Below are 55,591 nucleotides of genomic sequence, written 5' to 3'. Positions count from 1 at the left end.
TCAGCACCTGCTTCTTGGTGCCGCGCTCCACGCATCGGCCGCCGTACATCACGAGGACGTCGTCCGCGATGTCGGCGATGACGCCCAGGTCGTGGGTGATGAAGATGATCGCGGTGCCGAACTCCTGCTGGAGGTCCTTCAGCAGGTCCATGATCTGGGCCTGGACCGTCACGTCGAGGGCCGTCGTCGGCTCGTCGGCGATCAGCAGCTCGGGGTCGCAGACCAGCGCCATGGCGATCATCGCGCGCTGGCGCATACCGCCGGAGAACTGGTGCGGGTAGTCGTCCACGCGGGTGTCGGGCTGGGGGATGCCGACGCGGCGCAGCATCTCGATGGCCCGGTCCCGGGCCTCCTTCTTGGAGGCGCCGGTGTGCTTGCGGTACGTCTCGGCGATCTGCGCGCCGATGGTGTGGTACGGCGAGAGCGAGGCAAGCGCGTCCTGGAAGATCATGGACATCTTGTTGCCGCGCAGCTTCTCCAGCTCGGACTCGGTGGCGCTGATCAGCTCCTTGCCGTCGAGCAGGATCTCGCCGTCCATCGTGGTGTTGCGCGGGTCGTGCAGGCCCAGGATCGCCATGTTGGTGACGGACTTGCCGGAGCCGGACTCACCGACGATGCCGAGGGTCTTGCCCTTCTCCAGGTCGAAGGAGAGACCGTCGACGGCCTTGACGACGCCGTCCTCGGTGGAGAAGTGGACCTTCAGGTCGCGCAAAGAGAGGAAGGGGGTGCTCATGGTTCGCTCTCCTTACGCGAGGCGCACGCGCGGGTCGATGAGGGCGTACACGGCGTCGACGATGATGTTGAAGACGACGATCGCGGCTGCGGCGACCAGGACGACGCCGAGCAGCATCGGCAGGTCGTTGGTGCTGACCGCCTTTACGGAGAGTGCACCGATGCCCTGGAGGCTGAAGGTGTACTCGGTGATGATCGCGCCGCCGAGCAGCACGCCGAGGTCGAGGCCGAAGATGGTGACGATCGGGCCCATCGCGCCGCGCCAGGCGAAGCGGAAGAACACCGTCCGGCGGGAGAGCCCCTTGGCGCGGGCCGTGCGGACATAGTCCTCGCTGAGCGACTCGACCATCTGGGACCGCGTCATACGGGTGTAGTTGGCGGTGAAGATCAGCGACAGCACCAGCCACGGCACCAGCAGGCCCGTGAACCACTGCCCCGGGTTGTCGGTGAACGGCGTGTAGTTGGCCCGGTCGAGCAGGTGCCACTGGTCCACGAGCAGGTAGGTGGCGAAGACGCCGACGACGTAGATCTGCATCGAGGAGGCGATCAGCGAGGCGGAGCTCGCGATCTTGTCGAGGGCCTTGCCCTGCTTCACCGCGGCCAGCATGCCGGTGCCGACGCCGAAGACCACGAAGACCGCGGCGCTGCCGAGGGCCAGCGAGAGCGTGGTCGGGAAGCGGTCCTCGATGGTGCCGAGGACCGGCTCGCGGTTCTGGAAGGAGTAGCCGAGGCACGGCGCGTCGCAGTGCCCGAAGGAGCTGTAGTCACGCCCCACGAACAGGCCCTTGAGCCAGTCCCAGTACTGCACGGGGAGCGAGTGGTCGATCCCCAGGTTCTTCTTCACCAGGGCCAGGGTCTCGGGGGTGCAGACCTTGCCGCACGCGATGCGGGCGGGGTCACGCGGAGCGGCGTAGAACATGACGAACACCAGGGCGCTGATGATCAGCAGGATCACAGCCGCGCCGAGGGTCCGGCGGATGAGGAAGCGGAGCATGGCAGTTGGGTTTTCCTGACGGATGCCGTAGGGGGTGAGACGGCGGGGCGGCACCGGGGCCGCCCCGCCAGGGGGTCGTACGTCAGGCCTTCACGAAGGTCTTGTACAGCAGGGTCGCGGAGAAGTTCGGGTCGTACTGAGCGCCGCCGACCTTCGAGCCGTACAGGTAGTAACGGCGCTGGAAGGTCTCGGGGATGATCGGCGCGACCTCCTGCATGATCCGCTTGTCCAGCGCGGCCCAGGCCTTGCCCGCCTCCTGCTGGTCGGCGATCACCGCGTTCTTCTTGATCCCGTCGTTGATCCAGCTGATGTTGGTCTGTGAGATGTTGTTCTGGCCGTTGCCGATGGCGGCACCGTCGAACAGCGGCTGGATCACGGTGAAGGCGGTCGGCCAGTCCGGGGACCAGCCGAACCACATCACGTCGTAGCTGTTGTTGATCTGCTGGATCTGGTCGTAGTAGGTGGTGTTGTCGACCGCCTTGATGACCGGGGTGAAGCCGGCTGCCGTCAGCGCGTTCTCGATGACGACCTTGGTCTTGTCGTAGGTCGGGTCCTTCGGGTACGCGTAGACGACCTTCATGCCCAGCTTGCCGGCCTCCTTCAGGAGCGCCTTGGCCTTCTCCGGGTCGCCCTGCGGCTTGGTGAGCTTGCCGTAGAGGTCGTACTTCTCGTACCCGATGAGGTCCGGGCTCATGATCGAGGACGCGAGGTCACCGGCGGACGGGCCGCCGTAGATCTGCCGGATCTGCTGCAGCGGCCACGCGTGGTTCAGGGCCTGGCGGACCTTCAGGTCGGTGATGCGCTTGGTGTTGATCGCGTAGTAGTAGAGGCCCGGGGTGAGGCCGTTGAAGCTGCGCGCCTTCAGGTTCGGGTCGGTGAGGACCTTCTGGATGCGCTCGGCCGGGACGCCCTTGTAGATCGACACGGCGTACTGGTCGTTGCCCTGGTCCGAGATGAAGCGGTCGGTGGAGTCGAGGCCCTCGATGCCGAAGGTGAACTCGAAGCCGTCCGGGTAAGCGTTGCGGATCGAGTCGGTCGCCGGGTCCCAGTTCTTGTTGCGGACCAGGACCATCGACTTGTCGGTCGTGTGGGCCTTGATCTTGTACGGACCGCTGGAGACCGGCAGCTTGTCGTACTTCTCCTTGGTGTCCAGCTTCACCGGCGTGGCGGCGTACGAGTGCATCGCCAGCGTGAAGTTGAAGTCCGGCTTGGGCTCGGCCAGCTTGAAGGTGATCGTGCGCTTCGCCTTGTCGGTCTCGATCGAGTCGAGCTGCTTGCCCTTGTACGGACCCTCGTAGGCGTCACGCCACTTGGCGCCCTTGCCGGTCAGCGCCATCTGGACGTAGGTGGCGGACTCGGTGATGAAGGGGGCCCACAGGCGCTCGATGCCGTGGCGCACGTCGTCGACGGTCAGCTCGCTGCCGTCCTCCCACTTCAGACCCTCCTTCAGCGTGAAGGTCCAGGTCTTGTTGTCCTTGGAGGCGGTGCCGGTGTCGGTGGCGAGGTCGCCGACGAGCTTCTGGTGGCCCGTGGAGTCGATCTTGTAGCCGGTCAGGCAGCGGTGCAGGAGCAGCGCGGCCGTGGAGTTGTACGCGAAGTAGATGCGCTGCGGGTCCAGGTGGGAGAAGTCCTGCGGCGACAGGCCGTAGATCGTGCCGCCCTTCTTCGCACCGGGGATCTCCGGGGCCGGGCCGGTCGAGTCGGCCTTGGTGCCGATCTCAACCTTGGCGCCGGTGTAGGAGGTGGCACCGTCGGTCGGGGCGTTGCCGGTGCCGCCCCCGCCGCCGCTGCTGCACGCGGACAGCAGCGTCGAGCCTGCGGCCGCGACAGAGGTGGCGATGACGAAATTTCTGCGGGAGAGAGACATGGCTGACCCGTTCGTAGTGGAGGACGAGAGGTGCTGTGGTCCGGCCGGGCCCCGTCGCTCGGCCGGGGCGGAACTCAGCGCTTGGTCTTCGGGTCCAGTGCGTCGCGGACCGAGTCACCGAGGAGGTTGAAGGCGACGACGAAGAGCACCATGGTCACGCCGGGGAAGAGCATGAAGGTGATGTCGTCCTGGTAGACCTTGGCGCCGTTCTGGATCATGACGCCCCAGTCGGGGGTCGGGTCCGAGAGGCCGACGCCGAGGAAGGCGAGACCCGCTTCCGCGGTCACGTAGGTCGGGAGGAGCAGCGTTGCCTGGATGAGGATCGGGGTCCACAGGTTGGGCAGCAGTTCCTTGAAGATGATGCGGGCCGGGGAAGCGCCGGTGACCTTGGCCGCCTCCACGAACTCGCGCTCGCGCAGGGCGAGCACCTCGCCACGCAGCAGTCGGGCGATGGAGGCCCAGCCGAAGGCCGTCATCACGACGATCAGGCTGGTGACGGTCAGCCAGACCGGGGTGTTCTCCTCGGGCGAGACGAAGATCGCCAGGACCACCGGCCAGAAGGCGATGAAGAACAGGGTCTGCGGGAAGGCCAGCAGGATGTCGATGATCCGGCCGACGAAGTAGTCCGTCTTGCCGCCCATGTAGCCGGCGGTGATGCCGATGACGACACCGAGCACGGTCGTCAGCAGGGCGGCGGCGGTCGCGATCAGCAGCGAGTTGCGGATGCCGTAGAGCAGGAAGGTGAAGACGTCCCGCCCGAGCTGCGGCTCGATGCCGAACCAGAAGTCGGAGCTGATGCCGCCGTTGGGCTTGATCGGGTAGTTGAACTGGTTGAACAGGCCCGGGATGTTCATGCCGTACGTGGTGTACGGGTCCTTGCCGTACACCTTGGCGATCAGCGGCGCGGCAATGCCCACGACGAAGAAGAAGATCACCACAAAGGCGGATATGACGCCCGTCCGGTCCCGCTTGAAGCGGGTCCAGGCCAGCCGTCCCGGAGAGCGGCTCTCGGTGCCCTTGGGGTTGCCGGGCTTCGCCGATGTGGCGCTGTCTTCGTCGGTCACCTCGAGTGCGGCGGCCGGGGAAGAGGATGCGGGGGTGGTCATGATGCTCCGTGCCTTGTGGGTCAAGGCTCCGCAGGGCGCTCCCCTACGGGCTACGCCGGACTTTTTCAACGCAATTCATTCAAGGTCAATAAATTCTCGGTCGCCTTGGTTGCGTCTTTACCTTCTTTACTCGCACTTGACCATTCCGTAGCTACGCGGGTAGCACGCTGTAATCGATCCGTGCTTCACATCGGACTAACTGGACCAAACGGGCAATCAGTTCGATATACGGACGGTGGTGTGCCGAAATGCGTACATCGACACGTCGCAATCCAACGTTTCGGCATCGTTGCGCGAAGATCTGTTGCGCTCTCTACCCAAGATCGTCCATGCGGCACGCCTCCGCTGCCTGCATTCGGATGACGTGTCCCTCTAAAGGCTGCTCAATCCGGCGACGGGCATGCGATATGCGGCGCATGAGTCGATATTGGCCGGTATCGGTTCTGTGATCGCGGAGGAGGCAGCCATGCGGGGAATCACGCACGCCCGTTGGGCCGCCGGAGTGATCGCCGCGGGGCTGCTCGCCACCGCCTGCGGCAGCGGACAGGGGTTCGGCGGCGCCGGGGTGCTGACCTCCTCCTGGGGCGACCCGCAGAACCCGCTGGAGCCGGCCAACACCAACGAGGTCCAGGGCGGCAAGGTCCTCGACATGGTCTTCCGGGGCCTGAAGAAGTACGACCCGAGGACCGGCAAGGCCCAGAACATGCTCGCCGAGCGCATCGACACCTCGGACTCGCGGAACTTCACCATCAGGCTGAAGGCCGGGTGGGCCTTCTCCAACGGCGAGAAGGTGACCGCCCACTCCTTCGTGGACGCCTGGAACTACGGGGCCAGCCTGAGGAACAACCAGAAGAACGCGTACTTCTTCGGCTACATCGCGGGCTACGACAAGGTCCACCCCGACAGCGGCACACAGACCGCCGACACCCTGTCCGGGCTGAAGGTGGTCGACGACCGCACCTTCACCGTCCGGCTCAACCAGAAGTTCTCCAGCTTCCCCGACACCCTCGGCTACGCCGCCTACGCCCCGCTCCCGCGCGCCTTCTTCACCGACCACGCGGCCTGGCTGAAGAAGCCGGTCGGCAACGGTCCCTATCTCATCGACTCCTACAGCAGGGGCTCGGCGATGAACCTGAAGAAGTGGGACGCCTACCCCGGACCTGACCCGGCACGCAACGTCGGGGTGACCCTGCTGGTGTACACCGACAACAACACCGCCTACACCGACGTACTGGCCGGCAACCTCGACCTGGTCGACGACGTGCCCGCCGCCCAGCTCAAGAACGTCGACACCGACCTGAACGGCCGCTACATCAACACCCCGGCCGGCATCCTGCAGACCCTGGCCTTCCCCTACTACGACCCGAAGTGGAACACCAGCGGGGCACGGAAGGTCCGCACCGGCCTGTCCATGGCGATCAACCGCAAGCAGATCACCGAGACCATCTTCCGCGGCACCCGCACCCCGGCCACCGACTGGACCTCCCCGGTCCTCGGTGTGGCCGGCGGCTACAAGGCCGGGCTGTGCGGCCATGTCTGCGACTACGACCCCGCGCGGGCCAGGCAGCTGATCCAGGAGGGCGGCGGGATCCCCGGCGGCCGGCTGAGGATCACCTACAACGCGGACACCGGCTCGCACCGGCAGTGGGTGGACGCCGTGTGCAACTCCATCAACAACGCCCTGGGCGACGACCGGGCCTGCGTCGGCAACCCGATCGGCACCTTCGCCGACTTCCGCAACCAGATCACCCAGCACAAGATGTCCGGTCCCTTCCGGGCCGGCTGGCAGATGGACTACCCGTTGATCCAGAACTTCCTGCAGCCGCTGTACTACACGGGCGCCTCCTCCAACGACGGCAAGTGGTCCGACCAGCAGTTCGACCGGCTCGTCGACCGGGCCAACGCCGAGACCGGGCAGGCCGCGGCCGTCCGGCTCTTCCAGCGCGCCGAGGAGGTCGTGCGCGACAACATGGCGGCCATCCCGCTCTGGTACCAGAACGGCAGCGCCGGCTACACCTCCCGGCTCTCCCATGTGGCGCTCAACCCGTTCAGCGTGCCCGTCTACAACGAGATCAAGGTCGGCTGAGCGGCATGGCGCGCTATGTCGCACGGCGGCTGCTGCAGATGATCCCGGTGTTCATCGGGTCGACGCTGCTGATCTTCCTGATGGTGAACGTGATGGGCGACCCCATCGCGGGCCTGTGCGGCGAGCGGGCCTGCGACCCGGCGACCGCCGCCCAGCTGAAGCGGGAGTTCGGCTTGGACAAGCCGCTCTGGCAGCAGTACGCGACCTACATGGGCAATGTCTTCACCGGCGACTTCGGCACCGCCTTCAACGGCCAGAAGGTCACCGAGCTGATGGGATCGGCGTTCCCCGTCACCATCCGGCTCACGATCGTCGCCATCCTCTTCGAGATCGTCGTCGGCGTGACGCTGGGCGTGCTGACGGGCCTCAGACGCGGGCGGCCCATCGACACCGGGGTCTTGCTGGGCACCCTGGTGGTGATCTCCGTGCCCACCTTCGTCACCGGTCTGCTGCTCCAGCTGCTGCTCGGCATCAAATGGCAGTGGATCAGCCCGTCCGTCCGCTACGGAAGTTACGACGAGCTGATCCTGCCCGGCCTGGTCCTCGCCTCCGTCTCCCTCGCCTACGTCACCCGGCTGACCCGCACCGCCATCGCGGAGAACAAACGGTCCGACTACGTCCGTACGGCGATCGCCAAGGGCCTGCCCCGGCACCGGGTGATCGTCCGGCATCTGCTGCGCAACTCGCTGATCCCCGTGGTCACGTTCATCGGCGCCGACATCGGCGCGCTGATGGGCGGTGCGATCGCCACCGAGCGGATCTTCAACATCCATGGCGTCGGCTTCCAGCTCTACCAGGGCATCCTGCGCCAGAACACCCAAACGGTCGTCGGCTTCGTGACCGTCCTCGTCCTTGTCTTCCTCGTCGCCAACCTCCTCGTCGACCTCCTGTACGCCGTACTCGACCCGAGGATCCGCTATGCCTGAACAGCCGCATGAGCCCGAAGGGGCGATCGCCGGGACCGGCATGGGCGGGACGATGGACCTGGGCGCGAGCGAGGCGGCCACACTGGAGCGCACACCGGGCGGCCCGCTGGGCACGGGACCCGCGGGCAGGCCCCGCAGCCTGTGGTCCGACGCCTGGCGGGACCTGCGCCGCAACCCCGTCTTCCTCCTGTCGGGGCTGGTCATCGTCTTCCTGGTCTTCGTCTCCCTGTGGCCCTCGGCGATCGCCTCCGGCAGCCCCCTGAAGTGCGACCTCGCCAGGGCCCAGGACGGCGCGGGCCCGGGCGCGCCCTTCGGCTACGACGGCCAGGGCTGCAACGTCTACACGCGCACGGTGTACGGCGCCCGTACGTCCGTCACGGTCGGTGTGCTGGCGACGCTCGGGGTGTCCGTCGTCGGCTCGGTGCTCGGAGCGCTGGCGGGCTATTTCGGCGGCGTCTGGGACTCGATCCTGTCCCGGATCACCGACATCTTCTTCGCGATCCCGGTGGTCCTCGGCGGTCTGGTCCTGCTGTCGGTGGTGACGAGCAACACGGTCTGGCCGGTCATCGGGTTCATGGTGCTGCTCGGCTGGCCGCAGATCTCCCGGATCGCACGCGGCTCGGTCATCACCGCCAAGCAGAACGACTACGTCCAGGCCGCCCGCGCCCTCGGCGCCTCCGACTCCCGCATCCTGCTGCGCCACATCGCCCCGAACGCGGTGGCACCGGTGATCGTGGTGGCGACCATCGCGCTGGGCACCTACATCGCGCTGGAGGCGACCCTGTCGTACCTCGGAGTGGGCCTGAAGCCGCCCAGCGTCTCCTGGGGCATCGACATCTCCGCCGCGTCCCCCTACATCCGCAACGCCCCGCACGCCCTGCTGTGGCCCTCGGGCGCCCTGGCCCTCACGGTCCTGGCGTTCATCATGCTCGGCGACGCGGTCCGCGACGCCCTCGATCCGAAGTTGAGGTGATGGTGCGGTGCTGCTGGGAGAGCGGGGTGTGCGTGGGGGGTTTCCGGTCCGCGGGAGGGGCGGTCGGGGCCGGCGAGGGTGTGGGGTCATGGGGCGGACAGAGGGGGCCGGTGCCGGTGCGTGCCCTGCTGCGGGGCCGTTCAGACGTACCGGCGCTCACCGTCCCGGATTCGTCATGCTCGGCGACGCGGTCCGCGACGCCCTCGATCCGAAGTTGAGGTGATGGGGGCGTGTTGCTCGAAGTGCGGGATCTGCAGGTGGAGTTCCGGACGAGGGACGGGGTCGCACATGCGGTGAACGGGGTGAGTTGCGGGGTCGACGCGGGGGAGACACTCGCCGTGCTCGGGGAGTCGGGGTCGGGGAAGTCCGTCACCGCGCAGGCCGTGATGGGGATCCTCGACATGCCCCCGGGCAGGATCACCGGCGGAGAGATCCTCTTCCAAGGGCAGGACCTGCTGAAGCTCAAGGAAGAGGAGCGGCGGAAGATCCGGGGCGCCGGGATGGCGATGATCTTCCAGGACGCCCTGTCGGCCCTCAACCCCGTCATCTCCGTGGGGGACCAGCTCGGCGAGATGTTCGTCGTGCACCGGGGCATGTCGAGGAAGGACGCGCGGGGCAGGGCCGTCGACCTGATGGAGCGGGTGCGCATCCCGGCCGCCGCCCAGCGGGTGCGGGACTATCCGCACCAGTTCTCCGGCGGTATGCGCCAGCGCATCATGATCGCCATGGCGCTGGCCCTGGAGCCGGCGCTCATCATCGCCGACGAGCCGACCACCGCCCTCGATGTCACCGTGCAGGCCCAGGTCATGGATCTGCTCGCGGAGTTGCAGCGCGAGTACCACATGGGGCTGATCCTCATCACCCACGATCTCGGGGTCGTGGCGGACGTGGCCGACCGGATCGCCGTGATGTACGCCGGGAAGATCGTCGAGTCGGCGCCCGTGCGTGACATCTACAAGGCGCCCGCCCACCCCTACACCCGCGGCCTGCTGGACTCCATCCCGCGCCTGGACCAGAAGGGACAGGAGCTGTACGCCATCAAGGGCCTGCCGCCGAACCTGATGGACATCCCGCCCGGCTGCTCCTTCCACCCGCGCTGCCCGATGGCCCAGGACGTCTGCCGCACCGACGAACCCGTGCTGTACAAGGTCTCCGCGGCGCGCGGCAGCGCCTGCCACTTCTGGAGGGAGTGCCTCGATGGCTGAGCCGATCCTCGAAGTGACCGGGCTCGTCAAGCACTACCCGCTGACCCGGGGCATCCTGTTCAGGAGGCAGGTCGGCGCGGTGAAGGCCGTCGACGGCGTCGACTTCACGCTCCACAAGGGCGAAACCCTCGGCATCGTCGGTGAGTCGGGCTGCGGCAAGTCGACGGTCGCCAAGCTGCTCTGCAACCTGGAGCGCCCCACGGCCGGCTCGATCCGGTTCAAGGGCGAGGACATCACCAAGCTGTCCGGCCGCGCGCTGAAGGCCGTCCGCCGCAACATCCAGATGGTCTTCCAGGACCCGTACACCTCCCTCAACCCCCGGATGACGGTCGGCGACATCGTCGGTGAGCCGTACGACATCCACCCCGAGGCCGCGCCCAAGGGCGAGCGCCGGCGCAGGGTCCAGGAGCTGCTGGACGTGGTCGGCCTCAACCCGGAGTACGTCAACCGCTATCCGCACCAGTTCTCCGGCGGCCAGCGCCAACGCATCGGCATCGCACGGGGGCTGGCCCTCCGCCCGGAGATCATCGTCGCCGACGAACCCGTCTCCGCCCTGGACGTCTCGGTCCAGGCCCAGGTGATCAACCTGCTGGACCGGCTGCAGTCGGAGTTCGACCTGTCGTACGTCTTCATCGCGCACGACCTGTCCATCGTGCGGCACATCTCCGACCGGGTCGGCGTCATGTACCTGGGCCGGATCGTGGAGATCGGCCGGGACGCCGAGATCTACGACCACCCGACCCACCCCTATACGCAGGCGCTGCTCTCCGCGGTGCCGGTCCCGGACCCCGAGGCCCGTGCGCAGCGTGAGCGGATCATCCTCAGCGGAGACGTGCCGTCCCCGACGAACATCCCGTCGGGCTGCCGCTTCCGCACCCGCTGCTGGAAGGCGCAGGAGCGCTGCGTGCGGGAGGTGCCGGCCCTCGCCGTCCCGGCCGTCTTCCGTGACGCGTCGGGTCCGGCGGCCCATGACTCGGCCTGCCACTTCGCGGAGGAGAAGCAGGTGGTCCCGGCGGAGGGGGAGTAGGAGCGTACGGCAACGGGCCGGGACGACATGGCGCGTCCCGGCCCGTTCACGGCACCCGCACGGCCGTACGCTGATCAGCCTCCCGTGTCCGTATATCGGTACCGCTTCCGTGAAGTTGCCTGCGTGTTAACGCAGTTGACGGTCACTTGTCCCGGTGTGGCAGGGAACGCCGAAGAAAGTCCAGCTGCAGCCGCAGCAGGTTCTCCGCGACGGTCTCCTGCGGGGTCATGTGCGTCACCCCGGACAGCGGCAGCACCTCGTGCGGGCGGCCCGCGGCGAGCAGGGCGGAGGACAGCCGCAGCGAGTGGGCGACGACGACGTTGTCGTCCGCCAGCCCGTGGATGACCAGCATCGGGCGGTGCGGCTCCGCCGGGTCGACCAGGCCCGCGTCGTCGATCACCGAGTTGCGGCGGTAGACCTCCGGCTGCTCGTCCGGGAGGCCGAGGTAGCGCTCCTGGTAGTGGGTGTCGTACAGCCGCAGATCGGTGACCGGGGCGCCGACGACCGCCGCGTGGAAGACGTCCGGGCGGCGCAGTACCGCCAGCGCCGCCAGATAGCCGCCGAACGACCAGCCGCGGACGGCCACCCGGCCGAGGTCCAGCGGGAACTCCTCGGCGAGCGCGTGCAGCGCGTCCACCTGGTCCTGGAGCGCGATGGCCGCCACGTCGTCCCGGATCGACTTCTCCCAGGCCGGCGAGCGCCCCGGGGTGCCCCGTCCGTCGGCCACGATCACCGCGAAGCCCTGGTCGGCGAACCACTGCGAGGTGAGGTGGGGGTTGTGCGCGGCAAGCACCCGCTGGCCGTGCGGACCGCCGTAGGGGTCCATGAGGACGGGCAGGGGCCTGTCACCGGGGTAGTCCCGTGGCATAAGCACGGCGCACGGAATTCGGCGCGCGCCCCCTTCGACCAGGGTCACCCGTGGGGACAAACCGGGGTCTTCGGCGTACGAGCGGACAGTCGCCGAAGGTTTTCCGTCACGCAGCACCTGGACCCGGGTGCCCGGCCGGTCCGGTGTCGCGGACACCAGCAGGGTGACCCCTCCGGCACGGACCGCCGTGTGCACGCCCGGTTCCTGCGACACGCGCTCCACGCCCAGCTCGTTCACCCGGTACACATGAATTTCGCCGATCTCGGGCTGCTGCGCCTCCGCGCCCGCCGAGGCGGAAACCAGCACGTCCTCCGCACCCACGTCCAGCACCGCCCGGATGTGCAATTGACCGCTGGTCAAGGGGCGTTCGCCGACCGCCAGCACCCGGGAGCCCCCCTCGTCCACGATGCGGACAAGCTGTCCGGAGGGGCTCCAGCAGGGCACTCCAGCGAACAATTCAAGCCAACTTGGATCTTCGTCGGCGTGCACCATCCGGGTGGCCCCCGTGTCCGGGTCCACCGCCAGGAACAGCTGGCTGCGCTGGTCCCGCGCCTGCACGAGCACCAGCGGCGCACCCGCCGCTGACCAGTGCACATGGGCCAGATAGGGATAGCGGGACCGGTCCCACGCCACCTCCGTGCGCTCCCCGTCGAGGCCGACCACGAACAGCCGTACGTCCGCGTTCGGTGTGCCCGCCGCCGGGTAGGCGATGTCGATCGGCTCACGCTCAGGGTGGGCCGGATCCGCGATCCACCACCGCCGCACCGGCGTGTCGTCCACGCGCGCCACGAGCAGCCGGCGCCCGTCCGGCGCCCACCAGAACCCCCGCGAACGCCCCATCTCCTCGGCCGCGACGAACTCCGCGAGCCCGTAGGTGACCCGCCCCGGTCCGTCCGCGGACCCCGGCCCGGCGAGCACCCGGTCGTCCTCGCCCTCGGCGCCCACCACGCGCAGCGCGCCGCGCGCCACGTAGGCGACATGCCGGCCGTCGGGGGAGGGGCGCGGGTCGATCACCGGTCCAGGGACCCGGAGTTCACGCGTCGTGCCGGCCCGCAGCTCGGCTGTGAAAAGCCGCCCTGACAAGGCGAAAGCCGCCAACTCCAGGGCCGTGTCGGTGGCATAGCCGACGATGCCGGCACCGCCCTCCCGGCTGCGCTCCCGGCGCGCCCGCTCCTCGGTCGAAAGCTCTTCGGAGGCGCCGTCGAGAAGGGTGCCCGGATCGGCGGCCAGGCGTTCTTCGCCCTCCGGAAGATCCATGATCCAGAGGGAGTTGGCCCGGTCGGTGCCGGAGGCGGACCGCAGGAACGCGACACGCGAACCGTCCGGCGCCACGGTGAACGCACGCGGCGCGCCGAGCGTGAATCGCTGGGTCCGTGCGTGCCGTCGGGGGAAGGAGTCAGACTCGGTCGTCATACCTCGACCATATTGGCCATGCGCCCCCTTGTGCGGCCGTGCGCCGCGCGATGCGCGAGCACGGATAGTTATGATCACTACCGCTGTGTGGGTATGAACCTGCTGGCGTCTGCATGGATTTGCTCAACTGATCTTGATCTGGCGATCTTTGGAGGTGAGCCGCCGTGGCACTCTCGATTTCGGCGGTGGTGCTGCTGGCGATCATCGTCTACTTGCTGATCAAGAAGTCGGGGCTGAAGGGCGGCCATGCGGTTGTCTGCATCCTGCTCGGCTTCTATCTCGCCTCCTCGACCATCGCCCCCACGATCAGCCAGCTGACGACGAACGTCGCCAGCATGATCGGCAGCATCAAGTTCTGACACCGCCGTGACGAGGGCGGACGCACCGTGGCCGTGACGGTCGTGCAGGCCGACTACACCACGCACCCCGAGTTCCGCAGGCGTTTCGCGCGTCTGCCTGTACGCCGCCGTCCCGCTGGCCGTGCTCGCCCGCCGACGTCACCCCGGAACACGCCGGTGCGGCGTCAGCGGCTGCCAGTACGGCCGCACAGCTGGGCGAGGCACTCCCCTGCTGATCAGTTCCCGGCCGCGTAGGGAAGGAAGCGGGCCCACGATTCCGGCGTGAGGGCGAGTTGGGGGCCGGTGGTGGTGTGCTTGGAGTCGCGGATGTGGATGGTGCGGGGGGCTATCGCGATCTCGACGCAGGAGTCGCCGTCGGGGCCACTGCTGTAGCTGCTCTTGAACCAGTCCAGGGCCACTTCGACGCAGGAGTCGACATCGGGACCGTCGCTGTAGCTGCTCTTGAACCACGCCAGCTTCATTTCTCTCCCAGCAGTTGCTCGATGAAGGCCAGCGACTCCCGCGGGGAGAGAGCCTGTGCCCGGATGGTGCTGTATCGCAGCTCAAGGATGCGGAGCTGCTTCGGATCGGAAGTCGGGCGGCCGTTGAACGCTCCGTCGGAGCGGCCTACCGCCGTCCCGTCCGTGAACTTCAGCACCTCGATTTTGCCTGCCAACCCGGGGTGCTCCCCGGAGTCCGTCGGCATCACCTGAAGGGTGACATTGCGCAACCCTGCCACTTCCCGCAGGTGTTCGAGCTGCTGGCGCCACACCATTGTGCCCCCAACCCTTCGGCGCAGTGCCACCTCTTCCTGGACGAAGCTGAGCACCGGCGCAGGATCACGCTCGAAGATCGATTTACGGCCCATGCGTGCGGCAACTCCGCGTTGTAGCTCGGCTTCCGAGTAGGCGAACTGGGACACCTCGAACAAGGCCCGCGCATGCTCCGGCGTCTGCAACAGGCCATGGATGCTGAGCCCGACGTACACCCCCATCTCCACGGCCTTGGCTTCCAGACCGGCCAGTTCCCGCACCTTCTTCGGATACCGGACCTTCTCCACGTCCTCCTTCATCGCGGAGATCAGCCCACCCGCCCGCAACACCTTGTCGGCCTTGTCCAGATACTCCGGCCGGGGAATCCGCTTCCCGGCCTCGATCTTGTAGACCAGGTCCTCGCCGTAGCCGATGGCCTTGGCGAAGTCGGCGGCCTTCATTCCCACCGCCTCGCGCCGCAGCTTCAGTTGGCGCCCGACCGTGGCGATGACCGCGATGCCCCACTCATCATCCGGATCCACCTCCCAACCCGGCTCGTCCGCCTCGCCCTTGAGTTCGTCCGTCATCACCCCTCCTGACAAGCCCCGACACACAGAACAACCACCGGACAGTCACCGTACGCAACGGCTCAGTCACTCACCACGGTAAGCAGCACCGGCCACTCTGAGTGACGTGAATCAGAAAATCGCCGAGACCGAGCCCCCGCCCCGGCCCCAACTCGACGGCGGCATCCCAAACTTCACCGTTCTACTGTCGTCCACCCCGCGCGGCGCCCGTCTGGCCCGGCTGCTCGCGTCGGACCAGTTCCGGAGCTGGGGCCTGCCGGCGGATCCCGCGACGCTGATCGTGGCCGAGCTGGCGGCCAACGCCGCGGCCCACGGCCGCCTGCCCGGCCGCAGCTTCCGTCTCACGCTGTACGTGGTCGGCCGCACCCTGCGCATCGAAGCCACGGACACGCGCGGTGACCGGCTGCCCAAGCTCCAAGTGCCGGACACACATGCCGAGTCCGGCCGTGGGCTGCTGCTGGTCGAGGCGTTGGCGGATCGATGGGACGTCGTCGAGGGCCGCTTCCCATGCAAGACCGTCTGGGTCGAACTACGCCTTCCGTCACCGGAACCCGGTCCTGCGGGCTCCGGTGACGCCAGCGACTAAAGGCAACAAAGCACCGGGGAAAAGGCCCCCCAAACCCCACCCCTCCCGCCCGTGCCCCACGCTCACTCGGCCGGGTGAATATGCCCCCGTCAGCTGGATTTCGAAGCCCCAGCCGCCCATACGCTCAGCGCGACACAACCGCAGACATGCGACGGCCCCCGCCGGGACGGCAATCCCAGTGCGAGGGCCTGACCACCGAGGAAGAGAAGAGCTTCCCGATGGGTAACCAGAACCCTAGCGTGCCCCCGCACGCCCAGCCCGGCCTTGTGGGCAACAAGCACCCGAACCGGGGCCCTCAAGCCGCACACACCGGCGGGCTCGTCCACGACAACACCCGCCACACCACCCGCTTCACGGTGATCGGCAACCACCTCACCCAGCACCCGGACCTCTCCCTCCTCGCGATCGGCCTGGCCTGCCACATCCAGTCGCTGCCGAAGAGTGCCCGCGTCGACATCAAGACCCTCGCCGCCCGCTTCCCCGAGGGAGCCGTCCGTATCGCCGCCGCCTTACGAGAGCTGGAGGCCCACGGCTACCTGCGCCGCGAACGCGAACGCATCCCCGGCGGCCGTATCGTCACCCGGACGATCTCCTGCAACCAGCCAACGGCCGGGCGCCACCCCGACAGGTCCGACTGCCCCGCCCGACCGGTACGGCGACCGGCGGAGGTCCCGGCCAGGCGCCCGCCCCGTACGGCCCGCAAACCCCTCCCCGCCGTACCCCGGCCGTCCTGCACCGCCCCCGCCCTCCTCCAGGCGGCCACCGACCTCCTCGCGGACCTGCGCCGCCACGACCCGAGCCTCCTCCTCTCGGCCGCCGACACGGTGCACCTGGCCCCCGGCGTCGCCGCCTGGCTGGAGCGCGACGTCAGCCCCACCGCCGTACGGCACGCCCTGACCGCCGACATGCCACCCGAGGGTCCACGACGCCCCGCCGCCCTGCTGGCCCGCCGCCTCGCGGCTCAGCTGCCGCCCCCGCCGCCGTTCCGCGCACCGGCCGCCCTGCCGCCCGTACGGCACCCGCTCCAGACCTGCGACGGCTGCGACCGTGCCTTCCGCGCACCCGAACCCGGCCGCTGCCGCGACTGCCGAACCGATCTCCTGGAGGCCGCCTAGCATGAAAGCGACGATCCTTGCCCCTGGGCACAGACGACGAGGAGCGAGCGCCATGACCATCGCACCGGACAACGCGCGGCAGGGTGCTTCCCACATCTACCGGGCCATGCGGGACCTCGTTCAGTCCATGGACGACACCATTCCCGGCAAATTTGAGATCACGAAGAAGGGGATCGTCCACGACATGATGGCGCCGATTGGTCCGCACGAGCTGACCACCCTGCACGTCCGGAAGCGCCTTGAAAAGGTGATGCCTGACGAGATCGTGGCCCACACGGGTGAACCCGACGTGGAGGACGAATCGGAAAGCATCATGCGCCGCCCGGACGTGATGGTGATCACCTGGGAGGACATGGAGGTCCCTGGTTCCTTCGACCCCCGCACACTCATCGCCGCCATCGAAATCGTCTCCCGCTCCAACCCGGACAACGACTGGGTCGGCAAGGTCCGCGACTATCCCCTCATGGGCATCCCCGTCTACGCGATCTTCGACCCCCGCACCGGCACCGGCGCCGTCCTCTCCGACATCCACCCCACCCCCGACGGCCCCCGTTACGCCACCCGCAAGGACTTCGTCTACGGCGAGGACGTGACCATCGCCGACTGGACCATCCCGACGGACGGTCTGCCGCGCTACAAGGACGAGACGAGTGCCTCGTAGGGTGGTCCCATGACGGAACTGCCCGCCCGTCGTCTGCTGCTGGTGCACGCGCACCCGGACGACGAGTCGATCAACAACGGCGCGACGATGGCCAGGTACGCGGCCGAGGGTGCGCACGTGACCCTGGTCACCTGCACGCTCGGGGAGCGGGGCGAGGTCATCCCGCCCGGGCTGCGGCATCTGACGGGTGCCGCGCTGGGCCTGCACCGGCGCGGCGAGCTGGCCGAGGCCGTGCGCGCGCTCGGGGTGACCGACGCGCGGCTGCTCGGCGGGGCGGGGCGGTACGGGGACTCCGGGATGATGGGCTTTCCGGACAACGACGACCCCGGGTGCTTCTGGCAGGCGGACGTGGACCAGGCCGCCGGGCAGCTGGCCGAGGTGATCCTGGACGTTCGCCCCCAGGTCCTCGTCACCTACGACGACCAGGGGGGCTACGGCCACCCGGACCACATCCAGGCCCACCGCGTCGCCATGCGCGCCGTGGACGTCGCCGCCGAGCGCGGGCACCGGATCGACAAGGTGTACTGGAACCGCGTCCCGCGCTCCGTCGTCGACGCCGCCTTCGACCGCCTCCAGGACGAGCTGCCCGCGCTTCCGTTCGACAAGGGCGCGTCCGTGGGCGACGTGCCCGGCGTGGTGAGCGACGAGCGGGTCACCACCGCCGTCGACGGCACCGTGCACGCCGCCGCCAAGGCCGCCGCGATGCGCGCCCACGCCACGCAGATCGCGGTGGCCGAACCGTACTTCGCGCTCTCCAACGACCTGGCCCAGCCGCTGTTCACCACCGAGTACTACGAGTTGGTGCGCGGCACGGCCGAGCCGGGGGAGAGCGACCTGTTCGCCGGACTCGACCTGGACACCGACACCGAGGAGACGCCATGAGCAACGCGGGACAGGGCCCGCTGCTCGCCCAGCCGCTGCAACGCCCCTCGGCCGGGCGGGCCGCCGCATATGTCGGACTCTTCCTGCTCGGTGCCGTCGTCGGACTGGCCGGGACTCTGGTCCAGGCCGCCTGGTTCCCCGGCGGGCTGCTGCTGGCCCTCGCGGGCGCGGCCGGGACGTTCCTCGGCGGGGCGTACGCCACCGGCGGCCGGGGCGGGGCGGTCGCACCGGTGGTCGGCTGGATCGTCACCGTCATCCTGCTCACCGCCCCGCGCCCCGAGGGCGACTTCCTGTTCAGTGCCGGAGGCGGTTCCTATCTCTTCCTGCTCGGCGGCATGGCCCTCGCTGTGATCTGCGCCACCATCGGGGCCGGGCGGCAACCTCGCGGCGGCCCCGCCCGACTTGGCAAGTGACGTACCACTTCGCCGTGCGGCGCACGTGCGAGTCCGGTGTGGGTTTCCTCGGCGGTCCTGGGATACGCGCCAGAAGTGGCCAGTATGGTGGTGCGCGCCGCCGAGCCGCCCGAGCAGTCAGGTCGTCTCGGGCGGCGGAGCCAACTGGGAGAACCTGCCTTGAGTCGTGAAACTGACACTCCGTCCTCCGGGCCCAACGGGCACGGCGGAGCCGCATACCCCTCCGGCACGCCGCCGTACGGGACCCCCATGGCTTCCGACGGCGGTACGGATGCGGGCCGTTCGGCCGGCCGTCCGGAGGAGAAGAAGACCGAGACCACGCTGACGACCCGGATCCGGATCAACATCCCCGGATCCCGGCCCATCCCGCCGGTCGTCGTGCGCAAGCCCGTCGGAGACTCCGAGAGCACCGGGGGCGAGGCGCCCGCCGGCGAGCCGCGGCCCGCGGCCGACCGGACGCCCGCCGCCGCCGAGCCCGCCGCGGAGCCCGCGGCCCAGGCCGAGGAGAAGACCAGCGACTGGTTCGCGCCCCGCAAGTCCTCCGCCGGAAAGGGCGGTCCGGGCGGTGGCGGTACGAACGGGGCCGGAATGCCCGGCGGTTCGAGCGGTCCGGGTGGGCCGAGCGGTTCGGGTGGTTCGAGCGGTTCGAGTGGTCTGGGCAGTTCGGGTGGTTCGGGTGGTTCTGCCCCCGCCTCCGGTGCGCCGAGCACCCGTACGGGTGGTTCGGGGGCATCCGGTGCCACCGGTGGTACCGGTGCACGCCCCGGCGGCGGCCGTCCCGGCGGTGTGGTCGGCTCCATGAGCGTCCCGGGCGCCTCCCGCTCCGGCACCACGACCGGCACCACGAACGGCAAGGGCCTGCCCGGCGCCACCGGCGGCCCCGTCGCCCCCGGACACGGCGGCGGCACGGGTTCCTTCGACGTGACCGAGGCGCTGGCCGCGGGCCCGCTGGGCGGCGGTTCCCGTCCTGGCGCGTCCGGCGGCGAACCGAGCCGCGACGACCTGCCGTACTTCTCGGACAACGCCGGCCAGGAAGGCTTCGGCGGCGCCGCTGCCCCCGGAGCGAACGGCCGGAGCTTCACCGGGTCCGGCACGGGCGTCCCGGGCGTCCCGGGCGACCACGACGGTCTCGGCGGTCTCGGCGGCCCCGGTGGTCCGAGCGGCTTCAACGGCGCGCACGGTCCGGGCGGTTCCGGCGGCCCGCAGGGCCCGGCCGGCCCCACCAGCGGTCCGGTCACCGGCGACGGCCCCCTCGTCCCCTCGGCCGGCGACCCCTTCGACTTCGACGGCCTGCCCGGCCCGGGCGGCTACGACGGCCCCGGCGGCCGGGGCGCCCACGGCACTCAGGGACCCCACAGCGCCCTTTCGGACCTCGCCGACCTCGAAGGCCCCGGCGGCCCCGGCCGTTCCGGTGGCCCGGGCGGTTCCGGTGCGGGCCTCGGCAGCGGTCCCGCCGGGCTTGGTGCGGGCGGCGGGCTCAGTGACGACACCGCGATCCTCACCCCGCAGAAGCCGGCCCCCGAACCGGGCACGCCCGGCTACCGCCGGGCCGACAACGTCTCCGGACACACCGTCACCAGCGGCATCCCGGTCGTCCCCGGCGCCGGCACCTCCCCGTTCGGCGGCGCCTCCGCCGACGGACCGGCCGCGCAGAGCCCGGCCAGGCCGGAGCCGGCCGCCGCGCCCAAGGCGCAGGCCAAGCCGAAGAAGAAGGGCCGCAGCAAGCTGGTGCTGCTGGGCGTCGGAGTGGTCGTCGTCGCGGGCGGTGCCTACGGCGCCGGACTGCTGATGAACCACACCGACGTCCCCAAGGGCACCACCGTCCTCGGCGTGGACATCGGCGGCGGCACCCGTGACGACGCCGTCAAGAAGCTCGACGACGCCTTCGGCAGCCGGGTGAACAAGCCGCTGAAGCTCTCCGTGGGCGGCAGGACGGTCACCCTCACCCCGGCGAACGCCGGTCTCCAGTTCGACTTCCAGGCCACCGTGAGCAAGGCCGCGACCAACGACTACAACCCGGTCCACGTCATCGGCTCCCTCTTCGGGCAGAAGCGCGTGATCGAGCCGGAGATGCCGGTCGACGAGGAGAAGCTGCAGGCAGCCCTCCAGCAGGCCGGCGGCGGCTCCGGCTCCGTCGTCGAGGGCGGCATCGACTTCAAGGCCGGCCAGGCCGTCGCCGTCTACGGCAAGGCGGGCAAGGCGATCGACGCGGGCCAGTCGACCGACGCGGTCGAACAGGCCTACCGCCAGCTGGTGGAGACGGACACGGCGACCCCGGTCACCGTCCCGACGGCCACCAAGCAGCCGACGGTGTCGAACGCCGAGGTCGACCGCGAGATGAAGCAGTTCGCGCAGCCCGCGATGTCGGGCAAGGTGACCGTGTCGGCGGGCGCGGGGCACGTGGTGCTGATGAGCCCGGAGAAATCGCTCTGGAAGTTCCTCAAGGTGGTGCCGACGCCGGACGGCAAGCTGGTCGACAAGCCTGACCTGAACGCCCTGAAGCAGCTCTACGGCGGCACCTTCGACGGCGTACTGATCACCCGGGCCAACGGCAAGAAGACGCCGGTCACCCCGGAGGAGGTCTACCTCACTCTCCGCCAGGCCCTGATCAGCAGGACCAACCGGGTCGCGGTCATCAACACGAACCCGAGCTAGCCCGGCCGCAGCAGGGAAAGGGGCGTCCGCCGTTCGGCGGGCGCCCCTTCGCCATGGCTGTCACCCGATCCGTATGACATCTGTCATCCGGCACTCAGGACCCCCGACACTGCCCCGCGCCCGGTCCGCGCCGCGAGCATGGTCAGCATGACAACGACTGCGGCACCGGCCACCACCACCCCGGTGGTCGGCTTCGACCAGGTGACCAAGACCTACGGCAGCGTACGGGCCGTCGACGGGATCTCGGTCCAGCTGTACCCCGGCGAGACCGTCGCCCTCCTCGGCCCGAACGGGGCCGGCAAGTCCACCACCCTCGACCTGCTCCTCGGCCTGAAGAACGCCGACGGCGGCACCGTGAGCCTCTTCGGCGGCACCCCGCGCGAGGCGATCGCCGCCGGGCGGGTCGGGGCCATGCTGCAGAGCGGCGGTCTGATGGACGAGGTCACCGTCGAGGAGCTGGTGAAGCTGGGCTGCTCGCTGCACCCGAGGCCGTACAAGGCCGCCGACGTGATGGCCCGCGCGGGCATCGCGCAGATCGCCGACCGCAAGGTCAACAAGCTCTCCGGCGGCCAGGCCCAGCGCGTCCGCTTCGCCCTCGCCACCGCCGGCGACAGCGACCTGATCATCCTGGACGAGCCGACCACCGGCATGGACGTCTCCGCCCGCCAGGCCTTCTGGGCCACCATGCGCGAGCAGGCCGACCAGGGCCGTACCGTCCTGTTCGCGACCCACTACCTCGAAGAGGCCGACGCCATCGCCGACCGGGTCCTGGTGCTGCACCGCGGCCGGCTCCTCGCCGACGGCACCGCCACCGAGATCAAGGCCAAGGCGGGCGCCCGCCGGGTCGCCTTCGACCTGGAGGGCGGCATCGACGAGGCCGCCCTGCGCGCCCTGCCGTTCCTCACCTCGATCGACATATCGGGCCAGACCGTCCGCATCCAGTCGACCGACGCCGACGCCACCGTCCACGCCCTGTACGGGCTCGGTGTCTACCCCCGCAACCTCGAAGTCGCCGGCCTCGGTCTGGAGCAGGCCTTCGTCGCCATCACGGAGGCCGAGGAGGCCAAGCAGTCATGACCGCCCTGATCAAGCTCGAACTGGCCCGCGCCCTGCGCAACAAGAAGTTCCTGTTCTTCTCCGTGCTCTACCCCACGGCCCTCTTCCTGATCTTCTCCAGCAGCTCCGGCTCGAACGAGAAGGTCGAGGGCACCGGCCTGACCGTCGCCACCTATCTGATGGTCTCCATGGCCTCCTTCGGCGCCCTGACCGCCGTCCTCATGGGCAACAGCGAGCGCATCGCCAAGGAGCGCGAGAACGGCTGGGTACGGCAGCTGCGGCTGACGACGCTGCCCGGGCGCGGCTACGTCATCGCCAAGACCGCCAGCGCCGCCGTGGTGAGCCTGCCGTCGATCATCGTGCTGTTCATCGCCGCCGCCGCGATCAAGCACGTCCACCTGGACGCCTGGCAGTGGCTCGCCCTCACCGGGGTCATCTGGGCCGGCAGCCTCGTCTTCGCCGCGCTCGGCGTCGCCCTCGGCTACCTGGCGAGCGGTGACGCGGTCCGCCCCCTCACGATGATCATCTACTTCGGCCTGTCCATCCTCGGCGGCCTGTGGATGCCGACCACCACCTTCCCGAAGATCCTCCAGGACATCGCGAAGTGGCTGCCCACGCACGCGTACGCTGCCCTGGGGCGGGCGATCGAGCAGAGCCAGGCCCCGCACGCGACGGACATCGCCATCCTCGCCGCCTACTTCGTCCTCTTCGCGGGCGGTGCTGCCTGGCTGTACCGGAAGGACACGCTGAAGGCGTGAGCACGATGACGGAAGACCGGACAGCGGCGAGCCCGAAGCACGTGCCCGTGGGCTGGCCGCCCCGCAACCGGCGCGAGCTGGCGGTCAAGACACTGTGGATCGGCGTCTGGCTGGTCTTCCTCAGCTCGCCGGTCGGCGATCTGGTCGACGGAGGACACAGCACCGGCGCCACCGTGGCCGGCTCGCTCGGCCTCGCGGCCTTCGTCGGGGTCTATCTCACGCTGGTCTTCCGCAACATCGGCCGGCCGTTCTCCCCGCGCGTCGTCTACAGCCTGGGCGCGATCCTGGGCGTCCTCGCCCCCGTACTGGCGTACACCCTCGGCAGCGCCTGGCTGGGCCTGTTCATCTACCTGTCGGTCGCCTGCGGGGCCACCCTGCCGCTGAAGGCCGCCTACTGGGCCATCCCGGCCTCGGGCGCCCTGATGTACCTCACCGGGCTGCACTCGAACGAGAAGGAAGCGCGGGGCCTGCTCCTGCTGACCCTTCTCATCGGGTTCGCGATGACCGGTGTCGGCCAGCTGGTGCGCACGACCGTCGAACTGCGCAAGGCCCGGGCCACCGTCGCCCAGCTCGCCGCCAACGAGGAGCGGCTGCGGCTCGCCCGCGACCTGCACGATCTGCTCGGGCACTCGCTCTCCCTGATCACGCTGAAGAGCGAGCTGGCCGGCCGGATGCTGCCCGACCACCCCGACAAGGCGGCCCAGCAGGTCGCCGACATCGAGCAGGTCAGCCGGCAGGCCCTGGTCGACGTCCGGGAGGCCGTCACCGGCTACCGGCGCCCCCGGCTCGCCGCCGAACTCGCCGGCACCCAGGTCGCCCTGGCCGCCGCCGGCGTCACCGCCGAGGTGCCCGCCGAGCCCGACCTCACGGGCGTCCCCGAGGAGTCCGAGGCCGCGCTCGCCTGGGCGCTGCGCGAGGCCGTCACCAACGTGGTCCGGCACAGCGGCGCCGACAGGTGCCTGATCCAGCTCGCGCACCGGCAGACCCTGGACGGTGCGATGCTCGAACTCACCGTCGAGGACAACGGATCCGGCGGCAGCGGCAGCGGGCCCGGCAACGGCCTGACCGGTCTCATGGAGCGGCTGGAGAAGGCCGGCGGCACCCTGGAGGCGGGCCGGATCAAGCACGGGTTCCGGCTGGTCGCCCGCGCACCCGCGGCTCTGCCGGGGGACGTAGGATCCGGGGCATGACGAGCACGATCAAGGTCCTTCTCGCCGAGGACCAGTCGATGGTCCGCGAGGCCCTGGCCGCGCTGCTCGGCCTGGAGGACGACATCGAGGTCGTCGCCCAGGTCGCGCGTGGGGACCAGGTGCTGGCGGCCGTCGGCACGCACGGCGTGGACGTGGCGCTGCTCGACATCGAGATGCCCGGCTGCACCGGCATCGAGGCCGCCGCCCGGGTGCACCGGGAGTTTCCGCAGGTCAAGTTGGTCGTGCTGACCACCTTCGGGCGCCCCGGCTATCTGCGCAGCGCCATGGAGGCGGGCGCCGACGCCTTCCTCGTCAAGGACGCCCCGGCCGCCCAGCTCGCCGAGGCGGTCCGCAAGGTGCTGTCCGGCGAGCGGGTCATCGACCCCACGCTCGCCGCGGCGGCCCTCGCCGAGGGCGCCAACCCCCTCACCGAACGCGAACGCGAGGTCCTGCGCGCCGCCGCGGACGGCTCCACCAACGCCGAGCTGGCCAAGGCCCTGCACCTGTCCCAGGGCACGGTCCGCAACTACCTCTCCACGGCCATCCAGAAACTGGCGGTACGCAACCGCGCGGAGGCGGTGCGGATCGCGCGGGAGAAGGGATGGCTCTGACAGCTCAGTTGAGCATGGCCCGCGCGGTGTGGGCCTGTTGCCGTACCTTCCTGGCGGCCGGCTCGTCGACGACCTCGATCAGGTCGGCGTAGGCGTCCAGCTCCTCGGCGCCCGACACGAACTCGCCCCGCTGCACCAGGAGCTGACCGCGCTCATAGCGCAGCCGCGCCGGATGCGCGGGCACCAGCAGCGCCAGCTCCACGGCCCACAGCCCCACGTCCGACCGCTCCGGCCGGGCCGAGGCCCACGCACGGATGTTGTTCAGGATCCGCTGGACGACCTCCAGCGGCGCCGCGGGCTGCAGCATCGAGGGGTCCAGCGGCGCCCCCGTGGCCCCCGCCACGAGCATCTCCGTGTCGGACCCGGTCAGCACCCGCCCCCCGTCGAACGGATCGGCCAGCACCTGCTCCTCGGGCGTGCCGAACCCCACGACGAAGTGCCCCGGCAGCGCGACCCCGTACACCGGCGCCCCCGCCCGCCGCGCGACCTCCAGCCACACCACCGACAGCAGGATCGGCAGCCCGCGCCGCCGCCGCAGCACCTCGTGCAGCAGGGAGGACTCCAGCCGCTGGTAGTCGCCCGGGGTGCCGTGGAACGCGTAGCGCTCCCCGAGCAGCCGCCGTACAGCCTCCGCCCACGCCCGCGGCCCGCCCGGCCGGTACGGCAGCTCGCCCGCGAGCCGGTCCAGCTCCAGCTGCGCGGCATCGATCCCGGCCTCGTCCAGCGAGTCGTCCGCCGCGGCGCCGATCAGCAGGCACAGCGCCGCCACATCCGGCCGCTCGGACCGCGCCTCCTCGGCAAACCTCCGCCGCACCTCACCCGCCCGCTCCGGCGGCGGCGGATACGGCGGCGGCAGATACGGGGTACGCATGCGAGGCTCATGCCCTTCCACAACGCTCCTACGACCGAGCCACACGGACCGAACCGGACGGGACCTGGTCCCGGCGGTCGGAGTCTGCGGTGGTGTGGTCCCGGCGGTGGGAGTTTCCGGTGACGTGGTTCCGGCGGTCGGAGTCCCTAGTGGTCTGATCCCGGTACCCCGAGTCTCCGGCTGCCAGGTCCCGGCGGTCGGAATTACCGGTCGCCCGGCCCCGGCCGCCGACCGCTTGTGCCGTCCGGCTCTGGCGGTGGGAGTCTTCGGTGGCGTGGTCCCGGTGTTCGGAGTTGTCGGCCGGTTGGTTTCGGGCGCTGGAGTTTCTGGTGTCCTGGTCCCGGGCACCGGCCGCTTCTGCCGCCTGGCCCCGGCCGCCGACCGCTTGTGCCGTCCAGCCCCGGCTGTGGGAGACCTCGGCGGTCTGGCCCAGGCCCTCGGGGTTGCCGGTCGCCTGGCCCTGGCCCTCGGCGTCATGGGCCGCCCGGACGCGGCCCTCGGTGTCACGGGTCGCCTGGTCCTGGCCCTCGGTGTCACGGGTCGCCCGGTCCCGACCCTCGGGGTCACCGGTCGCCCGGACCCGGCCGTCAGCTTCTTCCGTCGGACCGCTCCGGGCTGCGGGCCCGGCCCCCTCCCCGTCCTGATCGGCGGACTCCGTCGAGGTCGGGGGCTGGGGTCGGTCCTGTTGTGGGGCTCGGTAATGGTGGTACGCGTGGTGCGGGGTGAAGCCCAGGGCGGCGTACAGCGCGCGGGCGCTCTCGTTGTCCGTCTCGACCTGCAGCCAGGCCGCCGACGCGCCCTCGTCCAGCGCCCGGCGGGCCAGCGCGGCCATCACCTCCGTTGCGAGGCCCTCCCGGCGCCGGCCGGGATCCACCTCGACCGCGGCGAACCCGGCCCACCGCCCGTCCACGACGCACCGCCCGATCGCCGCCGGAGGCTCCCCCTCCTCCCCGGGCACGGACGCGAACCACACCGACGGGCCACCGCCGAGCACCCGCAGGGCCACCTCGCTCACCCCCTTGCGCTGGTACCGGGCGAGCCAGGCCTCGTCCGCCCGCCGGGACAGCGCCACATCCGCTCCCTCGGCCCGGTCCGCGACCGGCGCCAGGGCACCGGTCCACACCTCGGCGGTCACCTCCCGCACCCAGCCGCGCCGCTCCAGCTCCGCGCACAGCAGTTCCTGCGTGCCCTCGGCTCCGGTGGCCGTCTGGACGTAGGCGGGCAGGCCACGCTCGCCGTACCAGCGTCGTACGGCGGCCAGGGCCGCGTCGAGCGGAAGACCGGGATCGCCGAGCGGCAGCACGCTGTTGGCCCGCCGGGTGAAGCCCACCCGTCGCCCGACCACCACCCCGGCCGGGCCCCCATCGCGTGGCCCCTTCTCGACGGCGGCCCGCAGCTCCCACTCACCGAGCCGCTCGGTCTCCAGTGGCGGCCAGCCGCGCGAGGAGACGCGCGCCAGCTCCGGATAGGTGGCGGCGGGCCCCCTGCGGCGTGCCGGAGCGGCCGGCACCACCTTGCCGGCGACCAGGGCAGACTCGGCGATCCGGACACTTCGTCCATCCCGCCGTGTGATCATGAGCACGCCATCATCCCATGATGTGAGAACACCGACCGTGTCAGTGAACTTCTCCTGCGTGCCTCCAGGTTCGCTCAAGCGCCGTACAGAGACGCGTTTTCCCACGTCAGCAGGGGTAACGCGGACTTCCGCATGTCCTGTCGCCGAGATTTCCACTGGTCAGTTCACCCCTCCTGTTCGGATCATGCTCCGGAACGGAGATACTAGGGGCGGGCATCGACGACGCCGCGCTCCCGCGCGCCAGGCGGCGGAGCCTACGGAGGCCCGCCAGCGCCCTATCGAGGAGGAACGACAGCGTGACCTACGTCATCGCGCAGCCTTGTGTCGACGTCAAGGACAAGGCGTGCATCGAGGAGTGCCCGGTCGACTGCATTTACGAGGGCTCCCGGTCCTTGTACATCCACCCGGACGAATGCGTCGACTGTGGTGCCTGTGAGCCGGTCTGCCCGGTCGAGGCGATCTTCTACGAGGACGACGTCCCGGAGGAGTGGAAGGACTACTACAAGGCGAACGTCGAGTTCTTCGACGAGCTGGGTTCTCCCGGCGGTGCCAGCAAGCTGGGGCTGATCGAGCGCGACCACCCCTTCGTCGCCGCGCTGCCGCCGCAGGGCGAGTGACCCTCTAAGCGCGCCAAGCGGCCGCCCGCGAACCGCCGCCGCCTCGGTCCCGTACGGCCCGATCACCCCGATCACCGCCGCACGGGACCGAGGCGTTTGCCGCATCGTACGAAAGTGAGCCTGATTCCCGTGTCCGCAGTCTCCGACCGGCTCCCCACCTTCCCCTGGGACAAGCTGGAACCGTACAAGAAGACGGCCGCCGCACACCCCGACGGAATCGTCGACCTGTCCGTGGGCACCCCGGTCGACCCGGTGCCCGAACTGGTCCAGAAGGCCCTGATCGACGCTGCCGACTCCCCGGGCTACCCGACCGTCTGGGGCACCCCGGCACTGCGCGACGCGATCACCGGCTGGCTGGAGCGCCGCCTGGGCGCCCGCGGGATCACCCACCGCCATGTCCTGCCGGTCGTCGGCTCCAAGGAACTGGTGGCCTGGCTGCCGACCCAGCTGGGCCTCGGCCCGGGCGACAGGGTCGCCTACCCGCGCCTCGCCTACCCCACCTACGAGGCCGGCGCCCGCCTCGCCCGCGCCGACCACGAGGTCTACGACGACCCGCGCGACCTCGACCCCGCCGGCCTGAAGCTCCTCTGGCTGAACTCCCCGTCCAACCCGACGGGCAAGGTCATCTCCCAGCGGGACCTGACCGACATCGTCGCCTGGGCCCGCGCCCACGACGTCCTGCTCTTCTCCGACGAGTGCTACCTGGAACTGGGCTGGGAGGCCGACCCGGTCTCGGTCCTGCACCCGGACGTCAACGGCGGCTCCTACGACGGCATCGTCGCCGTCCACTCCCTCTCCAAGCGCTCCAACCTGGCGGGCTACCGCGCGGCCTTCATCGCCGGCGACCCGGCCGTCCTCGGCCCGCTGCTGGAGATCCGCAAGCACGGCGGCATGATGACCTCGGCGCCCACCCAGGCGGCCGCCGCGGCGGCCCTGGGCGACGACAGCCACGTCCACGAGCAGCGCGAGCGCTACGCCGCCCGCCGCGAGGCCCTGCGGGCCGCCCTGCTGGGCCACGGCTTCCGCATCGAACACAGCGAGGCGAGCCTCTATCTGTGGGCCACCCGCGACGAGTCCTGCTGGGCCACGGTCGCCCACCTGGCCGACCTCGGCATCCTGGTCGCGCCGGGCGACTTCTACGGCGAGGCGGGCGAGAAGTTCGTCCGCGTGGCCCTGACGGCGACGGACGAACGGATCCGGGCAGCGGTCGGCCGTCTGTAACCGCTCCTGCCGACAACCGCCCCTGCGACCACACGGCAACGGGGCCCAGGGAACTCCCTGGACCCCGTCGGCGGTGTCCGTGGTCAAAGCCGGACGCCGGTCAGAGCCGGGCGCTCAGCCGAGCGGCAGCGCCCCGCCCTCGACCGGCAGCTGCGGCAGCCCGCTCTTCGCGGTGTCCCCGACGACGCTTCCCGCCGCACCGGCCGCCGCCCCCGCGGCCTTCTCCGCCACCGGCGTGGTCTTCTTCAGGGTGTTGCTGCCGGTCCTGGCCGCGCCCGGCACGGTCTTCCCGACCGCCGTGCCGCCCGTTGCGGTCGCGACGGAGGCGGCGTGCTGCGCGGCATCGCCGACGGTGCCACCGACGTTCGCCGTGTCCGGGGCGGTCAGACCACCCAGGTTCGGGGCCGCCGCCGGCTGGGTGGCCGCACCGGCGGAGCCGGCCGCACCGACCCCGGCTGCCGCTCCCGCTGCGACGAGCAGCGCGGCACGGGCGATCCGGCGGGTCAGAGGGAGGGACATGATGCTCCATTCGACGGGAGAGAACGGTGTCTGTGATCCGGGCCCGGTTCCGGGCTCGGACGCCGTGACTACCGCTCGAAGCCCGCGAAGGTTGCGGACGCCCCAGGTAAAGAATGGATAACGCATCGCATTATCAGGTGTGGATAAAAACGGGCAAAAAGCGTCCGCCGAAAATCCCGCAGAATCCTTACAGCCCTTGATTTCCAGGGGATCCCGGAAACGGCGCGCTTCCCGCCCGGCCGGTGCGCCCCGTCGGCGCCGCACCACCCGTCGGAGTGATCTCCCGTACTACTGTCCGGTGACGATACGAACGGCTCCGGCCGGCGTCTCCGCGCCACCGGCCCCGTCCGAGGCGGTCGTCCGCCACTGGCCGCCGCCGCTCCCGGCCGCCCACTCCCGGCCCTCGTACGACACCCGCTGGATGTGCAGCGCCGAGGAATTGGCCACGGCCCACTGCGCCAGCTGCCAGCCCCGCTCCCGCTCGCCGCGCCCGAACGCATCGACCCTCGTGCCCTGCGGCACCGGCACGGTCACGGTCCGCCCCTGCGCGGTCGCGGTCACGCTCGGCGAGGGAGACGGCGAGGGCACGGGCGTACCGCCCACCTGCGCACCCGTCTCCCGCAGCGCGTCCCGCCCGAAGTCCCGTACCAGCGCCGCCCGTACCGCGTCCGGACCGGTCGCCGAGGCGGTTTGCTCCTGGCGCCCGTCGCAGGTCAGCATGGCCGCCGAACGCCCGGTCAGGGCCGCCGCGAGCAGCGTGGCGTCCGGCTCGTGCTTGGCGTACGCCTCCGGGTAGCCGCTGCGCTGGACCTCCTGGGCCGCCTCGGTCAGCGGCAGATCGGCGTAGTTCGGCACCCTGGCCAGGTGGGCGTAGAAGATTCCCGCCGCGTAGTCCGGGTCCAGGATCTGCTGCTCGGTGCCCCAGCCCTGCGAGGGCCGCTGCTGGAACAGGCCCAGGGAATCCCGGTCGCCGTGCTCGATGTTGCGCAGCCCCGACTCCTGGATGGCCGTGGCCAGCGCGATCGTCACGGCCCGCTCGGGCATCCCGCGCCCGGTGCCGACGGCCGCGATCGTCGCCGCGTTCACCGCCTGCTCCGGCGTGAACTCGTACGACGTGCCGTCGCCCGAGGCCGACGTCACCTTGCAGCCGCGCGCTCCGCCGCCTCCGGTGACGTACTGCACCACGAGGTACGCGGCGACACCGCAGAGGACCAACAGGGCCGCACTGAAACGAAAGAGGCGGCCGCGTCGTTTGGGACGGGTGGGGGACGGCTCTGGCACTCGTACAAGGTACTGGAGGCCCGCCGGCCCCTCGCGGGGGGTCGTACGGACAGCGCTTGCACACGGTGCCGACGGGTCGCGCGTGGGGGTGTGCTCTGGATCAGGTGGGCGATAAGCGACGGTGCTCGACCGGCCGCCCCGCGTCGCTGGCCTGATCCAGAGCACACCCCCTAGGGTCGGTGCCATGGCCGACTCCTCGCTTGACCTCACGCTCGATGCCGCCGCGCTCACCGCACAGCTGGTGGACTTCGCCTCCGAGAGCGGCACCGAGAAGCCGCTCGCCGACGCGATCGAGGCCGCGCTGCGCGCCCTGCCGCACCTGACGGTCGACCGCTACGGCAACAACGTGATCGCCCGCACCAGCCTGGGCCGCGCCGAGCGCGTCGTCCTGGCCGGCCATATCGACACCGTCCCGATCGCGGACAACGTGCCCTCGCGCCTCGACGAGGACGGCGTGCTGTGGGGCTGCGGCACCTGCGACATGAAGTCGGGCGTCGCGGTGCAGCTGCGCATCGCGGCCACGGTCCCCGCCCCCAACCGCGACCTGACCTTCGTCTTCTACGACAACGAGGAGGTCGCCGCCGAGCTGAACGGCCTCAGGCATGTCGCCGAGGCACATCCCGAGTGGCTCCAGGGCGATTTCGCGGTCCTGCTGGAGCCCTCCGACGGCGAGGTCGAGGGCGGCTGCCAGGGCACCCTGCGCGTGCTGCTGAGGGCGAAGGGCGAGCGGGCCCACTCGGCGCGCGGCTGGCTGGGTTCCAACGCCATCCACGCGGCGGCCCCCATCCTGGCCCGCCTGGCCTCCTACGAGCCGCGCTGGCCGCTGATCGACGGCCTGGAGTACCGCGAGGGCCTGAACGCGGTCGGCATCAGCGGCGGGGTCGCCGGCAACGTCATCCCCGACGAGTGCGTGGTCACGGTCAACTTCCGCTATGCCCCCGACCGCACCGAGGAGGAGGCGATCGCGCACGTCCGCGAGGTGTTCGCGGACTGCGGGGTGGAGGAGTTCGTGGTCGACGACCACAGCCCCGGCGCGCTGCCCGGCCTCTCCCACCCGGCCGCGGTCGCCTTCATCGAGGCGGTGGGCGGCACCCCGCGGCCCAAGTACGGCTGGACGGATGTCTCCCGCTTCTCCGCGCTCGGCGTCCCCGCGGTCAACTATGGCCCCGGCAACCCGCACTTGGCCCACAAGCGTGACGAGCGGGTGGAGACGGCGAAGATCCTGGCCGGCGAGGAACGCCTGCGGAACTGGCTCACCGCGTAGGCCGTGCCGCTCGGCGCTTCATGCCGGACATGCTCATTTCCCTCCTCCGTAACCTGCGTAGATCTAGTCTGAGATCGAACTACCCGCAAGCGGAGGGAGCGCACATGGCTACCGGCAACCCCGAGGGGAAGAAGGTACCGCCGGACGAGCAGCGGCTCGGACCGGTCCTCCGGCGGCGGGGACAGGTGACCGCCAGTACGACCGACCAGCGGCTGCTGGACGCGGGCGGCCCCACGGACTGGGTCCACACCGACCCCTGGCGTGTGCTGCGCATCCAGTCGGAGTTCATCGAGGGCTTCGGCACGCTGGCCGAACTCCCGCCCGCGATCAGCGTGTTCGGCTCGGCGCGGACGCCGGTGGACTCGCCGGAGTACGAGGCGGGGGTGCGGCTCGGCCGCGGGCTGGTGGAAGCCGGCTGGGCGGTGATCACGGGCGGCGGCCCCGGGGCGATGGAGGCGGCCAACAAGGGCGCGTGCGAGGCGGGCGGCGTCTCGGTCGGCCTCGGCATCGAGCTGCCCTTCGAGCAGGGGCTCAACCCCTACGTCGACATCGGCCTGAACTTCCGCTACTTCTTCGTCCGCAAGATGATGTTCGTCAAGTACGCGCAGGGGTTCGTGGTCCTGCCGGGCGGTCTCGGCACCCTCGACGAACTCTTCGAGGCCCTCACCCTCGTCCAGACCCAGAAGGTCACCCGCTTCCCGATCGTCCTCTTCGGCAGCGAGTACTGGGGCGGCCTGCTGTCCTGGCTGAAGAACACCCTGGTCGCCCAGGGCAAGGCGACCGAGAAGGACCTCCTCCTCTTCCATGTGACGGACGAGGTGGACGAAGCGGTCGCCCTGGTCTCGAAGGAAGCGGCCCGCTAACGCCCCACCCGAGCCGACCTCCACCGGCCCCCGCCGCCACACCCGCCGATCCGCGTCGGCCGGCTGGGAGGGCGGGGGCCGGGGGCGGAGCCCCCTGGGGTCAGGCCAGGCCTCGGCGGGCCACCGCGGGGAGCCGGTGCCCCGCGATCGTCGCGACCATGTCCAGTACCTGGCGCGTCTCGGCCACCTCATGCACCCGGTACACCTGCGCCCCGAGCCACGCCGACACCGCAGTCGTCGCCAACGTACCGATCAAACGTTCCTTCACCGGCCGGTCCAGCGTCTCGCCCACGAAGTCCTTGTTGGACAACGACACCAGCACCGGCCACCCCGTCGCGACCATCTCGTCCAGCCGCCGCGTCGCCTCCAGACTGTGCCGTGTGTTCTTGCCGAAGTCGTGCCCGGGATCGATCAGCACGGACTCCCGCGGCACCCCGAGCGACACCGCCCGCTCGGCCAGACCCAGGGTCACCCCGAGGATGTCGGCCATGACGTCGTCGTACGTCACCCGGTGCGGACGCGTCCGCGGCTGCGCACCGCCCGCGTGCGTGCACACCAGCCCCACCTTGTACCGCGCCGCGACCACCGCCAGCCCCGGGTCCACCCCGCCCCACGCGTCGTTCAGCAGATCCGCCCCCGCCTCGCACACCGCCTCGCCGACCTCGGCCCGCCAGGTGTCCACGCTGATGATCACGTCCGGGAAGCGCCGCCGTACCTCCGCCACGAAGCCGACCGTGCGCCGCGCCTCCTCCTCGGCCGTGACCTCCTCGCCCGGCCCGGCCTTCACCCCGCCGATGTCGATGATCGCGGCGCCTTCGGCCACCGCCCGCTCCACGCGCGCGAGCGCCGGCTCGTCGCGGAACGTGGCCCCCTGGTCGTAGAAGGAGTCCGGAGTCCGGTTCACGATCGCCATGATCACCGGCTCATGGGGCCCGAATTCCCGCTTGCCCAGCCTGAGCATCCGCTGTGACCTCTCCTAGTGCGTCCCGCAGTACGGCCGCCTGAGACCCTAACTGTCGTACTCGCATGGCACGATCGGACACTGAGAGATTCGACCGGCAGAGAGCGTTGGGGACCCTGGCGATGGTGATGTTCTTGTTCCTGGTCGTCGCGCTGGCCGTCGTGGTCGCCGCGGTGGCACTCGCCGTGGTGGGCGGCGGCGGCAGCGGCCCGCTGCCCGAGGTGGCGCCGGAGCGGCTGCAGGACCCGCTGCCCGCCGACCGCCCGGTGGGCCGCGCGGACGTGGAGAGCCTGCGCTTCCCGGTCACCCCGCGCGGCTACCGCATGGCGGACGTGGACGACGCCCTCGGCCGGCTCGGCGCCGAGCTGGCCGAGCGGGACGCCCGTATCGCGGACCTGGAGTCGGCGCTGGCCGGTGCGAGAGCCGCGGCGGCACACGTCCACCTGGGGAAGCCGGATCACCCGGAGGACCAGCGATGAGCGACGGAACCGCCCTCGCCGGACCCGACGGCGCACTGCGCTGCCCGTGGGCGCTGTCGACCGAGGACTATGTGTCGTACCACGACGAGGAGTGGGGCCGCCCGGTCCACGGCGACGACGCCCTCTTCGAGCGGATCAGCCTGGAGGCCTTCCAGTCGGGCCTGTCCTGGATCACGATCCTGCGCCGCCGCGAGGGCTTCCGTGCCGCGTTCGCCGGCTTCCGCATCGAGAAGGTCGCCGTGTTCACGGACGAGGACCGCGAGCGGCTGCTGGCCGACCCGGGCATCATCCGCAACCGCGCCAAGGTGGACGCCACGCTCGCCAACGCGCGCGTGCTCGCCGACTGGGCGGAGGGCGAGCTGGACGAGCTGATCTGGTCCCACGCTCCCGACCCGGCCACCCGCCCGGTCCCGAAGACCCTCGCCGACGTCCCGGCCGTGACTCCGGAGTCCACGGCCCTGTCCAAGGCGCTGAAGAAACGCGGCCTCAGGTTCGTGGGACCGACGACCGCGTACGCGCTGATGCAGGCCTGCGGCCTGGTCGATGACCATCTGGAGGCGTGCGTGGCGAGAAGCGGCGGTTCCTGACCGCCATGTCCCGGGCACTGGCCGACATCCTGGACGCGGCGGCCCACGGCCGCTTCCCGCCGCCCGACGGCGGTACGACCGTGGTGCCGCAGCCGAGCCACCGCGACGCCGGAGTGATCGCGTTCACCGCGCACTCCGTGGTGTTCACGGACGAGGACCCGCACTGGGTGCGCGGCATGCTCGCGTCCCTCGACTGTGACGCGCTGGCGGCCGCGATGAACCCCCGCTTCCTGGCCGCGTTCCTGGCCCGCACGGGCCGGTCCACCGACACCGTCGACCTGCTCACCGTGGCCGCCGCCCTGCCCGGCGACCCCCTGCTGGACCTGCGGGAACTCACCGATCCGGACCATCCGCGCGTGCACAGCGCGCGCAGGCGCCGCGACGACGTGCGCGTCTGGGCGGCCGAGGGCGGGGTCGTCGTGCTCGGCCGGGGCGTGGCCGGCCGCTGGGAGACGGCGATCGAGGTGGACGAGGACGTACGCCACCGGGGCCTGGGCCGCGCGCTCGCCACGGCCGCCCGGCACCTGGTTCCCCCCGGGGAATGGGTCTGGTCGCAGCAGGCCGCCGGCAACGCCCGTAGCGTGCGTGCCTTCCAGGCGGCTGGATACCGCCCGGTAGGCGCGGAGTCCCTCCTCATCGCCCCCTGACGCCGGTCCTACCGGCCCAGGTACTTGGGCTTCTCCTTGTTCACGAAGGCCTGCACGGCGATCGCGTGGTCCTCGGACCGGCCGGCCCGGGTCTGCAGCTCGTCCTCCTTCTCCAGGGTCTCGGCGAGGGAGTGCGTGAGGCCGTAGGCCACCGCCTCCTTGATCGCCGCGTACGCCACCGTCGGCCCCTCGGCCAGGGCCCGCGCCGTCTTCTCGGCCTCGGCGCGCAGCTCGGCGGCGGGTACGACCCGGTTGGCGATGCCCAGCTCCAGCGCGTCCTGGGCGCCGATGCTGCGCGGGAAGAGCAGCAGGTCGGCCGCGCGGCTCGGGCCGATCACCCGGGGCAGGGTCCAGGAGATGCCGGAGTCGGCGGTCAACGCCACGCCCGCGAAGGAGGTGTTGAACGCGGCCGTGTCGGCGACCAGCCGGTAGTCCGCGGCGAGCGCGAAGCCGAACCCGGCCCCGGCCGCGACGCCGTTCACGGCCGCGACCACCGGCTTCGGTGCCCCGGCCAGTGCCTTCACGATCGGGTTGTAGTGCTCCTTGACCGTGCTCATCGTCTGCCCGGCCCCGGTCTCACGGTCCGACGCGAGGAGTCCGATGTGCTCCTTGAGGTCCTGGCCGACGCAGAACGCCCGGTCCCCGGCGGCGGTCAGCAGGATCGCCCGTACGGCCGTGTCCCCGGCCGCGGATTCCGCCGCCTCCCGGAGGGCGACCTTGGTCGCAATGTTCAGCGCGTTCATCGCCTCGGGGCGGTTCAGCGTGATCGTCGCGAGTCCGTCGCTCACCTCGTAGAGCACGGTGTCGGCCATGGCGCATCCCCTCCGGTGTCGCGGATGACGTACCGCTCGGTACGTCCCTGTATGAAGGACAGCATGGCGGAGATCGCCGTCCAAGAGCCGAACCGGACGTGTGACCTGCGTCAAAGAAAACCGGAGCGGAGTCGGCCGGCGGATGACTGTGCGGCGGCGCAGTATCGCAGCCACATCCCCGAATTGGGTGTTTTTGTTCGCGCGCGTTGCCCAAGCGATGCCGACTGATGTTGGTCATCGGGTCCTGCGATGCGGGATAATGGCTGGGAAGCAATGTGTTCGATGCCGGTGTCGCGTGTCCGTCCCGGAACCGCGGATGCCCTCCGAGGGGTCTCGGCAGACGATGAGCTGGTTTCAGGAAGGGGAACGAGCATGGCGGCCATGAAGCCGCGGACGGGCGATGGCCCGCTCGAGGTGACCAAGGAGGGGCGGGGCATCGTCATGCGCGTTCCGCTCGAAGGCGGCGGTCGGCTCGTCGTCGAGCTGACCCCTGACGAGGCCGAGGCGCTCGGCGACGCCCTCAAGAAGGTCGTCGTCTGACGTCCCAGCCATCCTTACCTTCCGGCTGCCCCGGCATCGTACGCGGTGCTGGGGCAGTCGCGTTCCTGGGCCGCGCGGCGGTCCGGTCACCGTTTGACGGCGCACAGCAGGCCGTCGCCCACCGGCAGCAGCGAGGGCACCAGCTCCTGGCTCTCGCGCACCGCGCGCAGCAGTTCCCGCAGCCGCAGCACCTCTGTCGGCTGCGGCCCCGAGTCGACCGTGCGGCCGTTCGCGAAGACGCCCTCGAAGACCACCAGGCCGCCCGGCCGCAGCAGGCGCAACGATTCAGCGAGGTAGTCCAGGTACTCCAGCCGGTCGCCGTCGCAGAAGACGAGGTCGTAGCCGGCGTCCGCGAGCCGGGGCAGGACGTCCAGGGCGCGGCCGGGGATGAAGCGGGCCCGGTTGCTGGCGAAGCCGCAGGCACGGAAGGCCTGCCGGGCGAACTGCTGGTGCTCCGGCTCCGGGTCGACCGTGGTGAGCACCCCGTCCGCGCGCATGCCGTGCAGCAGATGGATTCCGGACACCCCGCAGCCGGTGCCGATCTCCGCGACGGCCTTCGCGTCCGCGGAGGCGGCGAGCAGTCGCAGCGCGGCGCCCGTGCCCGGCGACACCGAGCGCAGCCCTGCATCGCGGGCCCGGTCACGGGCCCAGCGCAGCGCCTCGTCCTCGGCGACAAAGGCGTCGGCGAACGCCCAGCTCGTCTGCCGGTTGCCGGTAATGGCCCTCTCCTGTCCCCGTGGATGCCTGGGCGTGACTGTATCCGTTGGTGTCGGGAACCCGCAGATGGGACTGGACGTTTACAGGGTTGAGACGGTGGCCGGATGCGCGACGGGGGGTAAGAGGTGGATCAGGACACCGGGCAACTGCTGAAGCAGCCGCATCAGCCGCATCAGCCATATCGGCGTGTATCAAATTCTCGTAAAACCGCTTATCCGGAGCTAACGGGCGAGGTGGCTATGGTAGGGGCTCCACTGGACACCACCAGAGCCGACAGGGGAGGTGCGGCTGCGCCCGGGGACCGGGGTGGAGTGCTGCGGCGCTTCCTCGGATCGGCGGGCAGGCCGAAATCCGTGACCGACACCGCTGCTGACCACCACGCCGGTCTCGCCGCAGGCGAGGCCCAGACCGCGACCTTCTCCACCGACGCGGACGGGCAGGCGTGGACTCCGCCCACATGGGAGGAGATCGTCAGCACCCACAGCGCCCGTGTCTACCGCCTCGCCTACCGCCTGACCGGCAACCAGCACGACGCCGAGGACCTCACCCAGGAGGTCTTCGTCCGTGTCTTCCGCTCCCTGTCGACGTACTCGCCGGGCACCTTCGAGGGCTGGCTGCACCGCATCACCACCAACCTCTTCCTGGACATGGTCCGGCGCAAGCAGCGCATCCGCTTCGACGCCCTCGGCGAGGACGCGGCCGAGCGCCTGGCCAGCCGCGAGCCCACCCCGCAGCAGCTCTTCAACGACGCGCACTTCGACGCCGACGTCCAGCAGGCCCTGGACACCCTCGCGCCCGAGTTCCGCGCCGCCGTCGTCCTGTGCGACATCGAGGGCCTGTCGTACGAGGAGATCGCCGCGACCCTCGGCGTCAAGCTCGGCACGGTCCGTTCCCGTATCCACCGCGGCCGCTCCCAGCTCCGCAAGGCCCTCGCGCACCGGTCCCCGGAAGCGCGCGCGGCCGAGCGGCGCTCCTTCCTGGCCCGTGTCCCCGCTCTGGGGGGAGGGGGCGCGACCGCGTGAGTGGATCTCGGTCGAAACCTGCGGAGGCGCACCTCGCAGAGCAGCACCTGGGAGACCGGCTCTCCGCCCTGGTGGACGGAGAACTCGGTCATGAGTCGCGTGAGCGGGTCCTCGCGCACCTGGCGACCTGCGCCCGGTGCAAGGCGGAGGCGGACGCCCAGCGCCGACTGAAGAACGTGTTCGCGGAGGCGGCCCCGCCGCCGCCCTCGGCGAGCCTGCTGGCCCGGCTCCAGGGCCTGCCCGGAGGAGGCGACCTGGACGGCGACGGCATGTCGCCGCCCGGGGGCGGACTCTTCGGACGCGGCGAGCCCGACGAGACCGCCGCGCCGCCCGGAGCCTCCGGAGCCGCCGGTGTCCTCGGGGCCTTCGGCGTCTTCGGTGTCTTCGGAGCGAGGCGCGGCGAGCGTTTCACGTTCGGGTACGTCCCGGCCCGTCCGCACGGCCCCGCCCCCGTGGGCAGCCCTCTCCCCGGCGGCTCGCAGCACGCGGTCCCGGCCGCCGACGACCGCGGCTTCCGTATCCATCCGGTCGGCCGCCCGGACGACGGCCGTTCCGCCTCGCGCGGGCTGCGGTTCGCCGTGGCCGCCGCCGGAGCCGTGTCGCTGGCCGCGGTCGCCCTGGGCGGCGTCACCACCGCCATCCCCGGCGACACCACCGCGGACGCCCGCGGCGGCAGCGGCACCGGCAGCAACGTGCTCCCGGCGCGCTCCGCCGGCACGGGCACCAGCACGGGTACGAGCACGGGCACCGCCGTCACGCCCGACGGCCAGCGCCGTCGTATGGCGGGACCGCTGCTCGCCCAGGGCGGGGGACAGTTCGGACAGACACCGGCCGTCCCCACCTCGATGTCCGCACCGCTGGTGCCCGGACCGCTGTCCGTCATGGGGCAGAGCCTGGGCGACGGCATGCATGGGCTGACCGCGCCGGTCATGGCCGGTGCGGCCGCCTTCTCCCCGCTGATACGTCCGCTCGACGACACCGTGGTCTACCCCCTCAACGCCTGGTCCACGGTCGCCGGACTCTCCAGCTCCGGCCTGCTGTCCGCCCCCGTCCCCACCATCCCGTCCCCCACGACGCCCACCGCACTCGCGCCGCCCCCTTCCACGTCCGCACAGACCCCCTGACCGGCCACTGCGCCACGGCCCGCGAACCTGGTTGAATCCTGTGAGGGCCGTTCCCGCGGCGATGACCCGGGGGCGTAGTCGACATTCCGCGGCCGCCGCCGAAGCGCGCGGCCGCGGCCAGCCGTGGGGAGAGCATGAACGAGGGGAACCGTGTCCCGCCGGAGGAAGGTCCGGAGCAAGGCCCGGAGGGAACGGCGGGGGTGACGCCGACGACGGATTCCGGGTCGGCGGACTTCGAGCTGGCACGCCCGGCGACCGGGTCCGCGAGTGCCGGGACCGGCGATGTCGACGCCGTGGCCGACGGGGACTTCGAGCTGGCCAAGCCGGTGTCGGGGCCGACGGGTGGTGCCGAGGCCGACGGGGGCGGTGCGGCCGGTGTGTCGCCCGAGCCCGGAGAGACCGCCTGGGCGGCCCCCACCGAGCGGCCCAAGCCGTTGCACGACCCCGATCCCTACGGCACTCCGCCGTACGGAGAGCCGGGCCCCTGGGCGCCCGCACCGCCCGTACAGCACCCGGCGGCGGCCACCCCCGCCCAGGGCGCACCCCTGCCCGCCCCGACGGCTGCGCCGACACCGATACCGGCGCCGGTGCCCCCGGCTCCCGCCCCCGCGCCGGTGTCTCCCGCGCCCGCACCCGGACCGCAGACCCCCGCACCCGGACCGCACACCTCCGTACCCGGACCGCCGACCCCTCCACCCGGCGCACCCGCGCCCGGCACTCCCATGGCGCCCCCCGCAGCCCCCCTGGGCTCCCCGGAAGCGGTCGGGGCGGCCGGGGATCCGGCTCGGAGCTATGACCCGTGGGCCGGCGGTTCGCCCAGTGAGCAGGTGGGGGTGCCGGGCGCGCTGCTGCAGACCGGTGCCGCCGTGCTGACGGACGAGCAGCGCAAACGGCGGGCGAAACGGCTCGCGATCGTGTGGAGCCTCGTCGTCGCGCTCTTCTCCGCGGGTATCGGCGGGGTCGTCGGCGCCTACGTGGAGCGCCAGGGCCTGGGCGGCGACGTCCATCTGCCGCAGGCCGGCCATGTGCCCGCGGGGCGGGCGCCGGACAGCGTGGCCGGGATAGCCGCCCGCGCGCTGCCCAGTGTCGTCACCCTGCACGTCACCGGGACCGACCAGCAGGACACCGGCACGGGCTTCGTGCTCGACGACCAGGGGCACATCCTCACCAACAACCACGTCGTCGCGCCCGCCGGATCGGACGGCGCGATAACGGTGACCTTCAGCAGCGGCGACACCGTCAAGGCCAAGGTGGTCGGCCGGGACAGCGGCTACGACCTCGCCGTCGTCCAGGTCCACGGCGTGCACGGGCTCACCCCGCTGCCACTCGGCAACTCGGACGACGTCAGGGTCGGCGACCCCGTCGTCGCCATCGGCGCCCCCTTCGACCTCGCCAACACCGTCACCTCCGGCATCATCAGCGCCAAGGAGCGGCCCATCACGGCCGGCGGGGAGAAGGGCGACGGGAGCGATGTGTCGTACGTCGACGCGCTGCAGACCGACGCGCCCATCAACCCGGGCAACTCCGGCGGTCCGCTGCTCGACTCCCGGGCCCAGGTGATCGGCATCAACTCCGCCATCCGCTCCGCCGACAGCGGTGACGACTCGACCAGCGGGCAGGCCGGTTCCATAGGCCTGGGCTTCGCCATCCCCGTGAACCAGGCCAAGCGCGTCGCCGAGGAACTGATCAACGACGGTCATGCGACTCACCCCGTGATCGGCGTCACCCTCGACATGGCGTACACCGGCGACGGCGCCCGTATCGACAGCAAGAGCGCGGGCGGCGGCCCCGCGGTGACCCGGGGCGGCCCCGGTGAGCAGGCCGGACTCAAGGCGGGAGACGTCATCACCGAGGTCGACGGCCAGCCCGTGCACACGGCCGAGGAACTGATCGTCAAGATCCGCGCCCACCGGCCCGGCGACTCGCTGCGGCTGACGGTCCGGCGCGACGGCACCGACCGACAGGTCCCGCTCCGGCTGGGCGCGGCGGAACAGAACTGACCGCGGCGGAACAGAACTGACCGCGGCGGAACAGAACTGACAGAAGTCTCACCTAGGGACGGTACCGGTCGGACAGGAACGCCGGGTACCGTTGAGCGACCGAGGACATCGCAAGGAGCGTCAGGTGTTCAATGACATAGGGCCACTGGAGCTGGTGACGATCATTGTGCTCGCCGTGCTCGTCTTCGGCCCGGACAAGCTCCCCAAGGTCATCCAGGACGTGACGCGCACGATCCGGAAGATCCGCGAGTTCTCGGAGAGCGCCAAGCAGGACATCCGTAGCGAACTGGGTCCGGAGTTCAAGGACTTCGAGTTCGAGGACCTCAACCCCAAGACGTTCATCCGCAAGCAGCTGGACAACGACGATCTTGGGCTGAAGGAGATCCGTAACGGGTTCGACCTGAAGAAGGAGATGGCCGAGGTCACGGATGCGGTGAACGGCCGGGACGACGAGGCGTCGTCCACTTCTTCCGCGTCCCACTCGTCCTCTTCGTCCTCTTCGGCTTCCTCGTCCGGTGGGCGCATCGACATGACCAAGAAGACCGAGGAGCTTGCCAAGGACGAGCGGCCGCCCTTCGACGCGGACGCCACGTAACGTAACGGCGGCCGCGGAGCTACGCCGACACGCGCACGCGGGCGTACGCCGCGCACGTGACGCTTTTCATAGCACGAACCCGTCGCACACGGCCTGATCAGGCTGTTCGCACGACCCTCGCCTCCAGCGCCTGCCCTGCGGCTCTCAGTGGTGTGTGGATATGCTGCCGAGTTGTTGTGCGGACCGGAGGAGTACGCCCGAAGGGGGGCGGGCCGCCCCGGTCCGACGAGAGCGAGGAGGCGTCCGGGCCGATGGAGACGACGAGTTCTGTGGGCGCGCAGACGCCGGCAGCGGAGGGCGGACAGCAGTTCGCCTCCGGCCGGCGTACGGTCGGTGGATATCTGCAGGCGCCGTTCCCGTGGTACGGCCTCGACGAGGCGTTCACCGGGCCGCGCTGGCTGATGCAGGTCGGCACGGCGGCCGACGGTGCCGTGGAGCACGGTTCGATCGGGCACGGCGACGAGCCCTCCGTACGGGGCGAGGTGGGCCCCTCCGGGGAGCCGCGGGAGAAGTTCGCGGTGGTCGTCACCGTCGCCGCGCATCCGTCGCGCAGGAGCGCCGACGGTACGGGGCTGCTGGAGGCCACCTCGGTCTCCTCGGCCGCGTGGCTGGCCGGGGTGGGCCTGCTGTCGTTCACCTGGCCCGGGCAGATGGACCACACCCTGCGGGACGACTGGCTGGACCAGCAGACGGAGACCGCGTGGGCTCTGGCCGACGATCTCGACGGGTCGGAGTGGTCCAGGCTCTCCCTGCCGGTGGACGGGGCGGCGGGCTCGTTCTACTACCGGGAGTCGGAGTTCGGGTGGGTGCTCGCCGGTACGACTGAGGCGGGCGTGCACCTGGGGGCGTATGGGCGGGGGATGAGCGCGTACGGTCTTGGGTTCGCGGTGGTGAAGGACATTACCGCCGACGCATGAGGAAAGGGGCGCCGATTCGTTTCGGCGCCCCTTCGTCGTAGGGCCCTGTCCGTCGTAGGGCCCATTCTCAGGATTTGCTGAAAGTCCTCAGAACTTGTTCTTCGGGGTGATGCCCAGGGACAGGCCCGACAGGCCCCGCTGGCGGCCGCCCAGCTTGCCGGCGATCGCGCGCAGCGCGCTGCCCGCCGGGGAGTCGGGGTCGGTCAGGACGACCGGCTTGCCCTCGTCGCCGCCTTCGCGCAGGCGGACGTCGATGGGGATGTTGCCGAGGACCGGGACCGTCGTGCCGGTGGTGCGGGTGAGGCCGTCGGCGACCAGCTGGCCGCCGCCCGTGCCGAAGACGTCGACCATCTCGTCGCAGTGCGGGCAGGGCAGGCCGGACATGTTCTCGACCACGCCGACGATCTTCTGGTGGGTCTGGACGGCGATGGAGCCGGCGCGCTCGGCGACCTCGGCCGCCGCCTGCTGCGGCGTGGTCACGACCAGGATCTCGGCGTTCGGGACCAGCTGGGCCACGGAGATCGCGATGTCGCCGGTGCCGGGCGGGAGGTCCAGCAGCAGGACGTCCAGGTCGCCCCAGTACACGTCCGCGAGGAACTGCTGGAGCGCGCGGTGCAGCATCGGGCCGCGCCAGACGACCGGCGCGTTGCCCGGGGTGAACATGCCGATGGAGATGACCTTCACGCCATTGGCGGACGGCGGCATGATCATGTTCTCGACCTGGGTGGGACGGCCGTCCGCGCCCAGCATGCGCGGCACGCTGTGGCCGTAGATGTCGGCGTCGACGACGCCCACCTTGAGGCCGTCGGCGGCCATGGCGGCGGCCAGGTTCACCGTCACCGAGGACTTGCCGACGCCGCCCTTGCCGGAGGCGACCGCGTAGACACGGGTGAGGCTGCCGGGCTTGGCGAAGGGGACCTCGCGCTCGGTCTGGCCGCCGCGCAGGGCCGCCGCCAGCTCCTTGCGCTGCTCGTCGCTCATCACGTCCAGCGTCACGTCGACGCGGGTGACTCCCTCGACCCGGGAGACCGCTTCGGTGACGCGCTGGGTGATGGTGTCGCGCATGGGGCAGCCGGAGACCGTGAGGTACACGGTGACCGCGACCGCGCCGTCCTCCCCGATCTCCACCGATTTGACCATCCCCAACTCGGTGATGGGTCGGTTGATCTCGGGGTCGTTCACCGTCGCCAGTGCCTCGCGCACCGCGTCTTCCGTAGCCATAAGGACGATGGTACGGCGCTCCCAGGGGCCTTCGGGATGCCTCTCAGCGGTCGTCTGTGTCACGTCCCGGCGACCGTTCTGACCGTTCTGCCGGGAATACGACATGCCCGTCGTGACGCCGTCTGTCCTCCAGCTCCTTGACCAGGTCCTGCAGCTCGGAGCGGATCCAGTCGCGGGTGGCGACCTCGCCGAGGCCCATGCGCAGCGTGGCGATCTCCCGGGTCAGGTACTCGGTGTCGGCGATGGACCGCTCGTTCTGCTTGCGGTCCTGCTCCAGGTTGACCCGGTCGCGGTCGTCCTGCCTGTTCTGCGCGAGCAGGATCAGCGGGGCGGCGTAGGAGGCCTGGAGGGACAGCACCAGGGTCAGGAAGATGAACGGGTAGTTGTCGAACCGCAGGCTCGCCGGCGCGGAGATGTTCCACACCACCCAGAGCACGATGACGACGGTCATCCAGACGATGAAGCGCCCCGTGCCCAGGAACCTGGCGATCCTCTCCGACAGCCGGCCGAAGGCCTCCGGGTCCCATTCGGGCAGGAACCGGTGGCGTGGCGGGCGCGGCTGGTCGAGGCGGGGCGTACGGGGCCGGGTGGCCGCCGTGGCGCCCGCCGGAGTGCGCTCGCGGGTGCTCTCGCGCTCAGGAGCCATGCGTGGCCGCCCCCTCTCCCTCGTCCAGGTGGAACTCGGTCTCCCGCCAGTCGTCGGGCAGCATGTGGTCCAGTACGTCGTCCACGGTCACCGCTCCCAGCAGCGCCCCGGCCTCGTCCACCACGGGCGCGGCCACCATGTCGTACGTGGCGAAGAACCCGGCGATCACGGGCAGGGTGGCGTCCGGAGCCAGGGTTTGCAGATCCTCGTCCACGAGCGAGCTGACCAGGGTGTACGGAGGGTCGCGCAGCAGCCGCTGGAAGTGGACCGTGCCCAGGTACTTGCCGGTAGGGGTCTCGTCGGGCGGGCGGCAGACGTAGACCTGGGCGGCGAGTGCGGGGGAGAGGTCGGGGTTGCGGACCCGGGCGAGCGCGTCGGCGACCGTGGCGTCCGGGCGCAGCACGATCGGCTCGGTCGTCATCAGACCGCCGGCCGTGTGCTCCTCGTACGACATCAGGCGGCGCATGTCGGCCGCGTCGGCGGGCTGCATCAGGCTCAGCAGCCGCTCCTTGTCGTCCTCGGGCAGCTCGGAGAGCAGGTCGGCCGCGTCGTCGGGGTCCATGGCCTCCAGGACGTCCGCCGCGCGCTCCTCCTTCAGCTTGCCGAGGATCTCGATCTGGTCGTCCTCCGGGAGTTCTTCGAGTACGTCGGCCAGGCGGTCGTCGTCGAGCGCGGCGGCGACCTCGGCGCGCCGCTTGGCGGAGAGGTGGTGCAGGACGTTGGCGAGGTCGGCGGGGCGCAGCTGCTCGAAGGTGGCGAGCAGGCTCTCGGCGCCCTGCCCGTGCTCCTCCAGCGAGAAGCCGGTGACGGCGGACCAGTCGGCGGTCAGCGTCTCGCCCTTGGCCCGCCTGAAGGCGCCCGCCTTCTTGCCCTTGCGGACGAAGACGCGGTCGACCTCCCAGTCCCGGCGTGCGGGCAGCTGCTGCACGGACACGTCGAGGACGGTGACCTGCTCGCCGGTCTCCACCAGCGTCACGCGCCGGTCCAGCAGCTCACCGAAGACCAGCCGCTCGGTGGGCCGCTGCTCGAAACGCCGGACGTTCATCACGCCGGTGGTGATGACCTGCCCGGACTCGACGCCGGTGATCCGGGTCATGGGCAGGAAGATACGGCGCCGGGTGATCAGTTCGACGACCAGTCCGAGCAGCCGCGGAGGCCTGCGGCCCACGCGCAGCATCACGACCAGATCGCGCACGCGGCCCACTTGGTCGCCGTTCGGGTCGAAGACGGGGACCCCGGCGAGGTGCGAGACGAAGATCCGGGGGGCGCCGGCTGCCATGGCTCTGTTTCCTCTGCTGATATGGCCTGGGAATCGCCCTGTGCTGGGGTGTTCCGGTGTCTTTGCGAATTGATCAATGAATTGCTCGGATTTGTTCGCTCGGGTGCGCTTCAGGCTAGCCCGTGCCGGTCGGATACGCCCTGGTGGGGAGTCCGGACGGACTGACTCCGCCGGGCGGCCGGAGCACCGGTACGCTGCGGTACGCCGCTCAGGAACCGTCAGAAAGGCGAGCCCATCCGTGACTGCGATTCCCCAGGGCCGTACCCGGCGGGCCGCGCTGGTGACCGCGGTCTGCGCCTTCGCCGTGACGGGGACGGCGGTGCTGACCGGGTGCGGCAGCGAGGACCCGGACGCGGGGACGAACGGCGTCGGCAAGCTGCCCGCCGCCGCGATCCAGGCGAAGACCCGGGCGGCAGCCCAGGGGGCACCGGCGCTGCGGCTGTCCGGGACCGTGGTCACCAGCGGCCGGACGTACCAGCTGGACATGCGCCTGAAGGCCGACGGCGGGACCGGCTCGGTCACCTCGAAGGGGGCGACGTTCAAGCTGCTGCGGGTCGGTGAGCAGCTGTACATGAAGGCCGACGCCGACTTCTGGAACCAGGCCGGCGGCAAGGCCGGCGGTGATGGCACCGGCGCGGCCGACACGCTGAACGGCAAGTACGTGAAGGTGCCGCAGGGCGACCCCGCGTACAAGAGGTTCAGCGGCTTCACGGACAAGAACGTTCTCCTCGACGGGCTGCTCACCCTGCACGGGACACTGACGACGGACGGCCACCACGACGACGCGAGTACCCGCACCATCCGCATCTCCGGTGACAAGGGCTCCGGCGGCACGCTGGACGTCTCCCTGCAGGGCACGCCGTACCCCCTCCGCCTGGTGCGTGCCGGCGGAGCCGGCTCACTCAGCTTTTCCGACTGGGGTAAGGACTTCGCCGTATCCGAACCCGCGAAGGGTGAGACCGTCGACTACGGCAGGCAACTGCCGGCGTCATAAGCACCGGCGCCTGTCCACCGCACCCACGGCCTCCTGGGGCTACTTCTTCCGCCGCTTGGCGAGCAGCCGCGGCAGCCCCGCGGGCATCGGCCGCCGCGTGGTCGCCGGAGTCGGCACCGGTGCCTGTGCCAAGCTGCCGTCGGGCAGCGGCGCCACGGACCCGGCCGGAACCAGGCGCAGCACCCTGCACTCGCGCGCCCAGCGTGCCGGCATCTGTTCGCCGTCGGGCGCGTTCAGGCGCTTGCCCTTCAGTTCGGCCACGGCCGCCTCCCACTCGGCCGAACCGGACGGCAGCTCGGTGACGGTCACCGGGAACGTCACCAGCCGGCCGCCCTTGTCCTTGCTGCGCACGGTCACCTCGGCCGAGCCCCCGTCGACCAGCCCCTCCAGCGGCTGCTCACCGGGCCCGTCGCCGACCAGGCACACCGCGCCCTCGTGCCACACATGCCACAGCGCACGCGGGGTGGCGCTGTCCGCGCCCCTGACCCAGATGAGGCCGGACTTCTTCGAGGCCTCCTCGATGAGGGCCCGGTCGAGCAGCTCGCTTGTCATGCGTCCAGCCTATCCAGCGCCCGCTCAGAGCCAGCCGTTGCGCTTGAGCACCCGGTGGATGCCCACGCACATGGCGATGGTGAGGCTCAGGACGAGCGGGTAGCCGTACTTCCAGTGCAGCTCCGGCATGTTGTCGAAGTTCATGCCGTACACACCGGTCACCATCGTCGGTACGGCGATGATCGCGGCCCAGGCGGTGATCTTGCGCATGTCCTCGTTCTGCGCGACGGACGCCTGCGCGAGGTTGGCCTGGAGGATGGAGTTGAGGAGTTCGTCGAAGCCCAGCACCTGCTCCTGGACCCGGGCGAGGTGGTCGGCGACGTCGCGGAAGTACTTCTGGATGTCCGGGTCGACCAGCCGCATCGGCCGCTCGCTCAGCAGCTGCATCGGGCGCAGCAGCGGAGCCACCGCGCGCTTGAACTCCAGCACCTCGCGCTTGAGTTGGTAGATCTGTGCCGAGTCCACACCGCGGGACACCCCGCCCTTGCGGCCCGGCGAGAAGACCTCGGTCTCCACGTCGTCGATGTCGTCCTGCACCGCGTCGGCGACCGCGATGTAGCCGTCCACGACATGGTCGGCGATCGCGTGCAGCACCGCCGAGGGGCCCTTGGCGAGCAGCTCCGGGTCGTCCTGGAGGCGGTGCCTGAGCGCCCTGAGCGAGCCCTTGCCGCCGTGCCGGACGGTGATGAAGAAGTCCCGGCCGGTGAAGCACATGACCTCGCCGGTCTCGACGACCTCGCTGGTGGCGGTGAGCCGGTCGTGCTCGACGTAGTGGATGGTCTTGAAGACGGTGAAGAGCGAGTCGTCGTACCGCTCCAGCTTGGGCCGCTGGTGGGCCTGCACCGCGTCCTCGACGGCCAGCGGGTGCAGCCCGAACTCGCTCGCGATACCGGCGAATTCGGCCTCCGTCGGCTCGTGCAGCCCGATCCATACGAAGCCGCCGTCACGCCGCACCAGCCGCATCGCCTCGTGCGGGCTGAGCGGCCCGGTGCTCGCGACGCGGGTGCCGTCACGGTAGACGGCGCAGTCCACGACGGCCGAGGGCGTGGCGGGGTCACGGGTGGTGTCGTACGACGTGCTCGACGCGCTCGCGGGCTTGCGCAGCGAGCCACGGGACGGACGGACCGCGGCGCGCAGGTCGCGGATCATCGACATGGGCAGGCTCCTTCGCGACAGGGCAACGAAAGACCGCCGGCGACGGGTGGAACTACCCGGAATGGGGACGTCCTGACTGCGGGATGTTTGGCACGTCCACAAAGCGGGGAGCACCGCACCGTTGCGGTGGCGACTTCGCTACTGATGCAGAACTGATTCAGATCTGGCGGATCGAACGATCAGACGGATCAGGCAAAGCGAGACGAAGTGCTCTTCCGATGAGCGATACGCGCGGGAAGGCGGCAGCAAGCCGGAAAACAGCCAGTGACTGGATCAGCGGGCGGAAGAGCGAGTGGTACTGCACGGTCGACTTCGATCCATGACAGCCCCACCTCCTCCGGCCGGTCCCTCGTAAGGGAGTCTCTGTGTCGGGACTTGACATCCACGCTGATGCGTGTCGTCCCGAACCACCGGCTCAGCGTAGCAGCCGCCCGAACTGTCAAGGCGCGGCTTTGCCCGCTGCTGACGAGTTCTATGCTCGCCGCATGGTTGATGTTCTTCCTCTGGTCGAGGCGCGGTTGACCACCGCGCTGGGCGAACCGGACGCACGCGCCGCCGTCACCTTCCTCGGCACGGACCCCATCGAGGTGCTCCGGTTCCAGGAGGGGGACGTCCTGCGGTACGCCACCCTCGGCATGTCCGCGCACCCCATGACCGACCCCACCGCGATGCTCGCCGACCCGGTCAAGGGCCCCCGCGCCGAGCTGGTCCTCTCCGTCCGCGGGGGACTCGCCGACACCGACAAGGTGCTCCGCGCGCTCGCCGTGCTGGCCGCGTCCCCGCAGGTGGAGGGCTTGATCGTGACTCCGGGTGCCTCCCTGGACGTCGGCGACCCGCTGTGGCCCGGCGCCCCCTTCACCTCGGTCCTGGTGGGCGAGCCCGGCGGCCTGGTCGAGGACCTGGAACTGGACGACCCGATGGAGCCCGTACGGTTCCTGCCGTTGCTGCCGATGACCCCGAACGAGGCCGCCTGGAAGCGGGTGCACGGCGCCCAGGCCCTCCAGGAGCGCTGGCTCGCCGGCGGCACGGACCTGAGGGACCCCGTCCGCCGATCCGTCCCGCTGGAGTGAGCAAGCTCACCAAACCCTGGCCGGGTCCGGCCAGTTGGCTTCAAAGGCGTCGGACGCCGCCGATCGGGGGGTGACGGTCGCGCTGACAGAGGCGGGCCGGTGGCGTTGTGCCGCTCTTCCGGCCGGCCGGGTGATCGTCGCTGACCGGTCGGGTGATCGTCCTTGACGTGGACGGGCAGGGGTAGGACCGTGGAGCCCTATGAGGGGCGAACCCAGTTGCCCGAGGTGTGGTGGCCGGGTCAGGGCTCCCGGTCTCTTCGCCGATTCGTGGCAGTGCGATGTGCACGGCACGGTGTATCCGCTGCAGCCCGTGATCCCGCCCAGCGTCGAAGCCCTCGGTGCCGTCGTGCACCGCACCCACGTCCCGGTGTGGATGCCCTGGCCGCTGCCGGTCGGCTGGCTCTTCACCGGCGTGGCCTATGCGGGCGACGACCGCAGCGGCGGCCGTGCGACCGCCGTCGCCTGCTCGGGGCCCGGCCCGCTCGGCGGCCCCGGCGAACTCATCCTGGTCGCCGAGGAACTCGGCGTCGGCCTCGGCGCGCGGTACGCGGGCATCGACGGCCCCGACCCGGGGTCGTACATGAACATCGAGAAGCCGCCCGAGGCCAAGGTTCTCGCCGCCGGCCGCCCGACCCCGCTCTGGCATGTCTACCGCACCCCCGACGACCGCGCCGTCTTCGCCGGCGAGGCGCTCGGGATGTGGCTCTGGGCGGTGATGTGGCCCGAGCAGTCCGGCCTGCTCATGTACGACGAGCTGGTGCTGACGGATCTGCGGGACGCGGGCGCGGAGCTGGAACTGGTGCCGTACGGGGCGTTGTCGCCGCGCTTGCTTCGGCCGTAGCGCCCACTGGGGTGCCGGGTTCTGTGCGTCGGCGGGTGCGGGTGCTTCGTGGTTGCTCGCGCCTCTCAGGGTGTTGCAGTAGGGGGCGCTGGGTGGTTTCGGGTGTGACAGTGGTGCTTGAAAATCCCGCTATCCTTAGGTGTCCTCTTCCGTCCGTCACCGTCTGGAGTTCGCGTGCGTATCGACCTGCACTGTCACTCCACGGCTTCCGACGGTACGGACACCCCGGCTGAGCTGGTGCGCAATGCCGCCGCTGCCGGGCTGGACGTCGTCGCGCTGACCGATCACGACACCACCCGTGGGTACGCCGAGGCGATCGCCGCGCTGCCCGCGGGGCTCACCCTGGTCACCGGCGCCGAGCTGTCCTGCCGCATCGACGGCATCTCCATGCACCTGCTGGCCTACCTCTTCGACCCCGAGGAGCCCGCCCTGCTCGCCGAGCGCGAGCTGGTGCGGGACGACCGGGTGCCGCGGGCCAAGGGCATGATCGCCAAGCTCGCCGCGCTGGGCGTGCCGGTCACCTGGGACCAGGTCGAGCGGATCGCCGCCGGCGGTTCCGTGGGGCGCCCGCATGTCGCGACCGCGCTGGTCGAGCTGGGCGTCGTACCGACCGTGAGCGACGCGTTCACCGAGGACTGGCTGGCCGACGGCGGCCGGGCCTACGTGGAGAAGCACGAGACCGACCCCTTCGAGGCGATCCGGCTGGTCAAGAACGCGGGCGGGGTCTGTGTGTTCGCGCACCCGGCTGCCGCCAAGCGCGGTCGTACGGTCCCGGAGTCCCGGATCGCGGAGCTGGCCGAGGCCGGCCTCGACGGCATAGAGGTCGATCACATGGACCACGACGCCGACGCGCGCGACCGGCTGCGGACCCTGGCCAAGGACCTGGATCTGCTGGTCACGGGCTCCTCGGACTACCACGGCAGCCGCAAGGCCGTGTCGCTCGGCGCGTACACGACCGACCCCGAGGTGTACGGGGAGATCACGCGGCGGGCCACCGGGGCGTTTCCCGTCCCGGGGACCGGCGGAGCCTGAGGCCGACCGGCCCGATCCGCCCCCTCACGCCCGTATCACTTCTTCCGCAAGGCCTGTTGCGCAACCATGTTCGATGTCGCCGTCTTCGGCTCCCTGTTCCTGACCCTCTTCGTCATCATGGATCCCCCGGGGATCACCCCGATCTTCCTCGCCCTCACCGCCGGCCGTCCGGCCAAGGTGCAGAGGCGCATGGCCTTCCAGGCCGTGTGCGTGGCGGGCGGGGTCATCGCCACGTTCGGTGTCCTCGGCCACCAGATCCTGGACTACCTGCACGTCTCCGTCCCCGCGCTGATGATCTCGGGCGGTCTGCTGCTCCTGCTGATCGCGCTGGACCTGCTCACCGGCAAGACCGACGAGCCGAAGCAGACCAAGGACGTGAACGTCGCCCTCGTGCCGCTGGGCATGCCGCTGCTGGCGGGGCCCGGTGCGATCGTGTCCGTGATCCTGGCCGTTCAGAAGGCCGACACCGTGGCCACGCAGATCTCGGTGTGGTCCGCGATCCTCGCGATCCATGTCGTGCTGTGGCTGGTGATGCGCTACTCGCTGCTGATCATCCGGGTCATCAAGGACGGCGGCGTCGTACTGGTGACACGGCTCGCGGGCATGATGCTCTCCGCGATCGCCGTGCAGCAGATCATCAACGGGATCACTCAGGTGATCCGGGGGAGCTGAGCCCTTCTGGGCTCGGCTCCCCCGGAAAGCTTGAGTGGCGCTGCACGCGTGAGCGTTACGAGGCCTTGGTCTCGGCCGGGCGGATCCACAGGCGCTGTCCGATGGCGGCGGCCTGCTGAACGATCCGGTTGACGGAGGCGGCGTCCACGACGGTGCTGTCCACGGCGGTGCCGTCGACCTCGTCGAGTCGCATGATTTCGAAGCGCAAGGGCTTCTCCCTTCGTCTGGTCATCCTCCTGAGGAGAACTACTTGGCGGACCGGAGCTGTCTCCGGTCTCGTGAGTAGTCAACGAGCTGCATGTTACAAACATTCCCTACGCTAAAGAAATTTTTCGAACGACTAATTACCGACCGGTAAGAACCCTGGGCCGGACCGACCGGGACCGGTTGTGTTCGTAGCGTGACCACCGGGACAATGGAGGCGATGAACGACGACCTGGCGGCCCTGGGCCCCCGCATCGACCGCACGAACGAACTGCTGGAACGCATGCTCGCCGAGGTGGCGAAGACGCCCTCCACCCACGCGATCTTCGTCGACGCGGGCTATCTGTACGCGGCAGCCGGCCGGCTGGTCGCCGGGACCGAGGACCGCCGGGCCTTCGACCTCGACGCCGAGGGCCTGATCGAGGCCCTCATCGACCGGGCCCGCTCGGTCTTCGCGGACAGCCGTCTGCTGCGCGTCTACTGGTACGACGGCGCCCGCCGCCGCATCCACACCGCCGAGCAGCAGACCATCGCCGAACTGCCCGACGTCAAGGTCCGCCTGGGCAACCTCAACGCCAACAACCAGCAGAAGGGCGTCGATTCACTGATCCGCACGGATCTTGAGTCGCTGGCCCGCCATCGCGCCATCAGCGACGCGGCGCTCCTCGGCGGCGACGAGGACCTGGTCTCGGCGGTCGAGGCGGCCCAGGGGTACGGCGCCCGGGTCCATCTGTGGGGCATCGAGGCCCCCGAGGGCCGCAACCAGGCCGAGCCGCTGCTCTGGGAGGTCGACAGCCAGCGCACCCTCGATCTGGAGTTCTTCAAGCCGTACGTCTCCCGCCGCACGGCCGCCGCCTACGAGGCCACCGCCGGCACCCGCCCCACCCGCGAGGACGTCCGCTTCGTCGGCGCCCAGATCGCGGCGAAATGGCTGGCCGCCCGGGGCCGGGAGTCCCTGGCCGACCTCCTTCCCGGCCACCCCTACCTCCCCGGCTCCGTCGACCAGGACCTGCTGGTCGAGGCCGAGGGCCTGCTCCAGTACTCCCTGCGCGGCCAGGCGGACCTCCGCCGAGCCCTCAGAGACGGCTTCTGGGACCACCTTCAGGGGCAGTACTAGCGGTACCGGCTCCAGGGGCGGTACCAGCTTCAGGGGGCGGTACCAGCGGCTAGCGGCGTTTGCGAGGTCCGGCCGCGTCCCAGAAGTCGCCGATCGCCCGGGCGGTGGCCAGGGGCTGGTCGGTGTTGGGGGAGTGCTCGGCGTCCTCGATCACCGTCCGCCGGGCGTTCAGCCGTACCGCCATGTCGTCCAGCAGGGGCAGCGGCCAGGTGTCGTCCTGAGCGCCGGACAGGATATGGAACGGCAGCGGTACGGCGGCCAGTTCCGCGACGCGGTCCGGCTCCGTGCACAACTGGCGTCCGGTGGCGATGAGCTGGGCGGGCCTGGTGCCCAGCCAGCGGCGCCGCAGGTCGTCCCGGTCGTCGAGACCGCCGTCGAGCGATGCCGTCTCGGTCTCCTCGGGCGTCTCCATCGCCTGGATCGCCTCCCACACGTCCGCCATGCTCATCACCGCGAGCGCGTCCCGCAGCAGCTTCACGCGCTGCTGCTGGGACTCCGAGATCTGTGCGGGACCGGAGGCCATGAGGGTCAGCGAGTGGAAGGGCGCGTGATCGAGCAGTACGGCCGCGCGCGAGATCTGCCCGCCGAGGGAGTGGCCCAGCAGATGCACCGGCTCTCCGAGCGCCTCGGCCTGTGCCAGCACGTCCCGCGCCAACTCCTGCTGCGCATAGGCGGATTCGTCGGTCTTGGGCCCGTCCGACTCGTACTGTCCGCGCCCGTCGACGGCCACGGTCCGGTATCCGCGCCGCGCGAGCGGCACATGCAACGGATTGAAGTCCTCCTTGCTCCCGGTGAACCCCGGCAGCAACAGCGCGACCCCACGCGGCTCGACCCCGTCGGCCGCGGGAGCGTCGACGACGGCGAACTCACCGCGCGCGGTCCGCAGGGAGTACGCACGGGAACCGGGCGGCGGGACGAAGGTGGAGGGCCTGCTCATGGGGAGAGGCTATCGGGCGGAGAACGACGGCAGTGCGGCGGCCGTGCCCCGGACGTGCGACGGCCCGGCCCACAGGAAGTGGGCCGGGCCGTCGTCGACGGGTGCCGGATCAGCCTTCGGTGACCTCGACGGCCGCCGCGACCTTGCGCGTACGGCGCCGCGGCTTGGCCTCCGGCTCCTCGGTGGCCTGCGCCGGAATCTCCGCACCGGCCGCCTCCGCGACAGCCTTACGAGTCCGCCGGACCTTGGGCGCGGGCGCCTCGGCGGCACCGTCCACGTCGGCGACGGCGGCGGCCGTCTTCCGGGTGCGACGGGGCTTGGCCTCGGCTTCCGGAGCCACAGCGGCTTCGGCGGTCGCTGCGGTCTTGCGGGTGCGGCGGGGCTTGGCTTCGGCCTCGGGGGCTTCGGTCGGCTCCGGCGCGGTGGCGGCGGTCTTGCGGGTACGACGGGGCTTGGC

55 protein-coding genes and 2 pseudogenes (1 of these 57 cut by a window edge) are annotated in these 55,591 nt (G+C 70.7%); 35 read left to right on the top strand and 22 right to left on the bottom strand.

The annotated features are described in order from the left end of the window. The 4 genes from AB0L75_RS26575 to AB0L75_RS26560 form a co-directional block, all read right to left on the bottom strand. Window positions 1-733 carry the 5' portion of an ABC transporter ATP-binding protein gene (locus AB0L75_RS26575; RefSeq protein WP_365185357.1) on the bottom strand. The gene continues 293 nt to the left of window position 1, outside the view, so 733 of the gene's 1,026 nt are visible here — the first part of the coding sequence; it begins with the start codon at window positions 731-733; the stop codon falls past the left edge of the window. 12 nt (window positions 734-745) lie between these two features. Then, entirely contained in the window at window positions 746-1,726 is a 981-nt protein-coding gene (locus tag AB0L75_RS26570; protein ID WP_365185354.1) for an ABC transporter permease subunit, read from the bottom strand. An 82-nt stretch (window positions 1,727-1,808) separates the two neighbouring features. Continuing rightward, entirely contained in the window at window positions 1,809-3,593 is a 1,785-nt protein-coding gene (locus tag AB0L75_RS26565; RefSeq protein ID WP_365185352.1) for an ABC transporter substrate-binding protein, read from the bottom strand. A 74-nt stretch (window positions 3,594-3,667) separates the two neighbouring features. Next, window positions 3,668-4,699 (bottom strand): ABC transporter permease, encoded by a 1,032-nt coding sequence (locus AB0L75_RS26560; protein ID WP_365185349.1) that lies wholly within the window; start codon window positions 4,697-4,699, stop codon window positions 3,668-3,670. 466 nt (window positions 4,700-5,165) lie between these two features. Between AB0L75_RS26560 and AB0L75_RS26555 the strand changes: the two genes are divergently transcribed. From AB0L75_RS26555 to AB0L75_RS26535, 5 genes are all read left to right on the top strand, one after another. Beyond that, window positions 5,166-6,785, top strand: a complete 1,620-nt coding sequence (locus AB0L75_RS26555; protein WP_365185346.1) for an ABC transporter substrate-binding protein — start codon at window positions 5,166-5,168, stop codon at window positions 6,783-6,785. Window positions 6,786-6,790: 5 nt separating this feature from the next. After that, window positions 6,791-7,711: an ABC transporter permease gene (locus tag AB0L75_RS26550; RefSeq protein WP_365185343.1), complete on the top strand. Its 921-nt coding sequence runs from the start codon at window positions 6,791-6,793 to the stop codon at window positions 7,709-7,711. Further along, complete coding sequence (locus tag AB0L75_RS26545; RefSeq protein ID WP_365185340.1) at window positions 7,704-8,684, top strand: ABC transporter permease; 981 nt, start codon at window positions 7,704-7,706, stop codon at window positions 8,682-8,684. The genes AB0L75_RS26550 and AB0L75_RS26545 overlap by 8 nt, the downstream gene beginning before the upstream one ends. 230 nt (window positions 8,685-8,914) lie before the next feature. After that, window positions 8,915-9,889 carry an ABC transporter ATP-binding protein gene (locus tag AB0L75_RS26540; protein WP_365185337.1) on the top strand — a complete coding sequence of 325 codons (975 nt, stop codon included), beginning with the start codon at window positions 8,915-8,917 and terminating at the stop codon, window positions 9,887-9,889. Further along, window positions 9,882-10,916 carry a dipeptide ABC transporter ATP-binding protein gene (locus AB0L75_RS26535; RefSeq protein WP_365185335.1) on the top strand — a complete coding sequence of 345 codons (1,035 nt, stop codon included), beginning with the start codon at window positions 9,882-9,884 and terminating at the stop codon, window positions 10,914-10,916. The genes AB0L75_RS26540 and AB0L75_RS26535 overlap by 8 nt, the downstream gene beginning before the upstream one ends. Before the next feature lie 142 nt (window positions 10,917-11,058). Here the strand turns inward: AB0L75_RS26535 and AB0L75_RS26530 are convergent, their stop codons facing one another. Continuing rightward, a complete protein-coding gene (locus AB0L75_RS26530) occupies window positions 11,059-13,197 on the bottom strand; it encodes a prolyl oligopeptidase family serine peptidase (protein ID WP_365185332.1) in 2,139 nt (712 codons plus the stop codon). Between the two features lie 164 nt (window positions 13,198-13,361). Here AB0L75_RS26530 and AB0L75_RS26525 point away from each other — a divergent pair, with 164 nt between their 5' ends. Beyond that, on the top strand, window positions 13,362-13,556 hold the full coding sequence (locus tag AB0L75_RS26525; protein WP_365185329.1) for a hypothetical protein: 195 nt from the start codon (window positions 13,362-13,364) through the stop codon (window positions 13,554-13,556). A 215-nt stretch (window positions 13,557-13,771) separates the two neighbouring features. Here the strand turns inward: AB0L75_RS26525 and AB0L75_RS26520 are convergent, their stop codons facing one another. Beyond that, a complete protein-coding gene (locus AB0L75_RS26520) occupies window positions 13,772-14,017 on the bottom strand; it encodes a DUF397 domain-containing protein (protein WP_365185326.1) in 246 nt (81 codons plus the stop codon). Beyond that, entirely contained in the window at window positions 14,014-14,874 is an 861-nt protein-coding gene (locus AB0L75_RS26515; protein WP_365185323.1) for a helix-turn-helix transcriptional regulator, read from the bottom strand. The genes AB0L75_RS26520 and AB0L75_RS26515 overlap by 4 nt, the downstream gene beginning before the upstream one ends. 106 nt (window positions 14,875-14,980) lie before the next feature. Here AB0L75_RS26515 and AB0L75_RS26510 point away from each other — a divergent pair, with 106 nt between their 5' ends. From AB0L75_RS26510 to AB0L75_RS26465, 10 genes are all read left to right on the top strand, one after another. Beyond that, entirely contained in the window at window positions 14,981-15,460 is a 480-nt protein-coding gene (locus AB0L75_RS26510) for an ATP-binding protein (RefSeq protein ID WP_365185321.1), read from the top strand. Between the two features lie 218 nt (window positions 15,461-15,678). Beyond that, window positions 15,679-16,575 (top strand): helix-turn-helix domain-containing protein, encoded by an 897-nt coding sequence (locus tag AB0L75_RS26505; protein ID WP_365185318.1) that lies wholly within the window; start codon window positions 15,679-15,681, stop codon window positions 16,573-16,575. Window positions 16,576-16,627: 52 nt separating this feature from the next. Next, on the top strand, window positions 16,628-17,236 hold the full coding sequence (locus tag AB0L75_RS26500; RefSeq protein WP_365185315.1) for a Uma2 family endonuclease: 609 nt from the start codon (window positions 16,628-16,630) through the stop codon (window positions 17,234-17,236). Window positions 17,237-17,245: 9 nt separating this feature from the next. Then, window positions 17,246-18,118, top strand: coding sequence for an N-acetyl-1-D-myo-inositol-2-amino-2-deoxy-alpha-D-glucopyranoside deacetylase (gene mshB / locus AB0L75_RS26495; protein ID WP_365185312.1), 873 nt, complete (start codon window positions 17,246-17,248; stop codon window positions 18,116-18,118). Beyond that, entirely contained in the window at window positions 18,115-18,531 is a 417-nt protein-coding gene (locus AB0L75_RS26490) for a DUF6113 family protein (protein ID WP_365185309.1), read from the top strand. Before mshB ends, AB0L75_RS26490 begins: the two co-directional genes overlap by 4 nt. Before the next feature lie 159 nt (window positions 18,532-18,690). Continuing rightward, window positions 18,691-21,186: a hypothetical protein gene (locus tag AB0L75_RS26485; protein WP_365185307.1), complete on the top strand. Its 2,496-nt coding sequence runs from the start codon at window positions 18,691-18,693 to the stop codon at window positions 21,184-21,186. A 147-nt stretch (window positions 21,187-21,333) separates the two neighbouring features. Next, a complete protein-coding gene (locus tag AB0L75_RS26480) occupies window positions 21,334-22,263 on the top strand; it encodes an ABC transporter ATP-binding protein (RefSeq protein WP_365185305.1) in 930 nt (309 codons plus the stop codon). Next, window positions 22,260-23,000, top strand: a complete 741-nt coding sequence (locus AB0L75_RS26475; protein ID WP_365185302.1) for an ABC transporter permease — start codon at window positions 22,260-22,262, stop codon at window positions 22,998-23,000. The genes AB0L75_RS26480 and AB0L75_RS26475 overlap by 4 nt, the downstream gene beginning before the upstream one ends. A 5-nt stretch (window positions 23,001-23,005) precedes the next feature. Beyond that, window positions 23,006-24,190, top strand: a complete 1,185-nt coding sequence (locus AB0L75_RS26470) for a histidine kinase (RefSeq protein ID WP_365185398.1) — start codon at window positions 23,006-23,008, stop codon at window positions 24,188-24,190. Next, the gene (locus AB0L75_RS26465) at window positions 24,187-24,801 is read left to right on the top strand and encodes a response regulator transcription factor (RefSeq protein WP_365185299.1); all 615 of its coding nucleotides are present in this window, start codon (window positions 24,187-24,189) and stop codon (window positions 24,799-24,801) included. The genes AB0L75_RS26470 and AB0L75_RS26465 overlap by 4 nt, the downstream gene beginning before the upstream one ends. Before the next feature lie 4 nt (window positions 24,802-24,805). Here the strand turns inward: AB0L75_RS26465 and AB0L75_RS26460 are convergent, their stop codons facing one another. Both AB0L75_RS26460 and AB0L75_RS26455 read right to left on the bottom strand, forming a co-directional pair. Then, window positions 24,806-25,672, bottom strand: a complete 867-nt coding sequence (locus tag AB0L75_RS26460) for a transglutaminase-like domain-containing protein (protein WP_365185296.1) — start codon at window positions 25,670-25,672, stop codon at window positions 24,806-24,808. A 688-nt stretch (window positions 25,673-26,360) separates the two neighbouring features. Continuing rightward, window positions 26,361-27,404: pseudogene (locus AB0L75_RS26455) on the bottom strand (GNAT family N-acetyltransferase); the annotation flags it as partial. Window positions 27,405-27,544: 140 nt separating this feature from the next. Here AB0L75_RS26455 and fdxA point away from each other — a divergent pair. Then, on the top strand, window positions 27,545-27,865 hold the full coding sequence (gene fdxA, locus AB0L75_RS26450) for a ferredoxin (protein ID WP_023546973.1): 321 nt from the start codon (window positions 27,545-27,547) through the stop codon (window positions 27,863-27,865). Between the two features lie 129 nt (window positions 27,866-27,994). Then, window positions 27,995-29,086 (top strand): bifunctional succinyldiaminopimelate transaminase/glutamate-prephenate aminotransferase, encoded by a 1,092-nt coding sequence (locus AB0L75_RS26445; protein ID WP_365185293.1) that lies wholly within the window; start codon window positions 27,995-27,997, stop codon window positions 29,084-29,086. 114 nt (window positions 29,087-29,200) lie between these two features. Here the strand turns inward: AB0L75_RS26445 and AB0L75_RS26440 are convergent, their stop codons facing one another. After that, entirely contained in the window at window positions 29,201-29,605 is a 405-nt protein-coding gene (locus tag AB0L75_RS26440; RefSeq protein ID WP_365185291.1) for an ATP-binding protein, read from the bottom strand. Window positions 29,606-29,893: 288 nt separating this feature from the next. Further along, a complete protein-coding gene (locus AB0L75_RS26435) occupies window positions 29,894-30,886 on the bottom strand; it encodes a heavy metal transporter (protein WP_365185288.1) in 993 nt (330 codons plus the stop codon). Between the two features lie 184 nt (window positions 30,887-31,070). Here AB0L75_RS26435 and dapE point away from each other — a divergent pair, with 184 nt between their 5' ends. Both dapE and AB0L75_RS26425 read left to right on the top strand, forming a co-directional pair. Further along, window positions 31,071-32,150 carry a succinyl-diaminopimelate desuccinylase gene (gene dapE, locus AB0L75_RS26430; RefSeq protein ID WP_365185285.1) on the top strand — a complete coding sequence of 360 codons (1,080 nt, stop codon included), beginning with the start codon at window positions 31,071-31,073 and terminating at the stop codon, window positions 32,148-32,150. Between the two features lie 104 nt (window positions 32,151-32,254). Then, entirely contained in the window at window positions 32,255-33,013 is a 759-nt protein-coding gene (locus tag AB0L75_RS26425; RefSeq protein WP_365185282.1) for a TIGR00730 family Rossman fold protein, read from the top strand. 100 nt (window positions 33,014-33,113) lie between these two features. On the opposite strand, the gene folP is transcribed toward AB0L75_RS26425, so the two are convergent. Then, on the bottom strand, window positions 33,114-33,974 hold the full coding sequence (folP, locus tag AB0L75_RS26420) for a dihydropteroate synthase (protein ID WP_365185279.1): 861 nt from the start codon (window positions 33,972-33,974) through the stop codon (window positions 33,114-33,116). Window positions 33,975-34,096: 122 nt separating this feature from the next. Between folP and AB0L75_RS26415 the strand changes: the two genes are divergently transcribed. From AB0L75_RS26415 to AB0L75_RS26405, 3 genes are read left to right on the top strand one after another with little or no spacing between them, the layout of a single operon-like run. Next, entirely contained in the window at window positions 34,097-34,453 is a 357-nt protein-coding gene (locus AB0L75_RS26415) for a DivIVA domain-containing protein (RefSeq protein WP_365185276.1), read from the top strand. After that, complete coding sequence (locus AB0L75_RS26410) at window positions 34,450-35,040, top strand: DNA-3-methyladenine glycosylase I (protein ID WP_365185274.1); 591 nt, start codon at window positions 34,450-34,452, stop codon at window positions 35,038-35,040. Before AB0L75_RS26415 ends, AB0L75_RS26410 begins: the two co-directional genes overlap by 4 nt. Window positions 35,041-35,045: 5 nt before the next feature. Beyond that, a complete protein-coding gene (locus AB0L75_RS26405; protein WP_365185395.1) occupies window positions 35,046-35,687 on the top strand; it encodes a GNAT family N-acetyltransferase in 642 nt (213 codons plus the stop codon). A gap of 8 nt (window positions 35,688-35,695) precedes the next feature. On the opposite strand, the gene AB0L75_RS26400 is transcribed toward AB0L75_RS26405, so the two are convergent. Then, entirely contained in the window at window positions 35,696-36,499 is an 804-nt protein-coding gene (locus AB0L75_RS26400; RefSeq protein WP_365185271.1) for an enoyl-CoA hydratase-related protein, read from the bottom strand. A gap of 372 nt (window positions 36,500-36,871) precedes the next feature. Here AB0L75_RS26400 and AB0L75_RS26395 point away from each other — a divergent pair, with 372 nt between their 5' ends. Beyond that, a complete protein-coding gene (locus AB0L75_RS26395) occupies window positions 36,872-37,039 on the top strand; it encodes a DUF3117 domain-containing protein (protein WP_018544333.1) in 168 nt (55 codons plus the stop codon). Window positions 37,040-37,125: 86 nt separating this feature from the next. On the opposite strand, the gene AB0L75_RS26390 is transcribed toward AB0L75_RS26395, so the two are convergent. Continuing rightward, window positions 37,126-37,824, bottom strand: coding sequence for an O-methyltransferase (locus AB0L75_RS26390; RefSeq protein ID WP_365185392.1), 699 nt, complete (start codon window positions 37,822-37,824; stop codon window positions 37,126-37,128). A gap of 243 nt (window positions 37,825-38,067) precedes the next feature. Here AB0L75_RS26390 and sigE point away from each other — a divergent pair, with 243 nt between their 5' ends. The 5 genes from sigE (at window position 38,068) to AB0L75_RS26365 (ending at window position 43,414) form a co-directional block, all read left to right on the top strand. Then, window positions 38,068-38,778: an RNA polymerase sigma factor SigE gene (gene sigE / locus AB0L75_RS26385; RefSeq protein ID WP_365185269.1), complete on the top strand. Its 711-nt coding sequence runs from the start codon at window positions 38,068-38,070 to the stop codon at window positions 38,776-38,778. Continuing rightward, complete coding sequence (locus AB0L75_RS26380) at window positions 38,775-39,902, top strand: zf-HC2 domain-containing protein (protein ID WP_365185266.1); 1,128 nt, start codon at window positions 38,775-38,777, stop codon at window positions 39,900-39,902. Before sigE ends, AB0L75_RS26380 begins: the two co-directional genes overlap by 4 nt. Window positions 39,903-40,036: 134 nt before the next feature. Continuing rightward, window positions 40,037-41,902, top strand: a complete 1,866-nt coding sequence (locus tag AB0L75_RS26375) for a trypsin-like peptidase domain-containing protein (protein ID WP_365185263.1) — start codon at window positions 40,037-40,039, stop codon at window positions 41,900-41,902. A 124-nt stretch (window positions 41,903-42,026) separates the two neighbouring features. Next, window positions 42,027-42,497 (top strand): sec-independent translocase, encoded by a 471-nt coding sequence (locus AB0L75_RS26370; protein WP_365185262.1) that lies wholly within the window; start codon window positions 42,027-42,029, stop codon window positions 42,495-42,497. Between the two features lie 251 nt (window positions 42,498-42,748). After that, complete coding sequence (locus tag AB0L75_RS26365) at window positions 42,749-43,414, top strand: hypothetical protein (RefSeq protein WP_365185260.1); 666 nt, start codon at window positions 42,749-42,751, stop codon at window positions 43,412-43,414. Window positions 43,415-43,501: 87 nt separating this feature from the next. On the opposite strand, the gene AB0L75_RS26360 is transcribed toward AB0L75_RS26365, so the two are convergent. The 3 genes from AB0L75_RS26360 to AB0L75_RS26350 are packed head-to-tail and all read right to left on the bottom strand — an operon-like array spanning window position 43,502 to window position 46,560. Beyond that, on the bottom strand, window positions 43,502-44,635 hold the full coding sequence (locus tag AB0L75_RS26360; RefSeq protein ID WP_365185259.1) for an Mrp/NBP35 family ATP-binding protein: 1,134 nt from the start codon (window positions 44,633-44,635) through the stop codon (window positions 43,502-43,504). Window positions 44,636-44,678: 43 nt separating this feature from the next. Beyond that, the gene (locus AB0L75_RS26355; RefSeq protein ID WP_365185256.1) at window positions 44,679-45,281 is read right to left on the bottom strand and encodes a DUF1003 domain-containing protein; all 603 of its coding nucleotides are present in this window, start codon (window positions 45,279-45,281) and stop codon (window positions 44,679-44,681) included. Beyond that, window positions 45,271-46,560: a CBS domain-containing protein gene (locus AB0L75_RS26350; RefSeq protein ID WP_365185254.1), complete on the bottom strand. Its 1,290-nt coding sequence runs from the start codon at window positions 46,558-46,560 to the stop codon at window positions 45,271-45,273. The genes AB0L75_RS26355 and AB0L75_RS26350 overlap by 11 nt, the downstream gene beginning before the upstream one ends. A 238-nt stretch (window positions 46,561-46,798) precedes the next feature. Here AB0L75_RS26350 and AB0L75_RS26345 point away from each other — a divergent pair, with 238 nt between their 5' ends. Then, a complete protein-coding gene (locus AB0L75_RS26345) occupies window positions 46,799-47,554 on the top strand; it encodes a hypothetical protein (RefSeq protein ID WP_365185252.1) in 756 nt (251 codons plus the stop codon). A gap of 39 nt (window positions 47,555-47,593) precedes the next feature. On the opposite strand, the gene AB0L75_RS26340 is transcribed toward AB0L75_RS26345, so the two are convergent. Next, window positions 47,594-48,106 (bottom strand): hypothetical protein, encoded by a 513-nt coding sequence (locus AB0L75_RS26340; RefSeq protein ID WP_365185249.1) that lies wholly within the window; start codon window positions 48,104-48,106, stop codon window positions 47,594-47,596. Between the two features lie 24 nt (window positions 48,107-48,130). After that, entirely contained in the window at window positions 48,131-49,261 is a 1,131-nt protein-coding gene (locus tag AB0L75_RS26335; RefSeq protein WP_365185248.1) for a magnesium and cobalt transport protein CorA, read from the bottom strand. 485 nt (window positions 49,262-49,746) lie between these two features. Between AB0L75_RS26335 and AB0L75_RS26330 the strand changes: the two genes are divergently transcribed. From AB0L75_RS26330 to AB0L75_RS26315, 4 genes are all read left to right on the top strand, one after another. Next, window positions 49,747-50,331, top strand: coding sequence for a suppressor of fused domain protein (locus tag AB0L75_RS26330; RefSeq protein ID WP_365185245.1), 585 nt, complete (start codon window positions 49,747-49,749; stop codon window positions 50,329-50,331). Between the two features lie 199 nt (window positions 50,332-50,530). After that, window positions 50,531-51,172: a DUF6758 family protein gene (locus AB0L75_RS26325; protein ID WP_365185243.1), complete on the top strand. Its 642-nt coding sequence runs from the start codon at window positions 50,531-50,533 to the stop codon at window positions 51,170-51,172. Window positions 51,173-51,346: 174 nt separating this feature from the next. After that, window positions 51,347-52,204, top strand: a complete 858-nt coding sequence (locus AB0L75_RS26320; protein ID WP_365185241.1) for a PHP domain-containing protein — start codon at window positions 51,347-51,349, stop codon at window positions 52,202-52,204. 66 nt (window positions 52,205-52,270) lie between these two features. After that, a complete protein-coding gene (locus AB0L75_RS26315) occupies window positions 52,271-52,876 on the top strand; it encodes a MarC family protein (protein WP_365185238.1) in 606 nt (201 codons plus the stop codon). Window positions 52,877-52,931: 55 nt separating this feature from the next. On the opposite strand, the gene AB0L75_RS26310 is transcribed toward AB0L75_RS26315, so the two are convergent. After that, complete coding sequence (locus AB0L75_RS26310; RefSeq protein ID WP_365185401.1) at window positions 52,932-53,108, bottom strand: hypothetical protein; 177 nt, start codon at window positions 53,106-53,108, stop codon at window positions 52,932-52,934. A gap of 183 nt (window positions 53,109-53,291) precedes the next feature. Here AB0L75_RS26310 and AB0L75_RS26305 point away from each other — a divergent pair, with 183 nt between their 5' ends. Next, the gene (locus AB0L75_RS26305; RefSeq protein WP_365185389.1) at window positions 53,292-54,197 is read left to right on the top strand and encodes an NYN domain-containing protein; all 906 of its coding nucleotides are present in this window, start codon (window positions 53,292-53,294) and stop codon (window positions 54,195-54,197) included. A 49-nt stretch (window positions 54,198-54,246) separates the two neighbouring features. Here AB0L75_RS26305 and AB0L75_RS26300 read toward each other — a convergent pair whose 3' ends face one another. Next, complete coding sequence (locus AB0L75_RS26300) at window positions 54,247-55,134, bottom strand: alpha/beta hydrolase (protein WP_365185237.1); 888 nt, start codon at window positions 55,132-55,134, stop codon at window positions 54,247-54,249. A gap of 109 nt (window positions 55,135-55,243) precedes the next feature. Next, window positions 55,244-55,591 (bottom strand): annotated as a pseudogene (locus tag AB0L75_RS26295) (ATP-dependent helicase); the annotation flags it as partial.

Origin of the sequence: Streptomyces sp. NPDC052101, assembly GCF_040680235.1 — a bacterium.
Classification (GTDB): Bacteria; Actinomycetota; Actinomycetes; order Streptomycetales; family Streptomycetaceae; genus Streptomyces.
Note: the sequence above shows the minus strand (reverse complement) of the source record. Positions and strands in the feature narration are given on the sequence as shown.

What these genes read in the sequence shown, in the direction of transcription:
- AB0L75_RS26570 (WP_365185354.1), bottom strand. Translation starts at nt 1,726, where the DNA reads ATGCTCCGCTTCCTCATCCGCCGGACCCTCGGCGCGGCTGTGATCCTG.
- AB0L75_RS26565 (WP_365185352.1), bottom strand. Translation starts at nt 3,593, where the DNA reads ATGTCTCTCTCCCGCAGAAATTTCGTCATCGCCACCTCTGTCGCGGCC.
- AB0L75_RS26560 (WP_365185349.1), bottom strand. Translation starts at nt 4,699, where the DNA reads ATGACCACCCCCGCATCCTCTTCCCCGGCCGCCGCACTCGAGGTGACC.
- AB0L75_RS26555 (WP_365185346.1), top strand. Translation starts at nt 5,166, where the DNA reads ATGCGGGGAATCACGCACGCCCGTTGGGCCGCCGGAGTGATCGCCGCG.
- AB0L75_RS26550 (WP_365185343.1), top strand. Translation starts at nt 6,791, where the DNA reads ATGGCGCGCTATGTCGCACGGCGGCTGCTGCAGATGATCCCGGTGTTC.
- AB0L75_RS26545 (WP_365185340.1), top strand. Translation starts at nt 7,704, where the DNA reads ATGCCTGAACAGCCGCATGAGCCCGAAGGGGCGATCGCCGGGACCGGC.
- AB0L75_RS26535 (WP_365185335.1), top strand. Translation starts at nt 9,882, where the DNA reads ATGGCTGAGCCGATCCTCGAAGTGACCGGGCTCGTCAAGCACTACCCG.
- AB0L75_RS26530 (WP_365185332.1), bottom strand. Translation starts at nt 13,197, where the DNA reads ATGACGACCGAGTCTGACTCCTTCCCCCGACGGCACGCACGGACCCAG.
- AB0L75_RS26520 (WP_365185326.1), bottom strand. Translation starts at nt 14,017, where the DNA reads ATGAAGCTGGCGTGGTTCAAGAGCAGCTACAGCGACGGTCCCGATGTC.
- AB0L75_RS26515 (WP_365185323.1), bottom strand. Translation starts at nt 14,874, where the DNA reads ATGACGGACGAACTCAAGGGCGAGGCGGACGAGCCGGGTTGGGAGGTG.
- AB0L75_RS26505 (WP_365185318.1), top strand. Translation starts at nt 15,679, where the DNA reads ATGGGTAACCAGAACCCTAGCGTGCCCCCGCACGCCCAGCCCGGCCTT.
- AB0L75_RS26500 (WP_365185315.1), top strand. Translation starts at nt 16,628, where the DNA reads ATGACCATCGCACCGGACAACGCGCGGCAGGGTGCTTCCCACATCTAC.
- mshB (WP_365185312.1), top strand. Translation starts at nt 17,246, where the DNA reads ATGACGGAACTGCCCGCCCGTCGTCTGCTGCTGGTGCACGCGCACCCG.
- AB0L75_RS26490 (WP_365185309.1), top strand. Translation starts at nt 18,115, where the DNA reads ATGAGCAACGCGGGACAGGGCCCGCTGCTCGCCCAGCCGCTGCAACGC.
- AB0L75_RS26480 (WP_365185305.1), top strand. Translation starts at nt 21,334, where the DNA reads ATGACAACGACTGCGGCACCGGCCACCACCACCCCGGTGGTCGGCTTC.
- AB0L75_RS26475 (WP_365185302.1), top strand. Translation starts at nt 22,260, where the DNA reads ATGACCGCCCTGATCAAGCTCGAACTGGCCCGCGCCCTGCGCAACAAG.
- AB0L75_RS26470 (WP_365185398.1), top strand. Translation starts at nt 23,006, where the DNA reads ATGACGGAAGACCGGACAGCGGCGAGCCCGAAGCACGTGCCCGTGGGC.
- AB0L75_RS26465 (WP_365185299.1), top strand. Translation starts at nt 24,187, where the DNA reads ATGACGAGCACGATCAAGGTCCTTCTCGCCGAGGACCAGTCGATGGTC.
- AB0L75_RS26460 (WP_365185296.1), bottom strand. Translation starts at nt 25,672, where the DNA reads ATGCGTACCCCGTATCTGCCGCCGCCGTATCCGCCGCCGCCGGAGCGG.
- AB0L75_RS26440 (WP_365185291.1), bottom strand. Translation starts at nt 29,605, where the DNA reads ATGTCCCTCCCTCTGACCCGCCGGATCGCCCGTGCCGCGCTGCTCGTC.
- dapE (WP_365185285.1), top strand. Translation starts at nt 31,071, where the DNA reads ATGGCCGACTCCTCGCTTGACCTCACGCTCGATGCCGCCGCGCTCACC.
- AB0L75_RS26425 (WP_365185282.1), top strand. Translation starts at nt 32,255, where the DNA reads ATGGCTACCGGCAACCCCGAGGGGAAGAAGGTACCGCCGGACGAGCAG.
- folP (WP_365185279.1), bottom strand. Translation starts at nt 33,974, where the DNA reads ATGCTCAGGCTGGGCAAGCGGGAATTCGGGCCCCATGAGCCGGTGATC.
- AB0L75_RS26415 (WP_365185276.1), top strand. Translation starts at nt 34,097, where the DNA reads ATGGTGATGTTCTTGTTCCTGGTCGTCGCGCTGGCCGTCGTGGTCGCC.
- AB0L75_RS26410 (WP_365185274.1), top strand. Translation starts at nt 34,450, where the DNA reads ATGAGCGACGGAACCGCCCTCGCCGGACCCGACGGCGCACTGCGCTGC.
- AB0L75_RS26405 (WP_365185395.1), top strand. Translation starts at nt 35,046, where the DNA reads ATGTCCCGGGCACTGGCCGACATCCTGGACGCGGCGGCCCACGGCCGC.
- AB0L75_RS26400 (WP_365185271.1), bottom strand. Translation starts at nt 36,499, where the DNA reads ATGGCCGACACCGTGCTCTACGAGGTGAGCGACGGACTCGCGACGATC.
- AB0L75_RS26395 (WP_018544333.1), top strand. Translation starts at nt 36,872, where the DNA reads ATGGCGGCCATGAAGCCGCGGACGGGCGATGGCCCGCTCGAGGTGACC.
- AB0L75_RS26375 (WP_365185263.1), top strand. Translation starts at nt 40,037, where the DNA reads ATGAACGAGGGGAACCGTGTCCCGCCGGAGGAAGGTCCGGAGCAAGGC.
- AB0L75_RS26365 (WP_365185260.1), top strand. Translation starts at nt 42,749, where the DNA reads ATGGAGACGACGAGTTCTGTGGGCGCGCAGACGCCGGCAGCGGAGGGC.
- AB0L75_RS26360 (WP_365185259.1), bottom strand. Translation starts at nt 44,635, where the DNA reads ATGGCTACGGAAGACGCGGTGCGCGAGGCACTGGCGACGGTGAACGAC.
- AB0L75_RS26355 (WP_365185256.1), bottom strand. Translation starts at nt 45,281, where the DNA reads ATGGCTCCTGAGCGCGAGAGCACCCGCGAGCGCACTCCGGCGGGCGCC.
- AB0L75_RS26350 (WP_365185254.1), bottom strand. Translation starts at nt 46,560, where the DNA reads ATGGCAGCCGGCGCCCCCCGGATCTTCGTCTCGCACCTCGCCGGGGTC.
- AB0L75_RS26340 (WP_365185249.1), bottom strand. Translation starts at nt 48,106, where the DNA reads ATGACAAGCGAGCTGCTCGACCGGGCCCTCATCGAGGAGGCCTCGAAG.
- AB0L75_RS26335 (WP_365185248.1), bottom strand. Translation starts at nt 49,261, where the DNA reads ATGTCGATGATCCGCGACCTGCGCGCCGCGGTCCGTCCGTCCCGTGGC.
- AB0L75_RS26330 (WP_365185245.1), top strand. Translation starts at nt 49,747, where the DNA reads ATGGTTGATGTTCTTCCTCTGGTCGAGGCGCGGTTGACCACCGCGCTG.
- AB0L75_RS26325 (WP_365185243.1), top strand. Translation starts at nt 50,531, where the DNA reads ATGAGGGGCGAACCCAGTTGCCCGAGGTGTGGTGGCCGGGTCAGGGCT.
- AB0L75_RS26315 (WP_365185238.1), top strand. Translation starts at nt 52,271, where the DNA reads ATGTTCGATGTCGCCGTCTTCGGCTCCCTGTTCCTGACCCTCTTCGTC.
- AB0L75_RS26310 (WP_365185401.1), bottom strand. Translation starts at nt 53,108, where the DNA reads ATGACCAGACGAAGGGAGAAGCCCTTGCGCTTCGAAATCATGCGACTC.
- AB0L75_RS26305 (WP_365185389.1), top strand. Translation starts at nt 53,292, where the DNA reads ATGGAGGCGATGAACGACGACCTGGCGGCCCTGGGCCCCCGCATCGAC.
- AB0L75_RS26300 (WP_365185237.1), bottom strand. Translation starts at nt 55,134, where the DNA reads ATGAGCAGGCCCTCCACCTTCGTCCCGCCGCCCGGTTCCCGTGCGTAC.